General features: G+C 69.3%; 44 protein-coding genes and 1 pseudogene (2 of these 45 cut by a window edge). 29 read left to right on the top strand and 16 right to left on the bottom strand.

Annotated features, from left to right (window positions below; genetic code table 11):
- Positions 1-541 carry the 5' end (the start) of a glutamine--tRNA ligase/YqeY domain fusion protein gene (locus tag EV148_RS13540; RefSeq protein WP_131999130.1) on the bottom strand. The gene continues 1,193 nt to the left of window position 1, outside the view, so 541 of the gene's 1,734 nt are visible here — the first part of the coding sequence; the start codon lies at positions 539-541; the stop codon falls past the left edge of the window.
- A 125-nt stretch (positions 542-666) separates the two neighbouring features.
- Positions 667-981: a DUF3253 domain-containing protein gene (locus EV148_RS13535; RefSeq protein WP_131999128.1), complete on the bottom strand. Its 315-nt coding sequence runs from the start codon at positions 979-981 to the stop codon at positions 667-669.
- A gap of 183 nt (positions 982-1,164) precedes the next feature.
- Here EV148_RS13535 and EV148_RS13530 point away from each other — a divergent pair, with 183 nt between their 5' ends.
- Genes EV148_RS13530 through EV148_RS13520 form a run of 3 tightly spaced genes read left to right on the top strand, consistent with a single transcriptional unit; the run spans position 1,165 to position 3,048 of the window.
- Positions 1,165-1,428 carry a putative signal transducing protein gene (locus EV148_RS13530; protein WP_131999126.1) on the top strand — a complete coding sequence of 88 codons (264 nt, stop codon included), beginning with the start codon at positions 1,165-1,167 and terminating at the stop codon, positions 1,426-1,428.
- Positions 1,429-1,465: 37 nt separating this feature from the next.
- The gene (locus tag EV148_RS13525; protein ID WP_131999124.1) at positions 1,466-2,128 is read left to right on the top strand and encodes a glutathione S-transferase family protein; all 663 of its coding nucleotides are present in this window, start codon (positions 1,466-1,468) and stop codon (positions 2,126-2,128) included.
- On the top strand, positions 2,128-3,048 hold the full coding sequence (locus EV148_RS13520; RefSeq protein ID WP_131999122.1) for a DMT family transporter: 921 nt from the start codon (positions 2,128-2,130) through the stop codon (positions 3,046-3,048). Before EV148_RS13525 ends, EV148_RS13520 begins: the two co-directional genes overlap by 1 nt.
- Positions 3,049-3,743: 695 nt before the next feature.
- Here EV148_RS13520 and EV148_RS13515 read toward each other — a convergent pair.
- From EV148_RS13515 to fusA, 3 genes are all read right to left on the bottom strand, one after another.
- A complete protein-coding gene (locus EV148_RS13515) occupies positions 3,744-4,319 on the bottom strand; it encodes an REP-associated tyrosine transposase (RefSeq protein WP_241988090.1) in 576 nt (191 codons plus the stop codon).
- 604 nt (positions 4,320-4,923) lie between these two features.
- A complete protein-coding gene (locus EV148_RS13510; protein ID WP_131999120.1) occupies positions 4,924-5,487 on the bottom strand; it encodes a hypothetical protein in 564 nt (187 codons plus the stop codon).
- 90 nt (positions 5,488-5,577) lie between these two features.
- The gene (gene fusA, locus EV148_RS13505) at positions 5,578-7,629 is read right to left on the bottom strand and encodes an elongation factor G (RefSeq protein ID WP_131999118.1); all 2,052 of its coding nucleotides are present in this window, start codon (positions 7,627-7,629) and stop codon (positions 5,578-5,580) included.
- Between the two features lie 296 nt (positions 7,630-7,925).
- Here fusA and EV148_RS13500 point away from each other — a divergent pair, with 296 nt between their 5' ends.
- The 3 genes from EV148_RS13500 to EV148_RS13490 all read left to right on the top strand — a co-directional run bounded on the left by EV148_RS13500 (position 7,926) and on the right by EV148_RS13490 (position 11,079).
- Entirely contained in the window at positions 7,926-8,645 is a 720-nt protein-coding gene (locus EV148_RS13500; protein ID WP_131999116.1) for an alpha/beta fold hydrolase, read from the top strand.
- 139 nt (positions 8,646-8,784) lie between these two features.
- Complete coding sequence (locus tag EV148_RS13495) at positions 8,785-9,513, top strand: hypothetical protein (protein WP_158287468.1); 729 nt, start codon at positions 8,785-8,787, stop codon at positions 9,511-9,513.
- Between the two features lie 144 nt (positions 9,514-9,657).
- Positions 9,658-11,079: a UbiA family prenyltransferase gene (locus EV148_RS13490; RefSeq protein WP_131999112.1), complete on the top strand. Its 1,422-nt coding sequence runs from the start codon at positions 9,658-9,660 to the stop codon at positions 11,077-11,079.
- A gap of 141 nt (positions 11,080-11,220) precedes the next feature.
- On the opposite strand, the gene EV148_RS13485 is transcribed toward EV148_RS13490, so the two are convergent.
- The 3 genes from EV148_RS13485 to EV148_RS13475 form a co-directional block, all read right to left on the bottom strand.
- Positions 11,221-13,482 carry a xanthine dehydrogenase family protein molybdopterin-binding subunit gene (locus EV148_RS13485; protein WP_158287467.1) on the bottom strand — a complete coding sequence of 754 codons (2,262 nt, stop codon included), beginning with the start codon at positions 13,480-13,482 and terminating at the stop codon, positions 11,221-11,223.
- On the bottom strand, positions 13,479-14,024 hold the full coding sequence (locus EV148_RS13480) for a (2Fe-2S)-binding protein (RefSeq protein WP_131999108.1): 546 nt from the start codon (positions 14,022-14,024) through the stop codon (positions 13,479-13,481). Before EV148_RS13480 ends, EV148_RS13485 begins: the two co-directional genes overlap by 4 nt.
- 228 nt (positions 14,025-14,252) lie before the next feature.
- Positions 14,253-15,581 carry an amino acid permease gene (locus EV148_RS13475; protein WP_131999106.1) on the bottom strand — a complete coding sequence of 443 codons (1,329 nt, stop codon included), beginning with the start codon at positions 15,579-15,581 and terminating at the stop codon, positions 14,253-14,255.
- A gap of 380 nt (positions 15,582-15,961) precedes the next feature.
- Here EV148_RS13475 and EV148_RS18970 point away from each other — a divergent pair, with 380 nt between their 5' ends.
- The 7 genes from EV148_RS18970 to EV148_RS13440 all read left to right on the top strand — a co-directional run bounded on the left by EV148_RS18970 (position 15,962) and on the right by EV148_RS13440 (position 26,591).
- Positions 15,962-19,219, top strand: a complete 3,258-nt coding sequence (locus EV148_RS18970; protein WP_131999104.1) for a PKD domain-containing protein — start codon at positions 15,962-15,964, stop codon at positions 19,217-19,219.
- Positions 19,220-19,677: 458 nt separating this feature from the next.
- Positions 19,678-22,293, top strand: coding sequence for a bifunctional aspartate kinase/diaminopimelate decarboxylase (locus tag EV148_RS13465; RefSeq protein WP_241988089.1), 2,616 nt, complete (start codon positions 19,678-19,680; stop codon positions 22,291-22,293).
- A gap of 64 nt (positions 22,294-22,357) precedes the next feature.
- A complete protein-coding gene (locus tag EV148_RS13460; RefSeq protein ID WP_425479865.1) occupies positions 22,358-22,789 on the top strand; it encodes an endonuclease domain-containing protein in 432 nt (143 codons plus the stop codon).
- Positions 22,786-24,186 (top strand): UDP-N-acetyl-alpha-D-muramoyl-L-alanyl-L-glutamate epimerase, encoded by a 1,401-nt coding sequence (gene murL, locus EV148_RS13455; RefSeq protein ID WP_131999102.1) that lies wholly within the window; start codon positions 22,786-22,788, stop codon positions 24,184-24,186. The genes EV148_RS13460 and murL overlap by 4 nt, the downstream gene beginning before the upstream one ends.
- Positions 24,173-25,537 carry a UDP-N-acetylmuramoyl-L-alanine--D-glutamate ligase gene (gene murD, locus EV148_RS13450; protein WP_131999100.1) on the top strand — a complete coding sequence of 455 codons (1,365 nt, stop codon included), beginning with the start codon at positions 24,173-24,175 and terminating at the stop codon, positions 25,535-25,537. Before murL ends, murD begins: the two co-directional genes overlap by 14 nt.
- A gap of 137 nt (positions 25,538-25,674) precedes the next feature.
- Positions 25,675-25,929 carry a YciI family protein gene (locus tag EV148_RS13445; RefSeq protein WP_131999098.1) on the top strand — a complete coding sequence of 85 codons (255 nt, stop codon included), beginning with the start codon at positions 25,675-25,677 and terminating at the stop codon, positions 25,927-25,929.
- Positions 25,926-26,591 carry a cytochrome b/b6 domain-containing protein gene (locus EV148_RS13440; protein ID WP_131999096.1) on the top strand — a complete coding sequence of 222 codons (666 nt, stop codon included), beginning with the start codon at positions 25,926-25,928 and terminating at the stop codon, positions 26,589-26,591. Before EV148_RS13445 ends, EV148_RS13440 begins: the two co-directional genes overlap by 4 nt.
- A gap of 43 nt (positions 26,592-26,634) precedes the next feature.
- Here the strand turns inward: EV148_RS13440 and EV148_RS13435 are convergent, their stop codons facing one another.
- The gene (locus EV148_RS13435) at positions 26,635-28,068 is read right to left on the bottom strand and encodes a hypothetical protein (RefSeq protein WP_131999094.1); all 1,434 of its coding nucleotides are present in this window, start codon (positions 28,066-28,068) and stop codon (positions 26,635-26,637) included.
- Between the two features lie 340 nt (positions 28,069-28,408).
- Positions 28,409-28,867 carry a c-type cytochrome gene (locus EV148_RS13430; protein WP_131999092.1) on the bottom strand — a complete coding sequence of 153 codons (459 nt, stop codon included), beginning with the start codon at positions 28,865-28,867 and terminating at the stop codon, positions 28,409-28,411.
- Between the two features lie 95 nt (positions 28,868-28,962).
- On the opposite strand from EV148_RS13430, the gene EV148_RS13425 reads away from it, so the two are divergent.
- Positions 28,963-29,751 (top strand): dienelactone hydrolase family protein, encoded by a 789-nt coding sequence (locus EV148_RS13425; protein WP_131999090.1) that lies wholly within the window; start codon positions 28,963-28,965, stop codon positions 29,749-29,751.
- A gap of 377 nt (positions 29,752-30,128) precedes the next feature.
- On the opposite strand, the gene EV148_RS13420 is transcribed toward EV148_RS13425, so the two are convergent.
- Positions 30,129-31,058: a polyprenyl synthetase family protein gene (locus EV148_RS13420; protein ID WP_131999238.1), complete on the bottom strand. Its 930-nt coding sequence runs from the start codon at positions 31,056-31,058 to the stop codon at positions 30,129-30,131.
- Between the two features lie 267 nt (positions 31,059-31,325).
- Here EV148_RS13420 and ssb point away from each other — a divergent pair, with 267 nt between their 5' ends.
- Positions 31,326-31,868: a single-stranded DNA-binding protein gene (ssb, locus tag EV148_RS13415; RefSeq protein WP_131999088.1), complete on the top strand. Its 543-nt coding sequence runs from the start codon at positions 31,326-31,328 to the stop codon at positions 31,866-31,868.
- A gap of 197 nt (positions 31,869-32,065) precedes the next feature.
- Here the strand turns inward: ssb and EV148_RS13410 are convergent, their stop codons facing one another.
- Positions 32,066-34,729, bottom strand: a complete 2,664-nt coding sequence (locus EV148_RS13410; RefSeq protein WP_158287466.1) for a protein kinase domain-containing protein — start codon at positions 34,727-34,729, stop codon at positions 32,066-32,068.
- 499 nt (positions 34,730-35,228) lie between these two features.
- Between EV148_RS13410 and EV148_RS13405 the strand changes: the two genes are divergently transcribed.
- From EV148_RS13405 to EV148_RS13385, 5 genes are all read left to right on the top strand, one after another.
- Entirely contained in the window at positions 35,229-35,612 is a 384-nt protein-coding gene (locus EV148_RS13405) for an RCC1 domain-containing protein (RefSeq protein WP_158287465.1), read from the top strand.
- Entirely contained in the window at positions 35,609-37,498 is a 1,890-nt protein-coding gene (locus EV148_RS13400; RefSeq protein WP_131999082.1) for an RCC1 domain-containing protein, read from the top strand. The genes EV148_RS13405 and EV148_RS13400 overlap by 4 nt, the downstream gene beginning before the upstream one ends.
- Positions 37,499-37,529: 31 nt before the next feature.
- Positions 37,530-38,360 (top strand): Ivy family c-type lysozyme inhibitor, encoded by an 831-nt coding sequence (locus tag EV148_RS13395; RefSeq protein ID WP_131999080.1) that lies wholly within the window; start codon positions 37,530-37,532, stop codon positions 38,358-38,360.
- 213 nt (positions 38,361-38,573) lie between these two features.
- Complete coding sequence (locus EV148_RS13390; RefSeq protein WP_131999078.1) at positions 38,574-39,635, top strand: hypothetical protein; 1,062 nt, start codon at positions 38,574-38,576, stop codon at positions 39,633-39,635.
- Between the two features lie 127 nt (positions 39,636-39,762).
- Positions 39,763-40,437: a hypothetical protein gene (locus EV148_RS13385; RefSeq protein WP_131999076.1), complete on the top strand. Its 675-nt coding sequence runs from the start codon at positions 39,763-39,765 to the stop codon at positions 40,435-40,437.
- Positions 40,438-40,741: 304 nt separating this feature from the next.
- On the opposite strand, the gene EV148_RS13380 is transcribed toward EV148_RS13385, so the two are convergent.
- The 3 genes from EV148_RS13380 to EV148_RS13370 all read right to left on the bottom strand — a co-directional run bounded on the left by EV148_RS13380 (position 40,742) and on the right by EV148_RS13370 (position 45,508).
- Positions 40,742-43,804: a TonB-dependent receptor gene (locus tag EV148_RS13380; RefSeq protein WP_131999074.1), complete on the bottom strand. Its 3,063-nt coding sequence runs from the start codon at positions 43,802-43,804 to the stop codon at positions 40,742-40,744.
- Between the two features lie 104 nt (positions 43,805-43,908).
- A complete protein-coding gene (locus tag EV148_RS13375; RefSeq protein WP_131999072.1) occupies positions 43,909-44,943 on the bottom strand; it encodes a FecR family protein in 1,035 nt (344 codons plus the stop codon).
- Positions 44,921-45,508, bottom strand: coding sequence for an RNA polymerase sigma factor (locus EV148_RS13370; protein WP_131999071.1), 588 nt, complete (start codon positions 45,506-45,508; stop codon positions 44,921-44,923). The genes EV148_RS13375 and EV148_RS13370 overlap by 23 nt, the downstream gene beginning before the upstream one ends.
- A 768-nt stretch (positions 45,509-46,276) precedes the next feature.
- Between EV148_RS13370 and EV148_RS18965 the strand changes: the two are divergent.
- From EV148_RS18965 to EV148_RS13330, 9 genes and pseudogenes are all read left to right on the top strand, one after another.
- Positions 46,277-47,038 (top strand): annotated as a pseudogene (locus EV148_RS18965) (cyanophycinase); the annotation flags it as partial.
- 177 nt (positions 47,039-47,215) lie between these two features.
- Positions 47,216-48,211: an isoaspartyl peptidase/L-asparaginase family protein gene (locus EV148_RS18960; RefSeq protein ID WP_241988097.1), complete on the top strand. Its 996-nt coding sequence runs from the start codon at positions 47,216-47,218 to the stop codon at positions 48,209-48,211.
- Between the two features lie 526 nt (positions 48,212-48,737).
- The gene (gene rfbB / locus EV148_RS13360) at positions 48,738-49,790 is read left to right on the top strand and encodes a dTDP-glucose 4,6-dehydratase (protein ID WP_131999067.1); all 1,053 of its coding nucleotides are present in this window, start codon (positions 48,738-48,740) and stop codon (positions 49,788-49,790) included.
- Between the two features lie 237 nt (positions 49,791-50,027).
- Entirely contained in the window at positions 50,028-50,915 is an 888-nt protein-coding gene (gene rfbA, locus EV148_RS13355) for a glucose-1-phosphate thymidylyltransferase RfbA (protein ID WP_131999065.1), read from the top strand.
- Positions 50,912-51,466 carry a dTDP-4-dehydrorhamnose 3,5-epimerase gene (gene rfbC, locus EV148_RS13350; RefSeq protein WP_131999063.1) on the top strand — a complete coding sequence of 185 codons (555 nt, stop codon included), beginning with the start codon at positions 50,912-50,914 and terminating at the stop codon, positions 51,464-51,466. The genes rfbA and rfbC overlap by 4 nt, the downstream gene beginning before the upstream one ends.
- Before the next feature lie 149 nt (positions 51,467-51,615).
- Positions 51,616-52,566, top strand: a complete 951-nt coding sequence (rfbD, locus tag EV148_RS13345) for a dTDP-4-dehydrorhamnose reductase (RefSeq protein ID WP_131999061.1) — start codon at positions 51,616-51,618, stop codon at positions 52,564-52,566.
- A 57-nt stretch (positions 52,567-52,623) separates the two neighbouring features.
- Entirely contained in the window at positions 52,624-54,066 is a 1,443-nt protein-coding gene (locus EV148_RS13340) for a mannose-1-phosphate guanylyltransferase/mannose-6-phosphate isomerase (protein WP_131999059.1), read from the top strand.
- Between the two features lie 119 nt (positions 54,067-54,185).
- On the top strand, positions 54,186-56,195 hold the full coding sequence (locus EV148_RS13335; RefSeq protein WP_241988088.1) for an alpha/beta hydrolase family protein: 2,010 nt from the start codon (positions 54,186-54,188) through the stop codon (positions 56,193-56,195).
- 235 nt (positions 56,196-56,430) lie between these two features.
- Positions 56,431-56,655 (top strand): hypothetical protein, encoded by a 225-nt coding sequence (locus EV148_RS13330; RefSeq protein WP_131999057.1) that lies wholly within the window; start codon positions 56,431-56,433, stop codon positions 56,653-56,655.
- Positions 56,656-56,915: 260 nt separating this feature from the next.
- Here EV148_RS13330 and EV148_RS13325 read toward each other — a convergent pair whose 3' ends face one another.
- Positions 56,916-57,671, bottom strand: the 3' portion of a protein-coding gene (locus tag EV148_RS13325; RefSeq protein ID WP_158287464.1) for an NHL repeat-containing protein. It continues 597 nt past the right edge of the window; only the last 756 of its 1,353 coding nucleotides appear in the window; the start codon falls outside the window, past its right edge — the gene reads right to left on this strand; the stop codon is at positions 56,916-56,918.

Here is a 57,671-nt window from a genome sequence, read left to right as displayed (position 1 = left end):
CGATCTTCGCGCGCAAGGTGCGTGCGCCGTCGGCGAATTCGCCCGCGCGCATGCGGCGGAACAGGTCGAGGTTCTCCTCGACGCTGCGCTCGCGCCACGGCGAGTTGCGGCCGGGTTCGGTCAAGGTGCCGCGGTACTCGCGCACCTCGTCCGCGCTGAGGTCGCAGACGAACGCCTTGCCGTCGCGGATGAGCTTCTCGGCGCAGAGGTAGAGGATCTCGAAGTAGTCCGAGGCGTGGTGCAGCGAATCCCATTCGAAGCCGAGCCAGCGCACGTCGGCCTGGATCGCGTCGACGTACTCGACGTCTTCCCTGGCCGGGTTGGTGTCGTCGAAACGCAGGTTGCAACGGCCGCCGAAATCGGCCGCGATGCCGAAATTGAGGCAGATCGACTTGGCATGGCCGAGGTGCAGGTAACCATTGGGCTCGGGCGGGAAGCGCGTCTTCACGCGGCCGCCGTGCTTGCCGACCGCGCGGTCGGCGACGACGATCTGGCGGATGAAATTGCCCGCGGCGGGCGCGGCGGTGGTGGCGTCGGTCATGCGTCAGCGCCGCGGCTGCGCGGCGTCCGGTTGAAGGTAAACCACCAGTCTAGCAGGGTGTCGCCAGCCTGCGTTTGCCGCGCCAGCGGAGCGATCGCGCGCGGCGGATGCGGTCGCCGGCCCGCTCAGACCTCGGCGAGGCTGGCGCTGCGCACGCCGGGCAGGGTGCGCAGGCGCAGGCGCACCGGGCCGCGCACGTCGCGGATGTCGACCACGCTCTCGTGCTGGGTCGCCTCGATCAGCCCGCGCTCGACCAGCGCGACCGCGACCGTGCGCACCGGGCGCATGAGGTCCTGCCAGCGCCAGCCGAGGCGCGTGCCGAGCAGGTGCGCCGCCTCGCTCGGGCAGATGCTGCGCCCCGGCCCCCGCTCGTGGAGCAGTTCCATGAGGCATTCACGGATGCGCTCGGCCAGCAGGTCGTCGTGGAACGGCAGGTTCATCCCGTGCTCTGCACCGGCTGCACGCCCGCGGGTCGTCGGGGTCGCGGGCCGGTGGCAATGGCCGGCATAATAGCCACATGGCCGCGATGGCACGTGGCGCAGTGCACCAGCGCCACGCAAGTTCACATCGCAGGCATCCGGCCTTCACGCCGCACGGCCGGGCGGCGGTTCCACGGGACGCGAATGAAGATCGTCTATCGGGCCGAGAACATCATCGACGCGAACCTCGTCAAGGGCGCGCTCGAACTCGAGGGCATTGCCGCCTTCGTCAGCGGCGAATACCTCACCGGCGCCGTCGGCGAACTTCCCGTCTGGAACCTCGTCGCGGTCATGGTCGCCGACCTCGACGTCGAACGCGCCGCGCCTATCGCCGGCCGCATCGACCTCGCCCTGCGCGAACGCCGCGCGCAGCACGACGGCCTCGCCGGCGGGGCAATGCCGGCCTGAGCGCCGTCTCCACTCCCACTTTCCGGAACAAGTCCGCATGTCCACCCGGCCGTTGCTGATCATCGGCAACAAGAACTATTCGTCCTGGTCGCTCAGGCCCTGGTTGCTGCTGCGCCATCACGGCATCGCGTTCGACGAACACCGGCTGCTGCTCGACACGCCGGAGTTCGCGCGCGAGATCGGCGACTGGTCGCCCAATCGCAGCGTCCCCGCGCTGCGCCACGGCGGGCTCACCGTGTGGGACTCGATCGCGATCTGCGAGTACGTGAACGAGACGTTCCTCGATGGCGCCGGCTGGCCGCGCGACGCGGCGGCGCGCGCGGTCGCGCGCTCGGTCGCGGCCGAGATGCACTCGGGCTTCCGCGCGCTGCGCACGCGCATGCCGATGAATGCGCGGCGGCGCGTGGCGGACTTCGCCTACGGCGACGACGTGCGCGCCGAAATCGCGCGCGTGTTCGCGATCTGGCACGATTGCCGCGTGCGCTTCGGCGCGGGCGGTCCGTTCCTGTTCGGCGGATTCTCGATCGCCGATGCGATGTATGCACCGGTGGTGCTGCGCTTCCTCACCTACGGCGTCGCGATCGAGCCCGCGCTGCGGCCGTGGGTCGACGCGTTGCTCGCACTGCCGGCGATGCAGGAGTGGCTGCGCGACGGCGCGGCCGAGAGCGAAGTCCTCGCGGCGACCGAGGCGGTCGCCTGATGCACGGCACCCACGAGCTGCCGCGCCGCGCGCTGCTGCAGATGATCGTCGGCGCGGTCGCGATCAGCACGACGAGCCTGTTCGTCAAGATCGCCCATGTCGGCCCGACGATGTCGGGCTTCTATCGCATGGGGTTCGGCGGTCTCATGCTGCTCGGCGGCCTCGTCGCGCTCGGCCAGTGGCGGCGGCTGCGCCTCGCCGAGGTCGGCTGGCTGCTCGTTCCGGGCGCCGCGTTCGCGATCGATCTCGTCATGTGGCACCGGAGCATCCTCTACGTCGGCCCGGGGCTCGCGACCCTGCTCGGCAACTTCCAGGTGTTCCTGATGGCGCTCGCCGGATGGCTCATCTATCGCGAACGGCTCGGCTGGCATTTCCTCGCCGGCATCGTGCTCGCATTCGTCGGGCTGTACCTCCTGGTCGGTCTCGACTGGTCGGCGGTCGGCGCGCAGTATCGTCTCGGCGTCGTACTCGGCGCCGTCACCGGCGTCGCCTACGCGGTGTACATGCTGTCGACGCGGCACGCGCAGCGCGCGGGGCACGTGAAGCTCGCGCCGGCGCAACTGCTGTGCGTAAGTTCGTTGCTCAGCGCGGTCGTGCTCGGTGTCGTCGCCGCGGCGGAAGGCGAGTCGTTCGTGATCCCCGACGCGCAGAGCTGGTCCGCGCTGCTCGGTCTCGCCTTCTTCGGCCAGGTATTCGGCTGGGTCCTGCTCACGCGCGCGATGCCGCAACTGCCGGCGTCGACGATCGGCCTGCTGCTCCTGCTGCAACCCGCGCTCAGCTTCATCCTCGACGTGCTGCTGTTCGCGCGCCCGACGCGCACGCTCGACTGGGTCGGCGTCGCGCTGTCCCTGCTCGGCATCTTCATCGGCTCGTACCGCTCCGCAGCCCGCGCCCCCACCGCACGGCACATGCCCGCCTAGGGCGGTACGCGCAACGCGCGTGCCGCCGCAACCTCGCGGTGTGTTCGAACAGGGCGACGTGGCGCGGCGGGACTCGCCGCTGCGCGGCTCGACCCGCCCTACATGGTTACCGATGCGCACATGCCCGCGTAGGGCGGTACGCGCAACGCGCGTGCCGCCGCAACCCCGCGGTGCGTTCGAACAGCGCGACGTGGCGCGGCGGGACTCGCCGCTTCGCGGCTCGACCCGCCCTACAGGTTTGCCGATGCGCACACGCCCGCGTAGGGCGGTACGCGCAACGCGCGTGCCGCCGCAACCTCGCGGTGTGTTCGAACAGGGCGACGTGGGGCGGCGGGACTCGCCGCTTCGCGGCTCGGCCCGCCCTACGTGGTTACCGATGCGCACATGCCCGCGTAGGGCGGTACGCGCAGCGCGCGTGCCGCCGCAACCCCGCGGTGCGTTCGAACAGCGCGACGTGGCGCGGCGGGACTCGCCGCTTCGCGGCTCGACCCGCCCTACGTGGTTACCGATGCGCACATGCACGCGTAGGGCGGTACGCGCAGCGCGCGTGCCGCCGCAACCCCGCGGTGCGCACGCACATCGCGGCGGCCGCGGCGGGACTCGCCGCTGCGCGGCTCGACCCGCCCTACATGGTTACCGATGCGCACATGCCCGGTAGGGCGGTACGCGCGGAGCGCGTGCCGCCGCGCCGTGCATCACGGCTCGGAGTCATCGCGCTTTCGGCACGCGATTCGTGCATGCGCGATGTATCGCCGGATCGACGAATACGGCCAGTCGATCGCGTCCCGCACGAAACCATGCTTCACGGGATTGCGGTGCACGTAGTCCGCGTGCGTCTCGAAATCGCGTTCGTCGCGGATCGCGTGTTCCCAGAACCGTGGTTGCCAAACCTGGCCGAGCGCGGGTTCCACTCGCCGAACCGCACGGGAGAATCGCTCCTTGATGAGCTTCCACCGCCCGGAGAAATCGCAATCGCCGGGCGGCAGCGTCCAGATCGCGTGCAGGTGCTCAGGCAGCAGGACGATCGCTCGCGTTTCGAAAGGATGGCCGCGTGCCGTCTCGGCGTATGCGGCGCGCAGCAGATCGATGTGTGACAACAGCAGCGTGAGCCGGCGATCGGCGAGCGCGACCGTGAAGAAGTACGTGCCGCCGGGTATCAGCGCGCGTCGATAGTTCGGCATGGGGCGACCTTGCGCGATGCCGGAGGAAGAAACAGCCGACCATCCTCGCAAGGGCTCGTACGAAATCGCGGACAAAGGCGATACGCGCAAGCGCGCACTTCCGCGATCGCGCAATGCATTCGATCATCGCGGCGTGGCGCGGCGGGGCTCGCCGCTGCGCGGCTCGACCCGCCCTACGTGGTTACCGATGCGCACATGCCCGCGTAGGGCGGTACGCGCAACGCGCGTGCCGCCGCAACCTCGCGGTGTGTTCGAACAGGGCGACGTGGCGCGGCGGGACTCGCCGCTGCGCGGCTCGACCCGCCCTACAGGTTTGCCGATGCGCGTAGGGCGGTACGCGCAACGCGCGTGCCGCCGCAACCCCGCGGTGCGCACGCACATTGCGGCGGGACGCGGCGGGACTCGCCGCTTCGCGGCTCGACCCGCCCTACAGGTTTGCCGATGCGCGTAGGGCGGTACGCGCAACGCGCGTGCCGCCGCAAACCCGCGGTGCGCACGCACATTGCGGCGGTGCGCGGCGGGACTCGCCGCTTCGCGGCTCGACCCGCCCTACGTGGTTACCGATGCGCACATGCCCGCGTAGGGCGGTACGCGCAACGCGCGTGCCGCCGCAATCACGCGATGCGTTCGAACATCGCGGCGTGCACGGCGGGACTCGCCGCTGGCGGCTCGACCCGCCCTACATGCGCGATCCTTACCGTGGCCACAACCACGCGAACGCCGCCGCGGTCGCGAGTGCGTAGAGGATGCCGTCGAGCGTGTCCTTGGCGACGGCGCCCCAGGGCTGGCCCCACCAGATGCCCTGGATGAACGCGCCGAAGCCGTAGGCCATGAACGCCGCGGTGCCGGTCACGCGGAAGACGAGTGCGAACGGGCTGCCGGCGGCGAGCGTGTGCGCGCCGAGGTAGGCGCAGAACAGCGCGATCACGAGACAGAGCACGAACCATTGCAGCAGCGGCTTGCCCATGCCCGGCTCGGCGCCGGCGCGCAGGATGAACTTGCCGGTCGGTCCCTCGCGGAACTTCGCGAGCATCTCGGGCTTGGCGAAATCCTTCATGTCCTTGCAGTACGGCAGCATGTGGATGCCCGGCGTCGGGTTGCCCTTGCGGATGGCGGCGAGCACTTCGTCTTCGTTGCCGAAGCCGCGGTAGTCGGACAGGTGCCACTTGAAAACCATGTGGACGAGGCTGCTCACGACGAACACGGCCACGGCGGCGACGAGGATCGGAAGCCACAGCTGCACGAGCGAAATCGTCATTGCGTAACTCCCCGGGTGGAGGTGACGGAAGCGTCGCGCGCACGCGGGCGCGCGACGATGGTACGGGTAGCGATGCGCGGCCGGCGCGGATCAGTCCTCGTCCGGACGCGGCTTGTACGCCTCGGTGAGCTGCTTCTGCACCTGCGGAGGCACCGGCTCGTAGTGGCTGAACTCGATCGCGTAGCGGCCCTGGCCGCCGGTCATCGCCTTGAGTTCGGTCTGGTAGTCGGTGACCTCGGCGAGCGGCACCTGCGCCTTGATGATGATCTCGCCGCCGCGCAGCGAATCGGTGCCGTTGATGCGCGCGCGCTTGCCGGCGAGGCCGCCGGTGACGTCGCCCATGTGCGCGTTCGGCACGGTCACGTCGAGGTTGACGATCGGCTCGAGCACCTGCGGCCGCGCCTTCGCGATCGCGTCGAGGAACGCCTTCTTGCCGGCGGCGATGAACGCGACTTCCTTCGAGTCGACCGCGTGGTATTTCCCGTCGTAGACGGTCACCTTGACGTCCTGCAACTGGTAGCCGGCGATCGCGCCGTGCTCGAGCACCTGGCGCACGCCCTTCTCGATCGCGGGCAGGAACTGGCCGGGGATCGTGCCGCCCTTGATCTCGTCGGCGAACTCGAAGCCGGCGCCGCGCGGCAGCGGCTCGATGCGCAGGAACACTTCGCCGAACTGGCCGGCGCCTCCGGTCTGCTTCTTGTGCCGGTGATGGCCTTCGGCCTTGGCGGCGACCGTTTCGCGGTAGGCGATGCGTGGCGGCCGCGTCGTCACCTCGACGCCGTAGCGCTCCTTCATGCGATCGAGCATGAGCTTCAAATGCAGGTCGGAGAGGCCGCGGATGATCGTTTCGTTGAGTTCCTTGTTGTGCTCGACGCGGAAGCACGGGTCTTCCTCGCTGAGCCGCGCGAGCGCCGAACTCAGCTTCTGCTCCTGGCCCTTGTGCGCGGGCTGCACGGCGAGGCCGAACATCGGTTGCGGGAAGTCGAGCGGCTTGAGGTGGATCTGGTCCTCGTCGTGCGAATCGTGCAGCACCGCGTCGAAATGGATCTCCTCGACCTTCGCGATCGCGGCGATGTCACCGGGGATCGCCTGCTCGATCTCGACGTGGTCCTTGCCCTTGAGCTTGAACAGGTGGCCGACCTTGAACGGCTTCTTGCCGTCGTCGATGAACAGCTGCGTGTCCTTCCTCACCGTGCCCTGGTAGACGCGGAACACGCTGAGCTTGCCGACGAAGGGGTCATTGACGATCTTGAACACGTCGGCGATCACGTGCTTCCTCGGGTCCGGCTCGGCCTCGATGCGCTGCGCGTCGGCGCCGCGGCCCTTCTCGAACGGCGGCGGATTGCCTTCCTTCGGGTTCGGCAGCAACTTTTCCGCGAGCTGCAGCAGCTCCCTGACGCCGGCGCCGCTGCGCGCGGACACGAAGCAGATCGGCACGAGATGGCCTTCGCGCAGGCACTGCTCGAACGCGTCGTGCAGTTCCTGGCCGGACAGGCCGGCCTCGCCGTCGTCGAGGTAGTGGCCCATCACCGTCTCGTTGACCTCGACTACCTGGTCGATGATGTGCTGGTGCGCGTCGGCGACCGAGGAGAAGTCGACGCCGTCGCCCTGCGGCTGGAAGAAGCAGTCGACCACCGTCGTGCCCTTGCCAGCGGGCAGGTTGATCGGCAGGCACTCGCTGCCGAATTCGTCGCGCAGCATCTCGACCACGCCCTCGAGGTCGACGCCTTCGTGGTCGATCTTGTTGACGATGAGTACGCGGCACAGGCCGCGCTCCTTCGCGCGCTCCATCAGGCGACGCGTCGAATGCGCGACGCCGCTGGTCGCGTCGATGACGATCGCGCAGGTTTCCACCGCGGCGAGCGCCGACAGCGTGGGGCCGCGGAATTCCGGGAATCCGGGCGTGTCGACGAGGTTGACGTGCACTTCACCGGCATCGATCGAGGCGATCGAGGCCGCCATCGAATGCTTGCGCTCCCTTTCCATCGGGTCGTGGTCGGACACGGTCGTGCCCTTTTCGACGGAGCCTGCCGTCTGGATCGCGCCGCCGGCATGCAGCAGGGCTTCGAACAGCGTGGTTTTGCCGGCGCCCGCTTGGCCTGCGAGCGCGATGTTCCGGATGCCATCGGTGGTATACGACATGAGCAGGCCTCCTGTTGGTGCGCAGGCGAATCCATCGTGGATCCGCCGCGCTCGCCGGCCGGCGCATGGCCGGCACGGCACCGCCGCGCACCGGCGCCCGCCGGTCGCGGCGTGGGGGCCTCCTGCCCCCGGACGACCGCGCCCGAAACGGCGCGGCTCGAAGGCCGTCATGGTCGTCCGCACGACGTCGCGGCAGGACGGGCTGCACGCCATGCGGACGGTCATGGCGGAAGGCGTCGCGCGTCGGCGCGGCGCCGGCATAGACTTGACCTATCGTGGGACAGGGTCAAGTCGCAATGCGTGATGAACCGGGCAGCCCTGGTCGCGTCGTCTGCGTGCATGGCGCGGGCGGCGGCGGCTGGGAATGGGGCATTTGGGCACGCGGCCTGTCGATCGCGGGATTCGACGTGCTCGCGCCCGACCTCAAGCCCGCAGCCGGCGGCCTCGCGGCGACGCACCTGGACGACTACTGCCGCCAGGTCGCCGCATGGAGCCGCTCCGCGCGCGGCGCCCATCTCGTCGGCGCCAGCCTCGGTGGACTGCTTGCGCTCGCGGTCGCGCGCGCCGTGCGTGCGCGCGCGCTCGTGCTGGTCAACCCGATGCCGGGCGCGGGCCTGCCCGCGCGTGAAGAGCGCTCGCCGCCGGTGATCCCCTGGCGCAGCGCGCGCACGCTGCGCTCGACCCAGCAGGCGATGCCCGATGCGGACGATGCCGCGCGCCTGTATGCCTATCGCCGCTGGCGCGACGAGTCGGGCGCGGTGCTCGACGAGGCGCGCGCAGGCCTCGTCGTCGATCCGCCGGATTGCCCGGTGCTCGTCGTCGCGAGCGAGCACGATCTCGACGTGCCGGCCGAGTCGAGCCGTGCGCTCGCCGCGACGCTCGGCGCCGATTTCGAATGCATCCCCGGCGCGAGCCACGTCGGGCCACTGCTCGGCCGCAGCGCCGCGCGCACGGCCGAGCGCGTCGCGCAATGGTTGCGCACGCACCGGCGCACCGGCGCCGACGCGCGCGGGTGAGCGGTCGCCGCGCGCGCAGCGGCCGCGAGGCGGCGACGCAACCGGTGTTTAACCTCGCTTTAGCGCGGCGTCATTATCCTGCCGCGACGCATCCGGGCATCGACTCTTGACCTCGCAGCATCCTTCATCGCCGACGCCGATGCTGCCGCGCGCGGATCGCCGGCCGCCGACCCTGCACGAACCCGCACGCCTGCGCTTCGCGGGCGACGGACTGCCATGGCAGCGCAGCCTGCGCTGGGAGCTGCGGCCACGCCGCGACCGGCGCCTGCTCCTGCTCGGCGGGCTCATCGCGTTCGTGGTCACCCTTGTCGAAATCGTCGGCTTCGGCCTCGGCATGCGACCGTACCGCCATGCGCACCGCGCGCCGCAGGTCATCACGGTCAACCTCGTCGAACCACCGTGGGAGATGCCACCGCCTCCGCCCGAACCCGAACCGCCGATCGTCGCGCGGCCGAGCCGGATCGCGATTTCACCGCCCGAGGTGAAGGTGAAGGCACCGCCGCCGCGTCCCGAAGAATCGAGCGATGCGATGCGCGCGCGCATCGGCGAAGGCGGTGCAGTGGCCATGCCGCAGCTTTTCAATCCGGACGGTTCGATCCGCCTCGGCGGCAGTGCCACGCCGACCTTGCCGCAGGCGCCGAAGACCGAGCGCGAGGCGGCGCGGCAGGCGTGGGAGAAGATCGCCGAGCGCGGCAATCCCTTGCACTGCAAGAAGACGCGCTTCTCGCAGGCGTTCGCGCCGGACCAGTCACTCGGCGACAAGGTCGCCGGCAAGTACCTCAAGTGGGTCGGTCTCGCCGACCCGCAGGCGATCCGCCATCGCGCCGAGCAGCGTGCCGAGTCCGGCGGCTGCGAACCCGCCGACTAGGGCCACGCGCAGGGCGCTGCCATCGCTTGCGCATGCCCGTCACGCCGACGATCGCGGGGCGGCGGACCGCGCCTCTCGCGGCGACGTCGGCGCCGTGCGATCGGTTATCCTCGCCGCCCACCACCTCGGGAACGACCGCGCCGCATGCACGACCACGACGACGTCGCCTTGTGCGTGGATCTCGACGGCACGCTCGTCCACACCGACCTGCTGCACGAATCCGTGCTAGCGCTGCTGCGGCGCAATCCGCTGCTGCTGTTGCTGCTGCCGCTGTGGTTGCTGGGTGGCAAGGCGCGGCTCAAGCGCGAGGTCGCGCGCCGCACGCAGGTCGACGTGACCCTGCTGCCGTACGACGCGCGCGTGCTCGCGCTGCTGCGCGAAGCCGGCTCGCGGCCGCGCGTGCTGTGCAGCGCGTCGGACCAGGCCATCGTCGACGCGGTCGCCGCGCACGTCGGCGGCTTCGACGCGGCGCTCGGCAGCGACGGCGAAACCAACCTCGGCGGCGCTCGCAAGGCGCAGGTACTCGTCGCGCGGTACGGCGAGCGCGGCTTCGACTACGTCGGCGACGCCGCCGCGGACCTGCCGGTATGGGCCCGTGCGCGCCGCGCGATCACCGCCAACGCGTCGCCGCGCGTGCTCGCCCGCCTGCGCCGGATGCGCGCGCCCGATGCGGTGATCGAGCGCCGCGCAGGCGCGTGGCGCGCGGCGGTACGCGCATTGCGCCCGCACCAGTGGTCGAAGAACCTGCTCGTGTTCGTCGCCGCGGTCGCCGCGCATCGCATCTTCGAGCCGGCCGCCCTGTACGCGGCCACGCTCGCATTCGTCGCGTTCTGCCTGTGCGCGTCGGGTGCGTACGTGTTCAACGACCTCGTCGATCTCGACGCCGACCGCCGCCATCCGCGCAAGCGCGCGCGGCCATTCGCGGCGGGGCGCCTGCCGGTAGCCGGCGGGCTCGCCGCCGCGCTGCTGCTCGTGCTCGCCGCGTTCGCGCTCGCTTCGCTGCTGCCGCCGCGCTTCGTGCTCGTGCTCGGCCTGTACGCGGCGACGACGTTGGCCTATTCACTGCTGCTCAAGCGCATCGTGCTCGTCGACGTGGTCGTGCTCGCCGCCTTGTACACGCTGCGCATCGTCGCCGGCGCGGTCGCGATTCCGGTCGAGGCATCGGGCTGGTTCCTCGCCTTCGCGATGTGCCTGTTCCTCAGCCTGGCCCTGGTCAAGCGCTACGCCGAGGTCCATCGCATCGCCGCGAGCGCGCAGCAGAACGTCGCCGGCCGTGGCTATCGCACCGCCCATCTCGCCTGGATCGGCGGCTTCGGTGCCGTCGCCGCGGGCACGAGCCTGCTCGTGCTCGCGCTCTACGTCGACAGCACGAAGAGCGCCGCCCTGTATCGCCAGCCGCACTGGCTGTGGCTGCTGCTGCCGCTGCTCGGGGCATGGTTGTGGCGCGTATGGTCACTCGCGCGGCGCGGGCGCATGCACGAGGACCCGGTCGTGTTCGCGCTGACCGACGTGCCGAGCCTCGCCGTGCTCGCCGGGTTCATCGCCACGGTCGCGATGGCGGCCTGAGCGCGGGCCGCAGGGCGAGTCGAAGGGCCGTGCCACGGGCGCGTTTCGACCGCGCTCGCTGCGCGAGCTTCGCTCAGCGCGAACGGAACGTCGTGGTGTGCTCGCGAGCGAAGACGGTTGCTCCCACGAACAGCGCGCGTCTCAGAGCATCCGCATGAGTTCGGGCATCAGCGGCAGCTTGCGCACGCGCACCGTGGTCGCGGCGTAGACCGCGTTGGCGAGCGCCGGGGCGACGCTCGGCACGCCCATCTCGCCGGCGCCGACCGGGTCCGCGTCGGACGGCACGATCTCGACTTCGACGTGGCGTGGCGCCTGCGCCATGCGCAGCAGCGGATAGTCGGGAAAGTTGTGCTGCTGCACCTGGCCGTCCTTGACCGTGATCGCGAGGTGCAGCGCGGTCGACAGGCCGTCGATCGTGCCGCCCATCATCTGCGCCTCGACGCCGAGCGGGTTGATGACGCGGCCGACGTCGACGACGCAGACCGCGCGGTGGATGCGCAATTCGCGTCCCTCGACCGACACTTCGAAGGCGTGCGCGGTGTAGCCGCCGAACGTGAAGTGGCAGGCGATGCCGATGCCGTGGCCGTCGTCGCGTCGCTCGCCCCAGCCGATCTTCGCCGCGCAGCGGCGCAGCACTTCGGCGAGGCGGCCGGTGTCGAACTCGGGGCCGCCGTGGCCGGAGTAGGGGATCCTGCGCGGCTCGCCGAGCATCGCCAGGCGCAGCTTCACTGCGTCCTGCTTGCTCGCGATCGCGATCTCGTCGATGAAGCTCTGCACCGCGAACGCATGGAACGTGTGCAGCGGCGCGCGCCACCAGCCGCGCGGCATGCCCGACTCGACCGCGAAGAAGGTCTTCTCGAGGTTGCCGACGAGGCCGGCCGGGAAGTCGTCGGCCTCGAGGCAGCCGGTATTGATCGGGCGCTTGCGGCCACCGCCTTCGCGGTAGGGCCGGGGCGTCGCCGCGCAGCGATGGACCCAGCTGTTGACCTGCTTCCTGCGGTCGAGCGTGGCGAACAGCGCGTGCACGCCGTACGGGCGGTAGAAGTCGTGCTGGAGGTCGTCCTCGCGCGTCCACATGAGCTTGACCGGCCGGCCCGCCGCCTTCGCGACGAGCACGGCTTCCGCGACGTAGTCGTTCTCGAGGCGCCGGCCGAAGCCGCCGCCCGCGCGCGTCATGCGGATTTCGATGTCCTTGCGCGCGAGGCCGGTCATGCGCGCGATCATCGCCGACGCGCCGCCCGGGCTCTGCAGCGAGGCGACCAGTCGCGCGCTGTCCTGCTTGATTTCGATCAGCGCGGCTGGCGGTTCCATCGTCGCGTGCGCGAGGAACGGCACCTCGTAGCGTGCCTCGACCACGTTGCGCGCCTGCTTGCGTGCCTTGGCGAGGTCGCCGTCGCGGCGCACGCTGGTGCCGCCCTCGTCGCGGTCGAGCAGTTCGTTCGCGCGCGCGGCGAGGGCGCTGCTCGATTCGGCGCTCCACGGTCCCTGCTTCCATTTCACCTCGAGCAGTTCGCGCCCCTTGAGCGCGGCCCAGGTGTGCTCGGCGAGCACGGCCACGCCGCTCGCGAGCGGGCCGTCGAATGGCTCGCCCGGCTTCGGGCCGTCGATCGCGATCACGTCGACGACGCCGGCGACCTTGCGCGTCTCGCGGTCGTCGAACGATTCGAGCGTGCCGTCGAGATACGGGCAGCGCAGGATCACCGCGACGAGCGCGTCCGCGGCGTACTCGTCGATGCCGAAGCGGCTGCGCCCGATGACGATGTCGCGCGCGTCGACCACGCGCGTCGGCGTGCCGATGATGTGGAACTGCTCCGGCTTCTTCAGCGCGACCGGCTGCTCGGGCGGCGCGATCGCCGCCGCGCTGCGCGCGAGCGCGCCATAGGTGAGCTTGCGCCCGTCGGGGGCGAGGACCTCGCCCGATGCGGTGCGCAATTGCCCGGCCGGCAGGCTCCATTCCTTCGCGGCGGCCTGCACGAGCAGCCAGCGCGCGGTCGCGCCGGCGAGGCGCAGGTCCTTCCAGCCGTCCGACACGCTCGTGCTGCCGCCCGCGCCCTGGTCGCCGTAGCGGTTCGACGGGCCCTTGTCGGTCTCGACGTAGCCGTACGGCAGTTGCACGACGCGCACCTGCGACCAATCGACGTCGAGTTCCTCCGCGACGAGCATCGGCAGCGAGGTCATGACGCCTTGGCCGATCTCGCAGCCGCGCGCACCGATCACGATGTGGTTGTCGCGCTCGATGCGCACGAAGGGCCCGAGTTCGGTGAGATCGTCGCCGAGCAGTTCGGGCGGCACGCCCGGCGTCGGTGCCGCGACGGCATGGCGGAAGCCGACGACGAGCGCGCCGGCGGTGCCCAGCGAGATCGCGAGGAAGCGGCGCCGGCCCGCGTCGACGCGCGCGCTCACTTGCGTTCCCCCTGCATGAGTTCGGCCGCGCGCAGGATCGCCTTGCGGATGCGCGGATAGGTGCCGCAGCGGCAGAGGTTGCCGATCGACGCGATGTCGTCGTCGCCCGGCCTCGGCTTGCGCTTGAGCAGGTCGACCGCGGCCATGATCTGCCCGGCCTGGCAGTAGCCGCACTGCGCGACGTCCTCCTCGATCCACGCCTGCTGCACCGGATGCAGCGCCTCGCCCTCGAGGCCTTCGATGGTGGTGATCCGGTGCGTCGCCGCGGCGCTCATCGGCAGCACGCACGCGCGCATCGCCTTGCCGTCGAACAGCACCGTGCACGCGCCGCAGTTGCCGATGCCGCAGCCGAACTTCGTGCCGGTCAGGCGCAGGGTGTCGCGCAGGAACCAGAGCAGCGGCATCGTCGGGTCGCCGTCGTGGAAATACGGCTTGCCGTTGATCGTGACCTGCAGCGGTTCCCGCGGGCGCACGGGGCGCTTGGCGGGATCGGCCGCGGCGGCGTGGGCGGAATCGGCGGCGTGAGGGGGCTGCTCGGGCATCGTGCGTCTCCGTACCGCGCGGGAGCGTGTCCGCGCGCGTGTGATCGTCGCATTGTCGCACGGCGTTTCGCGCCTGCCGAGCATCGCTCCGGCGCAGCGAGCACCACGCTCGTCGCATCGGGTGGAGCGCGGAGGGCGGCTCGGGCGGGTGCGACGGGTCGAGCGCGAAGCGCGAGTCCCGCCGCGTCTCGCAAACCCTCGGCGGCACGCGCTTGCGCGCGTACCGCCCTACCGGGGCAGCAGGCGCCAGATGAAATAGACCGGCAACCCCGCGAGCGTGATCAGTGCACCCCAGCCGGCGTCGCCCGGGTGCTGCCAGATCGTCGTGCCGACGACGCCGGCGACGACGACGAGGAACACGATCGGCAGCAGCGGGTACCACGGCGTGCGGAACGTCACTGCATCGGTCGACGGATGGCGGCGGTACCAGAACAGCGTGGCGACGACCGCGGCCATGCCGAGCCAGTCGCCGACCGTGGAGTAGTTGAGCAGCTGGTCGAACGTGCCGGTCAGCGCGAGCACGCAGGCGGCGAATGCGAGCAGCAGCAGGGCGACGTTCGGCGAGCGCCAGCGTGGGTGCAGGCGGCCGGCGGAGCGGAAGAACACGCCGTCCGCGCCCATGACCTGGAACACGCGCGCGGCGCCGATCATCGAGATGTTGACGAAGCCGAGCGTCGAGATCGCGATGCCCGCGGCGATCACGCGCGCACCGGTTTCACCGAAGCCGTGGCGCATGACGTCGGCGGCCGGCGCCTTGCTCGCGGCGAGGCCGTCATGGCCGAGCACGGCGAGGTAGGCGAGGTTCGCGAGCAGGTAACAGAGGGCGACGAGCAGCATGCCGTAGATCAGTGCGCGCGGGATCGTGCGTTGCGGTTCGCGCACCTCGCCGGCGATGTCGTTGACGTAGTACCAGCCGCCGTACGAGAACAGCACCGGCATCAGCGCGCCGGCGAACGCGAACGGGCTGACCGGCCCCGCGGGTGCCGCCGGCGGAGGCGCGCCACGCACGGACAGGCCCACCGCGATGAGGATCGCGATCGCGGCGAGCTTGAGCACGGTCAGGACATTCTGCGTCAACGAGCCGGCACGGATGCCGAACCAGTTGATGCCGGCGAGGAATACGATCGTCGCGACCGCGTACGGCCGCGGATCGGCGAGCGTGACCCCGGCGGCCGCGGCGGCGTACTCGACGAACACGGTCGAGACCGCGGCGATGCTGCCGGAGTGGTTCACGACGAGCAGGTTCCAGCCGTAGACGAACGCGACGACGAGGCCGAACGCGTCACGCAAGTTCACATAGCCGCCGCCCGCGTTCGGCCGGCGCGTGCCCAGTTCCGCATAGCAGAGTGCGCCGATCAGTGCGATGACGCCGCCGACGCCCCAGGCGAGCAGCTGTTCGCCCGCCGAGCCGGTCTGGCGCGCGATCGACGCGGGCGTCAGGAAGATGCCCGAGCCGATGATGCCGCCGACCACGACCATCGCGGCGTCCCAGGCGTTCAGGCGGCGCGCGTAACCGACGGGGTGTGCCGTGGATCCGGCCGGAGCCGTGTCGTTCATGCCATGAGCCTCGTCGTGCCGGGGGCGTCGGCGGATCATGCCCGAGTCGCGCGCGATCGTCTGCCGTCGTTCGGGTCGGATGACCCGGCCCGCAACCCGTCATGCCGCGGCGCAATCCGGTTGACGCGGTCGGTCCGAGGTCCTAGATTGCCGCCCGCCTCCGGTCCCGGCAGCCTTGGCCCCGGACGGAGCGATCTCCCGCACACGGAAGCGATGCCCCGAGGGCGCCGGCGACGGCGGCCTCGGAGACATCAGGGGCTCGCATTGCATGTGGTGTTCTTGAAGGGGCGTGATCCGCGGGGAACACTTTTTCTTTTCATCGCACGCGTCGGTCGGCGCGTGCCAGGCGGCGCACACCGCCATCATCACCGGGAACTGCAATGAACGTGAACTCGATGCGCTGGGCCGTCTGCCTGATGCTCGGCATGCTGGCCACGCTGCCTGCGGCGGCGCGCGCCGGAGAAGAGGGTGAACACGACGACGCGACCGCGCGTCGCCGCGCGATGGCGCAGTGGTACAACGACGATTTCGCGGCGGGCGATGCCGGCCTCAGTCGCAAGCAGGTGCTGTTCTCGCCCGCGTACGAGCGCTTCCTCAACGAAGTGGCCAAGCGCGAGCGCGAACGGCACGCGGTGCTCATGCCGGCGAGCGGTACCTCCAACCCCGTCATCGATTCGCTCGCGCCGTTCGTCGCCGCGGCGAACGGCAGCTGGACCAACATCGGCCCGACCAGCGCGAACTTCGCGCAGAACGGCGGCACGCTCAACGTGACCGATGCAGGTCGCGTCAACGCGATCGTCACCGATCCTGCGAATGCAAACGTCGTCTACGTCGCCTTCTCCGGCGGCGGCGTCTGGAAGTCCACCGACGGTGGCCAGACCTGGGCGGCGAAGACCGAGACGCTCGGTTCGCTCTCGGTCGGTTCGCTCGAAATGGCGCCCGATGATGCCGATACCCTTTACCTCGGGCTCGGCGATCCGTTCGACGGCACCGGCATGGGCCTGGTCAAGTCGACCAACGGCGGAGACGACTGGAGCAACGTCGTCTATCTCGGCGACTCGACGATCATTCCCGACATCGAAGTCGCGCGCAGCGACAGCAACATCGTCCTTGCCGCGACCAATGCCGGCTTGTATCGCTCGACCAACGGTGGCGCGAGCTTCGGCAAGGTCACGATCGATCCGGCGTCGCCGACCGGCGATCCGTACGTGTGGACGATCACCTGGGGTGGCGGCACGACCTTCGTGCTGAGCCTCGAAGCCGACCCCGGCAACGCCAACTACCAGACCAACGGCCAGATCTGGCGCTCCACCGACAATGGCGCGACCTGGACGCGCTCGAGCGGCATCACCGACACCAACGGCATCACGCGCCTGGCCGTCGCTGCGGCGCCGTCCGACCGCAACATCATGTACGTCGAGGCGGCGAACAACAATTCCTACCTCGGTTCGGCGACCGACCTCGCCAACTTCTTCAAGTCCACCGACAACGGCGTGACCTGGACCGGCATCGGCAAGACCGGCGCGACGTACAAGACGTACACGAACACCAACAGCGAGTCGTCGTCGGTCAACACGCTGCTGAACGGCCAGGGCTGGTACAACCAGCTCGTGCTGGTCGATCCCGCGAACCCGAACGTCGCGTACTTCGGCGGCGCACTGCTCGCCGCGAAGACCGCCGACGGCGGCGCGACCTATTCGCAGGTGAGCAACTGGCTGGCGCGCTTCAGCCTGCCCTACGTGCATGCCGACTTCCATGCCGGCCACATCGCCGCGAACGGCGCGATCTACTTCGGCACCGACGGCGGCATCTTCCGCTCGATCAACAACGGCGCCAGCTTCACCGACACGCTCAACAAGGGCATCGCCTCGCACCTGATCTACCAGGTCGGTTCCTCGATCGCGAACCGCGATGCCGTGATCGCCGGCCTGCAGGACAACGGCACGCGCGTGCGCGTGGGCAACACGGCGGTGTTCAACCAGATCATCGGCGGCGACGGATTCGGCTGCAACGTCAACCGCTCCAATGCCAACCAGATGCTCGGCAGCCTCTACTACAGCCGCATCTACAAGAGCACCAACGGTGGCACGAGCTTCTCGAGCGCCTGCAGCGGCATCAGTGAATGCAACAACCCGAACACGGCGCCTTTCACCACGCGCATCGCCGAGTGGAAGGGCGACGCGACCGGCAACACCGTGTTCACCTTCAGCAACACCAAGGTCTACAAGAGCACGAACTATGCCGGGTCGTGGACCGCGCTCGGCACCAGCGGCTTGCCGACCAGCAACTTCGGGATCCGCAACATCGGCGTCGCGCGCAGCAGCGTGAACACCGTCGGCGTCGTCGCCACCTCGGGCCGCGCCTACATCACCACCAACGGCACGAACTGGACGCAGGTGGGCAATACCACGACGTTGCCGGGCAACGGGCTCAGCCTGTCGGCGATCAGCTTCGATCCGGCCAATGCGTCGATCGTCTACATCGCGTCCGTCGCGCCGGATGCCGCATCGAACCATCTGTGGCGCTCGACCAACGGTGGCAGCAGCTGGACCGCCATCGACGGCAACGCGTCGGGCTTCCCGCACGGCATCCCGGTGAACGACATCGTCGTCGACCCGCAGACGTCGAGCACGCTGTACGCGGCGACGCACCTCGGCGTGTACGTCTCCGACGACAGCGGCGCGACCTGGACGCGCTACGGCGCCGGCATGCCGCTCGTGAACGTCACCGGTCTCTACGTCGCCGAGGATCGCAGCCTCGTGCGCGCCGCGACGTTCGGCCGCTCCGCGTGGGAGTTCGTGCCCGAGGGCAACGTCGCGCCCATCGCCGATTTCAGCTTCACCACCAGTGGCCTTACCGCGAACTTCACCGATGCGTCGACCGACAGCGACGGCACGATCGCCACGCGTTCGTGGAACTTCGGTGATGGCAGCCCGCCCTCGACGGCGACCAACCCGAGCCACACCTATGCGACGGGCGGTTCGTACACCGTCACGCTCACCGTCACCGACGACGACAGTGCCAGCGGCAGCACCAGCAAGACCGTCGTGGTGACGGCGCCCACGTTCACGGTCACGCCGACTTCGAGCGGCAATGGCACGATCTCGCCCGACACGCCGCAGACGGTCGCGAGCGGCGCGACCACGGCGTTCGTGCTGACGCCGGCGGCCGGTTACCACGTCGCCCCGGTCACGGGTTCCTGCCCGGCCGGCACGTTGAACGGCACGACCTACACGACCGGTGCGATCAGTGCGAACTGCAGCGTGATCGCGAACTTCGCGCCGAACGTCGCCGACCATCTCGTGCTCGGCGCGGTCGCGGACGTGGAGCAGGGCGGTGGCATGGGTCCGGTGACGGTGTCGATCGTCGACGCTGGCGGCAACGTCGTTACCACCGATTCGACCTCGCAGGTCACGCTCTCGACCGCCGCATGCGGCGGCTCGATCGTGCTCGGCCAGGCGACGGCGAGCCAGGGCGTCGCGAGCTTCCCGGCCAACGTGGCGAAGCGCTTCTACACGCTCGCGACCGGCAAGGTGTTGGGAGCGCAGAGCGGAAACCTCACCGGCAGCACGACGTTCGATGTCGTCGTCGGTGGCGAGTTCCTGTTTGCCGACGACTTCGAGGACTGCCGCCTCTGAGCGGTCGTCGCTGCAAGGGCGTCGCGGCGCGCAAGCCGTTCGACGCCCCGGCCCGGCGGACGCCTGTCCGCCGGCTGCATTCGTCCGGAGCCGGCCGCGCAGCGGCGGCACGCCTTGATCCGTCCCACGGTGCTCCATCTCCAGGAGAGCACCCTGTGCGCGACCGCAACATCCACCCTCGCCGCGTCATCGGTCGCCCACAGGGTGGAGTCCTACCATGCGCAGGGGTGGCATCGGTCGGGCGCGTGTAGTCGATGCCGCGCGCCGGCGACATGATATTCGTTCATAAGCGGTCCGATCGCGCCACCCCGAGCCGTGCCACCGGCCCCGCAATCGCCGGCAAATCGGCATGATGCCGGCGCCCGGCCCGCGCGCCGCCCGCAAAATGCCACGCCATTGCGTTCTGCTGCGCTGCACGAAAGAATCCGCACGCTGCCGATCCGCATGAAGGACGCCGCTTGAGTCCCGCATCCGCGCCCGTCGTGGCGCCCGTCACCGTCCGTCCCTGGGTCGTCGCCAAGTTCGGCGGCACCAGCGTCTCCACGCGCCCGCGCTGGGAGACGATCGCGCGCATCGCCGCGGCTCACCATGCGCGCGGGCGCAACGTGCTCATCGTCGTATCCGCACTGTCGGGCATCACCGACATGCTCAAGCGGATCGCCGAAGCGCGCACCGACACGATGGCGTGCCGCGAGGCGCAGGTCGGCATTGTCGAACGGCACAACGCGTTGCTGCGCGATCTCGAACTGCCGGTGCGCAACGCGCTCGACGGCTGGCTCGCGCGGCTCGACCAGCTCATCGTCGATCCGCGCCGCGAATCGGCCGCGCTCGACTGGCAGGCGGAGACGTACGCTCTCGGCGAGCTCATGTCGAGCACGCTCGGCGTCGCCTTCCTCGGCACGCAGGGGCTCGAGGCGCGCTGGCTCGATGCGCGCGAGCACCTGCTCGCGCAGCCGCTGGCGAACGCGGGCGCATGGGCGCGCCACCTGTCGGCGAACGTGCCGGCCGTGCCCGATCCCGCGTTCGCCGCCGCGCTCGCCGCGCGCGGCGAGGTGTTCATCACGCAGGGCTTCATCGCGCGCGACGGCGACGGCCGCACGGTGCTGCTCGGCCGCGGCGGTTCGGACACCTCGGCCGGCTACTTCGGCGCGATGCTCAAGGCCGAGTGTGTCGAGATCTGGACCGACGTGCCGGGCATGTTCAGCGCGAACCCGCGTATCGTGCCCGACGCGCGCCTGCTCGCGCGGCTCGACTACGAAGAAGCGCAGGAAATCGCGACGACCGGCGCGAAGGTGCTGCATCCGCGCTCGCTCGGCCCGCTGCGCCGTGCCGGCGTGCCGCTGGTGATCAAGGACACCAACCGGCCGCAGCTCGCCGGCACCGAGATCCGCGCGGTCGCGGCCGACGCGGCGCCGTGCGTGAAGGCGATCAGCGCGCGCAAGGGCGTCACGCTGGTATCGATGGAGACGATCGGCATGTGGCAACAGGTCGGCTTCCTCGCCGACGTGTTCGCCGAGTTCAAGCGCCATGGCCTCTCGGTCGACCTCATCGGCTCGGCCGAGACGAACGTGACGGTGTCGCTCGATCCGACCGAAAACCTCGTCGATTCGGACGTGCTCTCCGCGCTCGCGACCGACCTCGCGAAGATCTGTCGCGTCAAGGTGATCGCGCCATGCGCGGCGATCACGCTCGTCGGGCGCGGCATGCGCGCGCAGCTGCATCGTCTCTCCGGCGTGCTCGCCGAGTTCGGCGCGCTCGACGTGCACCTGATCAGCCAGTCCTCGAACAACCTCAACCTCACCTTCGTCGTCGACGAATCGCTCGCCGACGAGCTCATCCCGCGCCTGCATGCGCTGCTGATCCGCGCCGACGCGCTGCGTGTCGAGGATGGCGCGGTGTTCGGGCCGAGCTGGCGCGAGCTCGGCGAGCCCGCGGCGGCGAAGCGCGAATCGTGGTGGCGGCGCGAACGCGATGCGCTGCTGAAGCTTGCCAGCGAAGCGTCGCCGCGCTACGTCTATTCGCTCGACGCGGTGCGCGCGCAGGCGCGCGCGCTGCGTGCGCTCGGCGCGGTCGACCGCTGGCACTACGCGCTCAAGGCGAATCCGCATCCTGCGATCCTGCGCGTGCTGCACGAGGAAGGCTTCGCGTTCGAATGCGTCTCGCTCGCCGAAGTCGAGGCCGTGCGTGCGGCGTTGCCGCAGCTCGCCGCCGAACGCATCCTCTTCACGCCGAACTTCGCGCCGCGCGCGGAATACGCCGCCGCGCTCGCGCTCGGCGTGCGCATGACGCTCGACGCGCTGCACCCGCTCGAGCACTGGGGCGAGCTGTTCGAAGGCCGCGAGCTGCACCTGCGCGTCGACCTCGGCAGCGGCCGCGGCCACCACGACAAGGTGCGCACCGGCGGCGACGCGTCGAAGTTCGGCGTCGCGCTCGACCAGGTCGACGCGTTCCGCGCGCTCGCGCGCGAGTGCGGCGCGCGCATCACCGGCCTGCATGCGCACCTCGGCTCGGGCATCCTCGACGCCGGCCACTGGCGTTCCGTGTACGGCCAGCTCGCGAGCCTCGCCGAAGGCTTCAGCCGGATCGAGTCGCTCGACATCGGCGGCGGCCTCGGCGTGCCGTCGCGTCCCGACGAAAGCGCGCTCGACCTCGCCGCGCTCGGCGAGTCGCTCGCCGAGGTGAAGCGCGCGTATCCGCAGTTTGCGCTGTGGATGGAGCCGGGCCGCTACCTCGTCGCCGACGCGGGCGTGCTGCTCGCGCGCGTGACGCAGGCCAAGCGCAAGGGCGGCGTGCATTACGTCGGCGTCGACACCGGCATGAACTCGCTGATCCGCCCCGCGCTGTACGATGCCTGGCACGAGATCGTGAACCTCAGCCGCCTCGACGACGCGCCCGCGACGATGGTGCAGGTCGTCGGCCCGATCTGCGAAAGCGGCGACGTGCTCGGCGCGAACCGCCGCCTGCCCGAGTGCCGCGAGGGTGACGTGCTGCTGGTCGCGCAGGCGGGCGCCTACGGGGCCGTGATGGGCTCGCGCTACAACCTGCGCGAGCCGGCCGCGGAGGTGGTGTTGTAATGGACCGGCGCTGCCTGCTTTTACCCTCTCCCCGCCGGGGAGAGGGCAGGGTGAGGGGGTGGCCGTGGTGAAGCGTCTCAATGTTGAACGAGCGCGTGCGCTGCGTGTCGCGCAGACCGACGCAGAGCGCGCCCTGTGGCGTCGTTTGCGGAACCGCGCTTTGCTCGATTGGAAGTTTCGCCGACAGCATGAAATCGGTCCTTATATCGTCGATTTCGTCTGTACCGATGCAGGCTTGATCGTGGAACTCGACGGCGGTCAGCATCTCGAGCAGGTCGAGGAGGACGCGGCGCGCACTCGATGGCTTCAGCGCTCCGGTTATTGTGTGCTGCGATTCTGGAATGATGACGTGTTGAAGAACATCGACGTTGTGCTGGAGCAGATCCTGAAGGCGTTGGCGGCGGAACGGCGGGGTTCCGGCGAACCGGATGTCGCGCTCCGCACGTCCCCTCACCCCGGCCCTCTCCCCGGCGGGGAGAGGGGGAGAAGCGCATGACCGCCGCCGACCCGCGCACCGCACGCGCGTTCCGCTTCGTCCGCCGCGGCTACGCCGACGGCGTCGCCGAACTCGCCTACGCGTTCGACGACGGCGACGAACTGGTCGAGCGCATCGTGTTCCCGGACGCGCCCGCGATCGACCCTGCGCGTGCCCAGGCGCTCGATGCGGCGCTCGACCTGCTGCATTTCATCGCCGGCGTCAGCTACTACAAGGCGGGCGTGCCGGGCGAGTTGCGCGTCGGGGCGCGCAAGCCCGACGTGGCGACCGCGGCGTTCCTCGATGCGCTCTACCTGCACGGGCTCGGCGAGTTCGCGTACCACAACAAGCTCGACCTGCGCGGACGCATCCGCTTTCCCGTGGGAGCGGCTTCAGCCGCGACGCTTTCGGACGCATCGGGCAGGAGCATCGCGGCTGAAGCCGCTCCCACGGAAGCGGGGCATGTGGTGGGACGCACGCTCGTGCCGATCGGCGGCGGCAAGGACTCGCTCGTCAGCGTCGAGATCCTCAAGGCCGCCGGCGTCGACGCCACCGCGACGTGGGTCGGCAACTCGCCGCTGATCGCCGCGTGCGCAGCGCGCACGGGCCTGCCGTTGCTCAACATCCGGCGCGAGCTGTCGCCACTGCTGTTCGAGTACAACAGGCAGGGTGCGTACAACGGGCACATCCCGGTCACCGCGATCAATTCGGCGATTCTCGCCGTCGCCGCGGTGCTGTACGGCTACGACGCGATCGCGTTCTCCAACGAGCGCTCGGCATCGAGCGCGACGCTCGAATACGATGGCCAGCCGGTCAACCACCAGTGGAGCAAGGGCTGGGAGTTCGAACGCGCTTTCCACGAGCGCCTGCACGCGCTCGTCTCGCCCACGCTGGACTATTACTCGCTGCTGCGTCCGCTGTCCGAACTCGCGGTGGCCGAACGCTTCGCGCGCAGCGCGCGCTACGACGACGTGTTCTCGAGCTGCAACCGCAACTTCCGCATCCTCGGCCCCAAGCCGGCCGACCGCTGGTGCGGACAGTGCCCGAAATGCCATTTCGTGTTCCTCGCGCTCGCACCGTTCATGCCCAAGCCGCGCCTGCTCGCGATCTTCGGGCGCAACCTGCTCGACGACGAATCGCTCGCGCCCGCGTTCGACGCGCTGATGGAATTCCGCGACCACAAGCCATTCGAATGCGTCGGCGAGGGCGGCGAGTCGCGGGCGGCGATGCATGCGCTCGCGCAGCGCGCGGAGTGGCGCGAGGATGCGCTCGTCGCGCGCTTCGTCGACGAGGTCCTGCCCCAGCTCGATGCGGCGTCGCTCGCGCTCGCGCCGCTGCTCGCGCCGGCGGGCGAGTCGCGCATTCCGCCGGCGCTGCTCGCGCACGTCCAACGGCGTCCGACCGATGCGCTTCGCTGATCTCGCCGGCAAGCGCGTCGCGGTCTGGGGCTTCGGCCGCGAGGGCCATGCCGCGCTCGCCGCGCTGCAGTTGCGCCTGCCGGGCCGGCCGGTCACGCTGTTCTGCAACGAAGCCGAGGCGCTGTACGGGCACGCGGCGCATCCGGCCGTGCACGTCGTAACCGAGGCACCGGGCGCGGCCGCATTGTCGAATTACGACGTCGTGATCAAGTCGCCGGGCATCGGCGCCTACCGTGCCGAGATCCTCGACGCGCAGCACAACGGCACGCATTTCACCTCGGGCACCGCGCTCTGGTTCGCCGAAAACCCCGACGCGCGCGTGATCGCCGTGACGGGCACCAAGGGCAAGAGCACGGTCAGCGCGCTCGTCGCGCACCTGTTGCGATCGCTCGGCCGGCGCGTCGCCCTTGCCGGCAACATCGGCCTGCCGCTGCTCGAGCTGCTCGATCCGCCGGTGTCGCCGGACTGGTGGGTGGTGGAACTGTCGAGTTTCCAGACACGCGAGGCAGGGTCGCTCGCGGTCGCGCTCGTCAACAACATCCACGAAGAACACCTCGACTGGCACGGCACGCGCGAGCGCTACGTCGCCGACAAGCTCGCGCTCGCCGGGCGCGCACGCACGCTCGTCGCGAACGCGCGCCAGGACGAACTGGTCGCGCGCACGTCGGCGCATGGCGATCGACGCCTGTTCGGCGACGCGCGCGGTTGGCACGTCGACGGCGAAGCGATCGCATGCGGCGACGCGCGCGTGTTCGACCTCGAGAAGTCGCTGTTGCCGGGCGCGCACAATGCGCTCAATGCCTGCGCCGCGCTCGCGGTAATCGAGGCGGCGGGCGAGGACGCCGTTGCCGCTGCGTCCGCGATCGGGTCGTTCCGTCCGTTGCCGCATCGGCTGCAGGCGCTCGGCGTGCGCGACGGCATCGATTACGTCGACGACAGCATCGCGACGACGCCGCAGGCGACGCTCGAGGCGCTCGCGAGCCTGCGTGGCCGCCCGGTGAGCGTGCTCGTCGGCGGGCATGACCGCGGCCTCGACTGGCACGCGTTCGCCGATGCGGTGCGCTGCGAGCCGCCGCATGCGATCGTCACGATGGGCGCGAACGGCGCGCGCATCGCCGCATTGCTGCGCGAGACCGGCGGCGCGTACGCGCTGTCTTCGGCAGCGACGCTCGCCGACGCGTTCGCGCTCGCGCGTGCGGCGACGGCGCGGGGCGGCGTCGTGCTGCTGTCGCCCGGCGCGCCGAGCTTCGACCAGTTCAAGGACTACGCCGAACGCGGCTGCGCCTTCGCGCGCCTCGCCGGCTTCGACCCCGCGGCGATCGGTCGCATCGAAGGTCTCGGCATCGCGTAGGGCGGCTCGGGGGAGGGGGCGAGGGCCGGGGCTGAAGAGCATCGCGCCTTCCGGCGCTCCCGCACGAGCGCGCGCTGGCTTCGGGAGCGGCTTCAGCCGCGATGCCCTTGGCCCTCGGCTCATGCGATCATCGCGCCATGAATCGTTACCTCGTGCTCGTCATGCGCAATCCCGGTTTCGATACCGGCCTCGTCCCTGCGCATCGTGATTTCCTCGCCGGATTGCGCGCGCAGCAGCGCGTCGAGCTTGCGGGTGGCTTCGGCGACGCGAGTGGCGGCGCCTACCTGCTGCGCGCCGCGTCGCTCGCCGACGCGCGCGCGATCGCCGAGCGCGATCCGTTGCACATCGAGCGCGCCTCGACCGTGACCGTCCACGAGTGGAACGCGACATGACGGAGCAGGCGGATCGCGTCTGGGACCTGCCGACGCGGGCGTTCCACTGGCTGCTCGTCGCGCTCGTCGCGCTGCAGTATGCGAGCGGCGAATTCGGTTTCCCGTCGATGCGCTGGCACTACCTCGGCGGCTACGCGACGCTCGCGCTGGTGCTGTTCCGCGTGCTGTGGGGGTTCTTCGGTTCCCAGACGAGCCGTTTCGGCGACTTCGTGCGCGGCCCGCGCGCGGTGCTCGCCTACCTCGCGGGGCTGGGCCGTGCCGAGGCACCGCGGCGTGCCGGGCACAATCCACTCGGCGGCTGGTCGGTCGTCGCGATGCTCGCGTCGATCGCCGTGCAGGCGACGACCGGCCTGTTCGCGAGCGACGACATCAGCGAGGAGGGTCCGCTCGTCGCGCGCGTGTCCGCCGCGACGGTCGATCTCATGACGCGCGTGCACGCGTGGAACCGCTACGTGCTGCTCGCGCTCGTCGTGGTGCACCTCGGGGCGATCGCCGCGTACGCGCTGCGCGGCACGAACCTCGTCGCGCCGATGTGGTCGGGTCGTGCGCGCGACGTCGATGCACGCGCGCTGCGCTTCGCCACGCCCTGGCTCGCGCTCATGCTCGCCGTGCTTGCCGCGGCGGTCGTATGGGCGCTGGTCGCGTGGGGCGAGGCCGGGTGACGCCGCATGTCCGCGCGTCCGTGCGCGGAATGCGTGGTATCGATCAGCCCTCGTAGCCGTCGGCGAAGATCGTGTCGTTCGCGTAGAAATACGCCGCGCCCTGGTACTGCGCGATGCTGCCGTCGGCATCGGCGCCGATGAGCACGGTCACGCCGTCGGTCGAGACGTCCCAGCCGTACGAGTCACCGTCGCTGCCGCTGCCGCCGGCGAGCGTCTGCGCGAGCGACCAGCCCGAGCCGCTCGTCGTGTAGAGGCCGACGTGCCCCGCCTTCGGCGGCGGCGGCGTGCTGCCCGGCTCGTCGTTGTAGCTCCACATGCCGACGAGCGCGACGCCGCCGCGCAGCGACACCGACTGGCCGAACTGGTCGTAGGCCTCGCCGGCGTCGTCGACGAGTTTCTGCGCCTGCACGAACGAACCGCCACTGCCGTCGAAGACGTACGCGGCGCCCTGGTGCACGTTGCCGCCGACCATCGCCGCGGGCGCGCCGACGAGCAGGTCCGTGCCGGACAGGGAGAGCGCATAGCCGAACTGGTCACCGTCGGCGCCGTCCGCCGCGACGATCTTCTGCGTCTCGGTGAACATGCCGCCGTCGTTCGTGTAGACGTAGGCCGAGCCGGTCGGATACTCGCCGGACGACGAGAAGTCGGCGCCTGGCGCGCCGATGACGACGGTGCTGCCGTCGCTCGCGATCGCACCGCCGTAGTAGTGATCGTCCATGTTCACGCCGTCGCTGGCGCGGATCGTCTGCACGAGCGACCATGTGCCGCCGCTTTCGGCGAACGCATGCACGGCGCCGCGGCCGCCTTCGGTGGTCATGTTGTAGGACGGTTCGCCGATGAGCACGACGTCGCCGGAGAGGGCGACGGCGCGGCCGAACCAGGTCAGCGTGATCGGCACCGGGGGGGCGAAGTCCTGCACTTGCGACCAGGTGCCGTCGTCGCCGCGCGCGAACAGGTAGGCGCCACCGGCCGGACCGGCCATCGGGTTGAACGTCTCCGGCGCGCCGACGAGCAGCTTGTCGCCGGACTGCGACAGCGACAGCGACCAGCCGAAGAAGTCGGACCAGTTCGGCGGCGTGCTCGGTGGCGGCGTCGCGCTGATCTTCTGCGTCTCGACCCAGTTGGCGCCGTCGAGATGGTAGACGTACACCGCGCCGGCGCGCGCCAGCGGCGCGGGCGCGCTGACGAACGCCGTGTCACCGGCGACGAGCACGCGGAAGCCGTAGAGGTCGCCCGCGCCACCGTCGGCCGGGGCGATCTTCTGCTCGATCCAGGCCGACGCGGTACCGGGCGCTGCCGTCCCGGCTCGCGCCATCGCCGGCAACGGCAGTGCGCCGTGCGCGAGCCCCGGGTAGTGCATGGCGTCGCTCGCCTGCCACAGGCGCGGCGGCGCCGCGGACGCCGGCTGCGTGAACATGCCTGCCAGTGCAAGCAGGAGGGCGCCTGCGGGCGCCCGGTACGGTTGACTCGTGAGCATCGATGCTTCCCCTCTCGTGGATGTCGCCGCGCGCACCCGCGAGGCACCGGCACGGTGCGCGGCGCGCGTGGACGGACGGTCGTCGCCGTCGGCTCGATGGTTCGCCCGGGCGGGGGAAAGCGCACTACAAAAGGGTGATGAATCCGTTTATTTCACGTATCGCTCGCATCGAATCGGGCACGTGGGCCCGCCGGCGCGGCTTCGCCGCGGCGGGGGCTTGTCGTCCCGCCGGAGAGCGCCGGTGCCCGGCGACTTCGATCCCGGCTCCATGGCGCGCAGGCACCCTTGCCGGGTGCGGCGACGTGCGGGCGTCGGCGGGGCGCAATGCGGCGCCTTCGCCTCACTCCTCGTTGCGGTACTTCTCGTGGCAGGCCTTGCATGCGCCCGCGGTCTGCTTGAACTGGTCCTTCATCTTCGCCTCGTCGCCCGACTTCGCCACCTCGGCGAGCAGTCTGGACTGCTTCACGAGTTCGTCCATCTTCGCCTTGAAGTCGTCCATGTTCTTCCAGATCTCGGGCTTCGCATCGGTTTTGGCACCGGCGTCGGAGCCCTCGGGGAAGCCTTCGAGCAACTGCGGCGCGATCTGCGCGACGCGCTCGGCGCGGCGCGCGAACTCGGCCGCATCCCACGGCGTCTTGCCGCGCACCATCTGCGCCATCGGTCCGAAGTTCCAGCCGAGCATCGTGTACCCGGCCTGGCGATAGGCGATCGCCGACTCGGGCTTGACCGCGGCGGTGGCGACCGCGGCGAGGCCGGCACCGGCGGCGAGGATGGCAAGGATCAGGCGGGGACGACGCATCGGCGGCTCCGTGGATGGGGGAAGACCCAGTGTAGCAGCGGCCCCGCGCCGACCGGCTTAAAATGGGCGTCCCTTCCGTCGCCGAGGATCCGATCATGCTCCGTTCACTGCTCGCAGTCGCCACCGCATGCCTGTTCGCCGCGCCACTGCACGCGGCGATGGTGTCCCGCACGATCGACTACGACGTCGGCGGCAAGAAGATGCAGAGCGTGCTCGTCTACGACGACGCGGCGAACACGCCGCGCCCGGGCATCGTGATGACGCCGGATTGGCTCGGCATCACGCCGGACAACCTCGATCTCGCCAGGCAGATCGCCGGCAAGGACTACGTGATCCTCGTCGCCGACGTCTACGGCCGCGATGCGCGGCCCAAGGATGCGAAGGAAGCGGGCGCCGCGACCGAGGCGATGTACAAGGACCGCTCCGTGCTGCGCGCGCGTATCGGCGCCGCACTCGCCCAACTGAAGGCACAGGCCGGCAAGGCGCCGCTCGACGGCAGGCATTGGGGCGCGATCGGCTTCTGTTTCGGCGGCGCGACCACGCTCGACCTCGCGCGCAGCGGCGCCGACGTGCAGGGCGTCGTCTCGTTCCACGGCAACCTGTCCACCGACGATCCGGCGCTCGCGAAGAACATCAAGGCGAAGGTGCTCGTGCTGCACGGCGCGGACGACAAGTTCGAATCGCCCGAGCAGATCGCCGGCTTCCAGCAGGAGATGCGCGGCGCCGAGGTCGACTGGCAGTTCATCGCCTTCGGCGGCGCGGTGCACTGCTTCGCGATCCCCGGCGCGCACGGCCAGATCCCCGGCTGCTCCTACGACGAGCGCACGGCCAAGCGCGCGTTCCGCCAGATGCACGCATTCTTCGACGAGGTGTTCGCCGGCTGACGCCGGTAGGGCGGAAAGATCGAAACACGGGCACACGGAGACGAGCGATCGGGATTGATTCCTCCGTGTGCCCTGTGTGCTCCGCGTCGAAAGCTCTGCTTCGCCACGGCTCCGCCCGCGTCGGGCAAAGCTCGCGCGGCGAGGCCAGTCGAGACGCGCCCGCGGCACGCCTTCGACTCCGGCCCTGCGGGCCTGCGCTCGGGGCGAACGGATGAACTCTCGTCACATGCGCTTCAACGGCAGGAGCCCACCCTGTGGGCGACCGCGGCGTGCGATGCACCGAGGCGCGACGGTCGCGCACAGGGTGCACTCCTACAGGTGATATACGCCGCGTTTGTGCGGGCGGAAGGCGCGATGCGCTTCAGCCCCCAAGCCCCTCACTTCGTCCGATCCACCGCATACTCCGCGAGCACCGCCAGCGCATCGCGCGCATCGGAGTGTGGCAGCGCCGTCAGCGCGTCGCGGGCGGAATCGGCGTAGGCGTGCGCGCGCTGGCGCGAAGCGTCGAGTGCGTCGGTGGCATGGATTGCGGCGAGCACGTCGTCGAGGGCGTCGAGGCCGCCGGCGCGGATCGCGCGCCTGAGCATGTCGGCCTGGCCCGGCGCGCTGCGCTCGATCGCGATGATCAGCGGCAGGGTCGGCTTGCCCTCGGCGAGGTCGTCGCCGATGTTCTTGCCGAGCGTGCCCGCGTCGGAGGCGTAGTCGAGCACGTCGTCGGCGATCTGGAACGCGAAGCCGAGGTCGAGGCCGTAGCGCGCGAGCGCTTCCTCCTCGGCCGCCGGCACGCCGGCGAGCACGCCGCCGAGGCGCGTCGCCGCGGCGAACAGTACGGCGGTCTTGCGTTCGATCACGTCGAGGTAGGCCTGCTCGTGCGTGTCGGGGTTGCCGATGTTGAGCAGCTGCAGCACCTCGCCCTCGGCGATGCGGTTGGTGGTGTCGGCGAGGATGCGCATGACGCGCATGCTGTCCAGTTCCACCATCATCTGGAACGAACGCGAGTAGAGGAAGTCGCCGACCAGCACGCTTGCTGCGTTGCCCCATACCGCGTTCGCGGTCTTGCGGCCGCGGCGCAGGTCCGACTCGTCGACGACGTCGTCGTGCAGCAGGGTCGAGGTGTGGATGAACTCGATCAGCGCGGCGAGTTGCAGGTGGTCGCGCCCGGCATACCCCGCCGCGTGCGCGGCGATGAGGTGCAGCATCGGCCGCAGGCGCTTGCCGCCACCACCGATGATGTACTCGGCGATCTGGTTGATCAGCACGACGTCGGATGCGAGACGGGCGCGGATGAGGTCGTTGACCGCCGCCATGTCGCTGGCAGCGAAGGCCTGGACGTCGGCCAGGCGCGCGATGTGCGGCGCGGCGGGGAGCGGGGCGGCAGAACTCAAGGCAGGGCCTGTGTGGCGGACCGGGTGGCCTGCAAGTATAGCGGGCGGCCGGCGCCGGCCGTCGGTGCCTGCGGACGGCGAGCCGCGGCGCGGACTTACGCGAGCATGCGGCCGATGCCGGCGGCTCCGGTCGCGCTCGGTGTTATCCTCGGTCCTTTCCGGACGCTATACGAACAGAGGAATCGCTCCATGGCACGCGGCATCAACAAGGTCATCCTGGTCGGCAACCTCGGTGCGGACCCCGAAACGCGCTACACCGCCAACGGCAGCGCGATCACCTCGATCCGCATCGCGACCTCGGAAAGCTGGAAGGACAAGCAGACAGGCGAGCAGCAGGAGCGCACCGAGTGGCACCGCGTGAAGTTCTTCGGCCGCCTCGCCGAGATCGCGGGCGAGTACCTCAAGAAGGGGCGCCAGGTCTACGTCGAAGGTTCGCTGCGCACCGACAAGTACACTGACAAGGACGGCGTCGAGCGCTATTCGACCGACATCATCGCCAATGAAATGCAGATGCTCGGCGGCCCGGGCGGCGGCGGTGGCGGCGGTGAAGGCGGCGGTTACGGCGGCGGTGGTGGAGGCGGCGGCTACGGCGGTGGCGGCGGTGGCGGCTACAGCCGCGATCGCGGCGGCGAGCGCTCGTCGTCGTCGCGCGGCGCACCGCCTGCCGCGGCACCGCGCCAGTCCGCACCGCCGGCCGACAGCGGTTTCGAGGATGATGATATTCCGTTCTGAACCGGACTTTGTCGCGCGCTGGCTCGCGGTCGGCGGACTCGCCCGATCGCGGGGCGCCGCGAACACGGTGGTCTCGAACGGCAATCCGTGCGCTCGGTTATCGAGAAGGTTGCGTTCCCTCGTCGTTTGATCCATGGCGCGATGAATCGACACGCATGGCGCGAGTGCGCCCGTGCACGGGCTGTCGCCGCATGGTTTCAGGAAGACGTCTTTCTTTCGTGCGCGACCAGAAAGGATTCGATTTGCGGCAGCAGGTCGGAGCCGCCGTCGCGCTGGCGGACGCGCTCGTACAGCGCATGCAAGATGTTCAAGCCTTCTTGTCGGCGGCGGCCTTGCAGCACGTAGACGGTGCCGCGCACGAAATCCACCGTGTCGTCGGCGTCGCTGCGTGCTTCGGCGTTGCGCACCGCTTCGGCCGAGGCGTCGCCCAGCTTTCCGAGCGCTTCGTCGTAGCGGCCGGCGTCCGCGAGCGCTCGGGCCAGTCCGACGCGGAATGCCTGCGCAGCCGGGTTGCCCGCACCGAATTGCGCAGCGAGGCCGGCTTCTGCATGCCCGAGATGGGTGATCGCATCCGTGAGATGGCCGCAATCGTATTCGACGAAGCCGAGATTGCCGGTTTCGATGAGTGCGCCCTGGTCCGTCGGCGGGCGCACTCCATCGTAGCGCCGCACGATGTCTTTCGCGGTCGCGAGCGCGGGTTCGCATCGGTGCAGGTCCTGGTAGATGCTCGACAGGACGCTCAACACGTCGATGACGTGGAAGTGATCGGGTCCGAGTCCCTGCTTGGTCAGCTCGACGGCGGCTTCCGCCTCGGTCCGGGCTTCTTCCAGTCGTGACTGATTGCGCAGCACGCGCGCGAGTTCCTTGCGCATCCCGCCGATGGCCGCCTTGCCGACGCGCTGTTCGGCAAGAATGGGGTCGCCGAGCATCTGCTGGCGGATGACGCCTTCGGCTGCCGCAAGTTGGCCCTCGCGCAGATAACCGTCCGCCAGCCGCGAGCGGATCGGCAATGCGAGCGAGGCATCCTCCGGCCAGTATTTGCGCTGCAACGCGTCGGCGATCGCGTACTCGCGCAGCGTGCCCTTCGCATCGAAGCGCTGGTTGGCGAGCATGCCGCGTGCGAGCGCCGCGTGGAGCGCCAGGTCGGGATCGCCTGCAGCGCGATCGCCTGCAGCGTGATCGGCGGCTTCGAGTGCGCGATCGGCGGCGGCGTAGTCATGGCGCAGCGCGAGCATGCGCACTTCGTCGTAATCCACGCGAGCGACCGCATTCGCGGCGTCGGGCGCCGAAGCGTAGGCGGCGGCCGCGCGGCGATAATTTTCCGTGGCGAGATCGGCATGTCCGAATCCGGCCTGAGCGCGACCGAGCGCTTCATAGATCGCGCCGCGGATCGCGGGGTCGTCGGCAAAGCGGTCGGTCAGGCGGGCCTCCGCGCGGCGCAGCAACTCCGCGATCGTGGGATCGCCGTTGTAGTAGGCATTGCCGGGATCGGCGGCGCCGAGGAGATCCTCGCTGAGGAATTTCTGGATTGCGTTCGAGCGCGAGGTTTCGCGCTCCGCGCGCAGTCGCGCGGCATCGGCGCGCTGGTAGAGGATAGCCGCGATGCCCAGGCCAAGCGCGAGCACCCCGACCAACGCAGCCACCCATGGCCGTCGCGCGCGCGCGCGATCGAGCGCCTGCCTGGCTAGGCGCTCGCCATGGCGAGTCGCGGCGACCTGCTCGCGTTCGGCATGTCGTTCGGGCAGGCGGCGCAGCCGGTCGGCGAGATCGGCGGCACTGGCAAGCCGGCGCGCCGGCTCGCCGTCGGTTGCGCGCGCGATGTCCTCGCGCAGCAGCGCATCGTCGATGTCGCGCTCCCAACCCGATGTCAGCGGTTTGCGCAGATCGCCGACCGCGATCTGGTACAGCAGCAGGCCGAGCGCGTAGACGTCGCTGCGCACGGTCGGCTGGCCGCCCGCGATGACCTCCGGCGCCAGGTAGAGCGGCGTGCCTGAATTCGGCGAGATCGCCTGGGTATGCGTCAGCCCGAGTGCAGTGATGCCGAGTTGGTCGAGGCGTTCGGGATGCAGCAGCCGTCCGCTGCCGAAGTCCGTCAGCAGGACCTGCCAGGCGCCTTCGTTTTTCCGTCGCACGAGCAGGTTCGCGGGCTTGAGATCCTTGTGCAGCACGCCGACGCCGTGCGCATCGGCGAGCGTGTCGGCGATCGGCAGGAAGAACGCGATGCGTTGCGCGATCGTCCACTGCGAAAGATCGGGCTCGTCCGCCGACCATGCGACGAGGTCGCGTCCACCGTATTCCTCTTCGAGGTAGAACGGTTCGTCGGCGAAGTTCCAGTCGATGACGCGCACGAAACCCTCGCGCTCGCCGAGCGATTCGCGCAGCACGCGCGAGAGTGTCGCTTCGCGCTTGAGCGCGGAAAGACGTGTCGCATCGGACGCGAACTTGTAGACGCGCGCCTCATGTGTCTTGTCGTGGCGCGCCAGCCAGACTTCGCTGCCGAGCGTCCGGCCGAGTTGCGACTCGAAGCGGAAGCGCTCTCTTCCCGGCACGGCTTCGCCGGCGCGGAACGCGAGTTCGCTGGTCATCAGCCGACCGACCGCGACCCGTTCCACCGGTGCGACCAGCCGATAGCCGAGGCGCGGCACGGTGACGATCGGCTCTCCGTCGGACTCGCCGAAGGCGCGACGCAGTTTCCCGATCGCGGTCGCAATGACGTGCTCTACCGTCGGCCGCCCATCCCAGACCGCGTCCAGCAGTTCCTGTTTGGTGACGACTTCACCGGCATGCTGCAGCAGCAGTGCGAGCACCTGCAGTGGTCGAGGTTCCATGGCGACGGCGGCGCCGTCGACGCGCAATTCCATCTGCGCCTCGTCGAATTCGACTCGGCCGAAACGCCATCGATGCAGCAATCGAGCGCTCGGCGCGGCGTCCGCCGATCTCATCACGGTGAGCGCTCCATGTGCGTTACTCCCCCTGGGGACTGCCGAACCTTACAAACTGTTTCCGCATCCACGCAAGTCCGCGCGAGCACGCTCTTCCCGGCAATCGGCGCGGTCTTGAAGATTCCTTGAAGGCTCCGTGAGGACGCGCAGCGCGAACGAGGTGAGCATCAGGGGGCGAATTGCGGCTCCGGACCATCGCGCCGGAAAGGCGTCAAAACCGCACGCCCGTTGTCACGGTCTGACGGCCATGCGTCGCAAGGGATTCGAGGACCGTACAGCGATGGAATTGCATCGGTTTGGCTGGCATGCGATGTGCTTGCTACTTCAGGGATTCCGAACGAGTCAGGTGCCAGCTGGCGCCGTTCGTGCGGAGGGGAACCAGAATCGGGGGGCTATGATGGATCTTGGTAGAAGTGGATTGCGCGTACTTCTCGCGCTGATGCCGATGTGGCCGGCGGTCGGTTCGGCGGCGACACTGTCGGCAGGCGGAGACCATACCTGCGCGATCGATGTCGACGACGGTCATGTGCGCTGCTGGGGGCGGGGCAACTCGGGGCAGCTCGGCGACGGCTATTCGATCCTGCTCGACCGCGCAGCACCGGTCGAGGTCGACACGTCCGAAGAGCGCCTTCGCTCCGTCGCTTCTGGCGGGAGCCATAGCTGCGGACTTACTACGTCGGGTGGCGTGCGATGCTGGGGCCTCAATTCGAGTGGTCAGCTCGGTGATGGCACCATGCTCTATCGGGCGGTGCCGACGCCAGTGACGGGACTCTCCAGCGGTGTGAAAGCTCTAGCGGTGTGAAAGCTCTGGCGCTCGGTACGTCGCACACTTGCGCGCTGATGCAGACCGGTGGCGTCAAATGCTGGGGTGAAAGCGACAACGGCCGCCTCGGCACAGGTCAGACATCGGACCAGCCCGTACCGGGCGATGTGCTTGGTCTAGCCGGCGCCATCGCTATCGGCGCAGGCGAGGAGCACGGCTGTGCACTCATCAGCGGCGGCCAGATGAAGTGCTGGGGTCGCAATAATGCAGGGCAGATCGGCGACGGCACGACGACGACGCGGACGACGCCGGTTGCGGTGACGGTCAGCGGAAGCGTTTCCGCGATCGCGGTCGGCGGCTATCACACGTGCGCTTTGACCTCGACTGGCGGCATGCAGTGCTGGGGCCGCAACAGCTCGGGACAACTCGGGGACGGCACCAATTCCAGTCGCAGCCTGCCGGTCGCCGTCGACGGGCTTGCCAGCGGCGTGACCCGCATTGCAGCAGGGGGTGACCATACTTGCGCACTCGCGGCCGGTCAGGTGTTGAAGTGCTGGGGCGAAAACGGAAGCGGGCAGGTCGGCGACGGCACGACGGCCGACTTCAACCGGCCGACCAATGTCAGCGGCATGAATGGCGCAATCGTCGAAATGTCGCTCGGCGACAACAATAGTTGTGTTCGGAGTAGCTACAACAGGATCCTGTGCTGGGGCAATACCGACTATGGCAAGAGCGGCAACGGCAATACGATCCATTGGAATCTGGAAGCCATCCTTCGCCCCTGGATCGTTTCGGGATTGACATCGGCGCCGGTGCGCCTGGCATTGCGCCGGAATACGAGTTGCGCGGCGACCGAAGCCGGCGGGGCGATGTGCTGGGGAGTGAACGACTACGGTCAAGTGGGCAACGGTGCACAGACGACGAGCGGCGGCGGCATCGATTCGTCCGGCGCCAGCGACGTGTACGGACTGGAAAGCGGCGTGCTGGATGTCGCGGCAGGCGAGCAGCACGCGTGCGCGGCGAAGGCGGACGGAACCGTCTGGTGCTGGGGCCGCAACAACTACCACCAGCTCGCCGACGGTACGACGATCGCGCGCAACACGCCGGTGCCGGTGCTGGGTGCCAGCGACGCCGTCGCAGTCACCGCAGGCTTGTCCTTCACCTGCGCATTGACGTCCGCAGGGGCTGTCATGTGCTGGGGTCGCAACGACTCGGGCCAGCTCGGCGATGGCAGCCTCGAGGATCGCGATCACGCGGTCGCGGTGGTCGGGCTCGATCACGCTGTCGTATCCATCAGCGCGGGCGAACGGCACATCTGCGCATTGCTGGATGATGGCGGCGTGAAGTGCTGGGGACGCAATTTCCGCGGTCAGGTCGGCGACGGCAGCACGACGGACCGCTACCTGCCGACGGCGATCGACGATTCCGGAACCCCTTACGCGGCGATTTCCGCTGGCGGTGAACACACCTGCGGCATGACGACGGCCGGCGCTGCGAAGTGCTGGGGCTACAACCCTTACGGCGAGCTCGGCGACGGCACGCAGGTCCAGCGTACGGCGCCGGTCAGCGTGGACGGTCTCGCATCCGGTGTCACGGCGATCGGTGCGGGCGGCTACCACAGCTGTGCGGTCAAGGACGGCCTGCTGAAATGCTGGGGCCACAACAACAACTATCAGGTCGGTGACGGAACCTTGGCGACGCGCATCCTGCCGGTCGACGTTGTCGGCCTGGGCGGAACGGTCGTTGCAATCGCCCTCGGCTACGACGGTTCATGCGTGCGCCTTGCCGACGGTCGTGCCAGGTGCTGGGGATCCGACTACTCCGGGCAGCTCGGCGACGGCTCGATCGGCAACAACATGACGGCGCCGGTCGACATCGGTCGGTGGTTTCGCACCGACGTCATCTTCCGCGATGGCTTCGATTGACCACGAGCACTGGACATTTTCGAGGTGACGCATGAACCGACGCATTCAATCGCAGGTACTCGTTCTGCTTGCGGTTTCAGGGACTGCAATGACCGGCACGGCGCGGGCACAAGGGCGTCTCGACGAGCTGGCCCGATACGGTGGCTCGTATTCGACCGATTGCGCCAATCCGCATGCGGTGCGCGTCCGGATACTGCCGACCGGAATCGTGCTCGAGCGGGATTCACGCCGGATGCAGTCGGGCGGCGTGCAGCCCGTGTATTCGACGTTCGGCAACACGGAGCCGCCGCAGGGGTTCGAGGTGGAGTTCATGTCGGACCGGCTTGATTTCCATGTCTACCGGGATCGCCTTGGACTCTACGTCGAGGATGGCGGCAGCCATCCGGATGCGCAGGCAATCCTCGCTGGCGACCGGCGCAAACTCCGTGATTGCGACAGCGCAAAGCGACGCAAGCCGGAGATGCCTACGGCGCCGCCGTCGGCGGCACCGGGATCGCAGGAACCGATCGGCTCGAGCTGGCAACTGATGGCGAGCGATCCACGCTTCAAGCGCGCCTATCACGCGGCACTGGGAGCCTACCGGAAAGTCTCCTGGCTCGCGGACATGGGGCAGAACACCGATTTCGGGACGACGCGCATCGGCAATGTCGAGTATCTCGTGGTCGGCGCGTGTCAGCCGCACAACTGTGCGGACAACCATGTGCGAACGCTCTACGACCGTGCGCGCGGGACGGTCTACGGTGCCGTGTACCTGGAGGGGCGACCACCCCATGCGATCGGCAATCCGCCGTCAGGCGTCATGGCGGAACTGCATCGCCTGGAGGCAAAGGATCAAGCCCGACTCTACGGACGCCCGCGATGACAACACTCCGCGACTGAACCGGCTCGGAGAGGGAAGGCCGCAGCGAAGCGTCGACGCCGCAGGCGCAGTGCCGATTGTGCGCGGGCGCGAAGGCGGCGGACCCGGCATCGTTCACGCCACGGAGGCCCTATTCGCAGTCGTCGTCGTGGATCGCATCCGCAATTCCGGGCGAGCGCCCGAAGGGGGAGGACCATGGTGGAACAATCACAGCCGATGCGCGGAACCATCTCGAGGGTCCCGGCAGACGGCATGCAGGGTGTCATTGCGAACGACGGCGGACAGTGGTCGTTCGAACTCGAACGCACGTGGCAATCGCCGGGTGCGCCCATGCCTGGCCAGGCCGTCGAGTTCACGACCGACGCGCAAGGTGTCGTCACGCGCGTCGTCGCCGTCACCGCATCGCAGCTCGCTGCCGAGAAGTTGCGCCAGGCGACCGGCGCCGCGGCTGAGTGGGCCCAGGGTCCCGGCAAGGAGAAGCTGATGCAGGCGACGGACGCCGCAGCCAAGTGGGCAAAGGGCCCCGGACGCGAGAAGCTCGGCAAGGGATTCACCGCGATCAAGAAGGCCGAGCTGGAAGCGCCACAGATCGCGCGTGACGGCCACAATTTCGTCTATGGCAAGACGACCGTCGAGTTCAGCATATTGACCGGCGAGGTCATGAGCTCGGACAAGTACAGCGAAACGCACGTCCATGGCGGTGGTGGCGGCGGCTATGTCACGACCGGTGCGCTCGGTCACGTGCACGGCAGCACCAGCCCGGTGCGGATCAGCTCGACGGTCGACAGGACGCACGAGTTCTGGTTGCGCGCCGGCGACGGCACGGAGCATGCGGTGCGGCTCGCGCATCACGACATTCCGTTGCGTGCCGGTCAGAAAGTTTCCCTGATCTCGTTCCGCAGCGCGGGTGCGTCCAACGGATGGTATTCCGCGTTGGTGAACCACAGTGCAGGCCGGCACTGGCATCTGTTTCGCGGACAGGGCATCAACAAGAAGCTCGGCGTCGAACGCTACACAGGCATGTCCATCCTGATCGCTGCGGGAATTTATCTGCTCATCAACACCGTTCTCGTCAGTCCGCTGTTCTTGCTTTTCGCGAAAATGGGCTGGACGTCGGCCGCAGCGGCCATGGGCGGCATCTCGCTCGTGGCCGTAGTGCTGGCGATCGCCTACGTGATCTACCGATTCTTCCGCAGGTCCGGGCGCATCGCCAAGGTCGGCGCCAGGCTGGACGAGCATCAGGAAGCGTTGATCCGAGAAGCTTATGCGAAAGGATGACGCGAGCGCGCGTTGTTCGGAGTTCCGTGACCCTGAGTGCGCGTTGCCGAGGAGCAAATAAAAAAATGGCACGATGCCTAATCTTCACGAGCGCCGAGCGTTCGGGGTGGGCATCAGGAGGGGTTCGATGGCATCGGGCATCGGCGAACACCGGCTGGCAGGCGTGATGTTCCTGCTGGCGCCGATCGCGTCCGCCGCGGCGGACGCCTCGGACATCATCTTTTCCGGCGGGTTCGAATGGGTCTGCTCACCGCAGCTCGCACTGCCCGACGGCATGCGCACGTGGCAGCCCGTCGGCAACATCAGCTATGGCTCCGATACGACGCACGTCCGCCCGAACGTGAACATTACCGAATGGGACAATCTGTGGGGGTTTTCCTCGGTCATCGATTCCGTGCCGGTGTCATGGCCGGGCTTCAGCGACGCGCCTGCGCCGACGCTGCGCAATTTCGGCAAATGGAACTACGTGGCAGCACATTTCCGCACGCCGGCAGCGCCGGGAAATCTTTCGGGTCGGTTCGGTTATTCCGAAGTGCCGTCATCGCCGCCTGCCCGTGTCACCATGGCGATCAGCAGCGCCTGCGGAGATTTCGCGGCGCATCTGCCGACGCCAGGTTGCCTGAAGGCGGACGTCGAGGCGGGTAATGCGCTCGTCTTCTGGCATTTCTCGACGACCGCACCGGATACCGCGTGCCCGCTGCAACCCGGCGCCGACTACTACGTGAACATCATGATCGCGAACCCCGAAAGTGTCGTGCCGCAAGCCGTCGTGGTGGGCATGAATTCGGTATGGCAGCCCTGAAGCGCGCACGTTGGCGTCCAGCCGGGGAAAGCCGGCAGGTCTCCCGGCCCCGCGGCGGAACGCGCAAGCCGCATGGATGGCTCAGCGACATCGGCTAGGGCGGGCTGCTCGTGATGGACGGCAAGGATCCGCCGCGAGTCGGGGCGGACGCCGCGAGAGCCATCGTTGCCGGCGGCCGCATGGGCCGCCCTGCATCGTGGCGAGGTGGAACGGAAAGGGACGCCGAATGTGCTTCGACGGCCCCGTTCCGTGCCGATGGGTTGCGGATGATGAAGGTAGCGCGAGCCCGCGGCTCCGCCCGGCGCTACAACGGACTGCCGCCGAACTTGTGCGTGTACTGCACGTAGACGGTGCGGCCGACCGCGTCGAACCACGAGATGTCGTAGTACGGATACGCGGTGTAGGTCGGGTCGTGCGGCGGCATCTTGTTGAAGAGGTTCGTCACCGCGAGCGAGAGGCGCGCGTGGTCGCCGAACGTGTACTGCGCGGACGCATTGAAGCGGTAGGTCGGCGCGATCGTCGGGCCCGGATCCCCGTCTTCCCAGACCTGGTCGTACGACCAGCCGTTCGGCAGGCGGCCGAGGCGTTCGCCGTGCAGGGTCGCCGACCATGCGTCCTTTTCCCAGGTCACGCTCGCGCTCGTCTTCGTGCGCGGGATGTCGAAGCCGCTGTTGACCTCGAATTCGTCCTCGACGCGATCGCCCTTGTACTGCTGGAAGTCGTGGCGCTTGACCCAGGTGTGGTTCGCCGACAGCGTGAAGCGGCCGACCGACGTGTCGAAGCGGTAGCGCGCCGAAAGGTCGGCGCCGCTCGTCGTTTCGCGCGCGACGTTGATCGGATTGACGTAGATGCCGTAGAGCGAACCGTTGCTGCTGCGCGTGATGCGCGCGAGTGCATCGACGCAGGTCGGCGAGTTGATGTCGAGGTCACCGAGGCGGCACGACGCCTCGTCGCGCAGGATCGAGTCGACGCTCATGTCCTGCACCTGGTTGCGCATGTCGATGTCGAACCAGTCGAGCGAGAGGTCGAGGCCGTCGAGCGGGGACCAGACGAAGCCCGCGGTCCATGACTTGCTCGTTTCCGGGTCGAGCTTGCGATTGCCCGCGCGCGTGCGGATCAGGCCTTCGGAATATTCCTCGCAGTCATCGGCGTCGTCGTTGAGGCAGTTGTAGTAGTCGATGCCCGAGGTTTCGTCGTTGCCGACGCCGGCGTAGACGTAGTGCAGGTCCGGGGCGCGGAACGCGGTGCCGTACGAGCCGCGCACGAGCAGGCTGTCGATCGGCCGCCACTCGAGGCCGGTGCTCCAGGTCGCCTTGCCGATCTCGTGGCCGGAGTAGCGGTACTGGTCGTAGCGGCCGGCGAGGCTGAGGTTGAGCGTGTCGACCACGGGCATGCGCAGTTCGCCCGCGCCGGCCCAGCGGTTGCGGCTGCCGTGGCCGTCGGAATCGCGCCAGCTGTAGTAGTAGTACTCGGTCGCGAGCGGATCGGGATTGAGGTCGTACGCCTGCCGGCCGACTTCGAGCGTGCCGGAAAATCCCGCGTCGCCGCCGGGCAGCGCGAACAGGTCGATCGTGCTCGCGGTGAACGCGGCGGTGCTCGTTTCCGATTCCGGATGGTAGACCGTGCGCGCGGCGATCGAGTCGTACTCGGCGCGCGTGAGCGGCGTGTACAGGCGCGTCGGGTCGGCATCGAAGATCGGCAGGCCGTCGTCGTCCTCGCCGACCGGCTCGCCGAGGAACAGCGCGTTCGCGCGCGCGGCGACGATCTGCGGCCAGCTGATCGTCGCGTCGTAGCGCGAATGGCTCAGCGACGCCTCGTAGTTCCACGACTCGCCGAACGTGCCCTTGAAGCCGGTGGTGATGCCGAACGTGCGCTGCGTCGTCTCGATCATGCCGCGATTCAGGCCGCCCATTTCCTCGGGCGAGAACTGGCGCTGCCAGTATTCGATGCCGCCGGTCGCCTGGTTGTTGAAATAGCCTTCCTCGTTGCCGTCCGGCGCCATGTAGCTCCACGAGGTGACGTCGCGGAAGATGTCGACCGTGTGGTGGCCCGCCTGCAGGTCGGCGAACCATTCGCTGCCGTTGCCGAACGCGTACGACAGCGACGCGTAGCCGTTGATGCCGCGCCGCTTGCTGAGGATCGTGCCGTAACCGATCGACTTGTCGCTGCCGCAGTAGTAGCCGGGGCCGTAGTCGTCGAGGTCGGGATCGTACGGACCCCAGCCCGGGCGCGAGGCATGGTAGGTGCTGCCGCGGTTCTGGCCGGCGAGCGCCGCGCAGGTCGCCGCGCCGGGGTCGAGGTAGGTGTCGGTGTCGTCGGTGCGCAGGTACGCGCGGCGCGCCGCGCGCGAACTCGCGGTCGGCGCGTCGAGCGTCGAATCCTGGATGTCGCGGTCGTACGCCCACAGCGGGTTCTGCGAGGTGAACTCGAGGCTGTAGACCCCGCTGAAGTCGCCGTGTTCGAAGCCGCTGACGATGCTCGCGTCGAACGAGGAACCGCCGCCTTCGGTGGTCGTGCCCGCGCGCACGTCGAGGACGGTGCCATCGATGCGCTTCTTCAGGATGAAGTTGACGACGCCCGAGATCGCGTCCGAGCCGTAGATCGCCGACGCACTACCGGTGAGAACCTCGATGCGGTCGATCATCCCGATCGGGATGTTGGAGATGTCGGTGAAGTTGCTGCGCCCCTTGAACGGCATCGGGAAGTCGGCGATGCGGCGGCCGTTGACGAGCACGAGCGTGTGGTTGGGCCCGAGGCCCCGAAGGTCCACCTGTTGTGCGCCGGGCGAGAAGTCGGCGCCGCTCGCCGACTGCTGGCTCTGCGTCTCGCCGCCGTTCTGGGTCATCGCGCGCAGCACGTCGGGCACGGTGGTGAAGCCGTTCGCCTTGATTTCCTCGGCGGTGATCACGGTGATCGGCGCGGGACCTTCGATCTGCGCGCGCGGGATGCGCGAGCCGGTGACCTGCAGGGTTTCGAACTTCGTCACCGGCTTGTCGTCCGGTGGCGGATTCGCCGGCGTGCTCTTCGGCTGCGCGGCCGGCGCCGCCGGACGTTCCGCCGCGGCCTGGTCGCGTTCGATCAGCACGGCGCCCGACGCATCGCGGGTCGCGCTGAACCCGCTGCCGCGCAGCAGGCTCTCCAGCGCCTGTTCGGTCGAGGTCGCGCCATGCACGCCCGCGGTGTGCACGCCCTTGAGCTGGTCGGCGCGATAGACGAGCTGGGTGCCCGACTGGCGCGCGAGCGTGTTCAACGCAGTCGCGAGGTCGCCGGCCGGCACGTCGATCGTGGAGGAAGAGGAGACCTGCGCCTGCGCGAGCGCGGTGGAGCAGGCGAGACTGAGCAGCAGCATACGCAACGGACGACGCATCGACGACACTCCCCTGGGCGCTCGGGACGGCGCCTTCTTCGACAGCAGGACGAACGAGCGAACCGATTCCCCCATCGGCGGCACGCGCGGAGCCGACCCCGTGATCAGCGCGCGTGCAGCACGATCCGGTCCGGCAGCCGCTCGGCGCGCACGGGGAAGCCCATTTCGACCAGCCTCACGAAGCTGTCGAGGTTCGCCCAGCGGAAGTTGCCGCCGATGCGCAGCTCGCCGACCGTGGCGTCGGCGAGTTCGAGCTTGCGCGTGTTGAAGCGATTGAACTCGGCCGCCGCACTCGCCAGCGTGGCGTCGTCGAAGGTGAGGAAACCGCTACGCCATTCGAGGTAGCGTTCCGCTTCGGCGACCGGCAGCGAGCGCACGAACACGCCGTTGCGCCCCGCGGTCGCGACGCTGCCCGCGGGCAGCAGCGACACCGGCGTGGCGCGGCCATCGGCGCCCGGTGGCGCGTCGAGGCGCACCTTGCCCTCGGTGACGACGACGCGCACGTCCTGCGCATCGCTGCGCACCGAGAAGCGCGTGCCGACGGCGGTCACGTGGCGCCCGCCGGCCGTCACGACGAACGGCCGGCCGGTGTCGTGCGCGACGTCGAAATACGCTTCGCCCTCGAGCAGTTCGACGTCACGCTCGCCGCGCGTCATGCGCACGTGCACGCGGCTGCCGCTGCTCAGCACCGCGCTGCTGCCGTCGGCCAGCGTCACCGCCTGCACCTGCCCGACCGTGCTCGCATAGTCCGCCTCGGATCGGCCGCCCAACCGCCAGCCGAGCCACAGCGCGGAAGCGGTCGCGGCCAGCGCGAAGCCGGCGGCGAGTGCGTATCGCCAGCGGCGCCCCGGCTGCGGCGCGCGCGCACGCGCTGCGCGCACGTACGCCGCGGGCGCGACGGGCCCGAGCGTCCATGCACCGCGGGGCGGTACGGTGCCACCGGGCAGCCCGGCGGCGAGCGCCTGCAAACGCCCCGCTTCGCGCCATGCCGACTCGAGGCGCAGGAACTCGACGCGATGACGCGTCGATGCACGCAGCCATTCCTCGAGCGCGCGTTCATCGTGCGCGCTCCAGTCGCCGCGGTCGCGGCGCGCGAGCCACTCGGCGGCTGCGTGCTCAATCCGCCTGCTGTCGTGCATCGTCCTCGTCCTCTTCGCTGGCCGTCCATGCCCGGAGCGCGCCGCCGCGCGGCTCGCCGCCGTACAGGTGATCGGCGATCAGGCGCATTCCCTTGGCCAGGTGCTTTTCCACCGTCTTGCCGCTGATGCCCAGGCGCTCGGCCACGTCCTTCTGCGGCAGTTCCTCGACGCGCCGCAGCCATACGACTTCGCGGCAGCGGTCGGGCAGGCGGTCGAGCGCTTCGGCGAGCCGCTTGAGCGCCTGGCGCGCGCCGGCCCAGCGCTCGGGCGAGACGTCGTCGACGAGATAGACGTTCGAGGGCTCGAAATCACCCACCGGCTCGATCGACACGACGCGGCCGCGCCGCGCGCGATCGGTCATCAGATGGCGCGCGGTCGCGAACAGGAACGCCTGCGACGACGCCGGACGACTGCGCGCAGCGGCCTCGTACACGCGCGCGTAGACCTCCTGGCGCAGGTCGTGCAGCTCGTCGCGCTGCGGCCAGCAGCGCTGCAGGTAGTGCACGAGCGCGCGTTCGTGCACGAGGATCTCGCGGGCGAACCAGTCGTCGAGGTCGGTGGGCATGGGCTCACTCTAGCAAGGACGACGGGATGCAGGGCATGCATGGTGTACGCCTCGTGGGGCTTGGCACCCGTGGCACGTTGGCGGCCCTTGGCGCACCACATGGCCGTCATTCCCGCGAAAGCGGGAATCCATTGTGCTCTTGCTGTCGATGCGCATGGCTTCCATTGCTGGAACGCGGCGCTGTCGCACGATTCCGCTCGCCTCGGCGGCGAGCGGGTGTCTTCTCTTTGCTTGCCCAAAGAGAAGGCACCAAGAGAAAGGGCACCCCGCGTCGCCGCCCGCGAGGCTGCGCCTCGCGGGTCCGCGGTCGTCGGCCGGTTGCGCCGACAGCGCATCCTGCGCTGACGGCGCAATGCGCGCGATCCCTCGCGCGCACCCTTCGGGCTTTTTCGGCCGACGCCCGCCGGCGCCGAGGGGACCCGGTGGAGCAAAGCAAGAGCACGAAGAGCACGAGCACCAAGAGCCTCCCTCTTCGTCGTCCCGGCGAATGCCGGGACCCAGCGTCTGCTTCGGACGCCGGAACGAACCGCTGGATTCCGCCTTTAGCCGGAACGACGGCACATCTTTTTGCCCGCTGCGGAGGCGACGGAACCTCGCGATGACGCCGCGTTCTGCGATGCAAGCCCCGCAGCGATCGGCGCACCGGGCTGCGTACGTGATAATCCGCCCGGTGGGCCGAGCTGCCACTCCGAAATGGGGGAACCTGGCTCGCGGTTCGTCTAATGAAACGGCAGCGATCGGCTGCGCGTTGAAAAGGGGAGTGGCGGCATGGTGCACGTGACGGCCGGGTACCGATGGATCGCGGGCTTGCTGCTCGCCTGCATGTTCGCGGCGACGGCGCATGCCGGCGCGCACTACGATCGCTACGTGCTCGGCGACCCCGCGGCGAAGACGCCCGGTCGCGTACAGCCCGGCCTGCTGCTCATGGGCGGCGGTGACCGCAACTTCGATGCCCTGCGCTGGTTCATGCAGCGCGCCGGCAACGGCCACATCGTCGTGCTGCGCGCCTCGCAGGCCGGCGAGATCGGCGAGGAGTTCTACAACGACGTCGGCGGCATCGCCTCGGTCGAGACGTTCGTGTTCAAGGATCGCGAAGCGTCGAGCGATCGGGCGATCCTGCGCAGCCTCGCGCGCGCCGACGGCATCTTCATCGGCGGCGGCGACCAGTCGCGCTACGTGCGCTACTGGCGTGGCACCCCGGTCGCAAAGGCGCTCGACGCGCACGTGCACGCGGGCAAGCCGCTCGGCGGCACCAGTGCGGGCCTCGCGATGCTCGGCGAATACCTCTACGGCGCGATGGACGGCGGCAGCCAGATCAGCCCGCGCGCGCTCGCCGACCCGCTCGGCCCGGAGAACACGATCGAGGCGGATTTCCTCCACCTCGAGCGCCTGAAGGGCATCGTCACCGACACGCATTTCAGCGAACGCAACCGCCTCGGGCGGCTCGTCGCCTTCGTCGCCAAGGCGGAGTCCATCGCGGGTCATCCGCTGCTCGGCCTCGGCGTCGATGAAGACGCCGCGGTCGCGGTCGACGGTGACGGCACCGCGCGCGTGTACGCGACCGCGCCCGGCGCGGGCGCGACCGTCGTGAAAGGCGGCTTCGTTGCACAGGCCGAGGACAAGCCGATGCAGCAGGCGCGCATCGACACGATCGGCGTAGGCACCGCGTCGCTGCTGCATTTGCCCGAGGGGCGCGTCGACAAGCCGATGTTCGAGCGCCGTTACGCCGTGCGCGACGGCATCCTCGTCTCGATGGGCTCGCCGATGCTGGTGATCCACGGCGGCGCCGGCGTCGAACGCAAGGAGATGACGGCGGCCGACGAAACCGCCGCACGCAGCGCGCTCGAAGCCGCGCTGCGCGCCGGTCATGCCGAGCTCGAGGCGGGCAAGCCCGCCGTCGAAGCGGTGACCGCGGCGATCCGCGTGCTCGAGGACGCGCCGCAGTTCAACGCGGGTCGCGGTGCGGTGTTCAACCACGACGGCCGCAACGAACTCGACTCGTCCATCATGGACGGCGCGAGCGGCAAGGCCGGCGCGGTCGCCGGCGTGCACCGCGTGAAGAACCCGATCCTGCTCGCGCGCACGGTCATGGACAAGTCGCGTCACGTGATGATGGTCGGCGACGGTGCCGAGGCATTCGCGAAGGAGCAAGGCATCACGCTCGTCGATCCCAAGTACTTCCGCACCGAGAAGCGCTGGGAACAGTTGCAGAAGGCACTGCGCGACGAGAAGGCCGGCGTCGCGTTGCTCGACATCGGCCGCAACTACTTCGGCACCGTCGGCGCACTCGCGCTCGACGCCGAAGGCCATCTCGCCGCGGGCACCTCGACCGGTGGCATGACCAACAAGCGCTACGGACGCGTCGGCGATTCGCCGATCATCGGCGCGGGCACCTGGGCCGACGAACGCTGCGCGGTGTCGGGCACGGGCTGGGGTGAGTTCTACATCCGCGACGCGGCCGCGCACGAGATCTGCGCGCGCGTGCGCCTGTCCGGCGAATCGATCGCACGCGCCGCGCGCGAGGTCATCAACGGCGAGATCCCGAAGGCCGGGGGTGACGGCGGCGCGATCGTGCTCGGCAGCGACGGTTCGTTCGCATTCCCGTTCAACACCGAAGGCATGTACCGCGGCTGGATCGGCGCCGACGGCGAACCGCACGTGGCGATCTACGCACAGGACGCGCTGCGCGGCGACGAGCATTGAGACGGCGCGCCGCGCGCGTCCGAACGCAGCGGCGGTCGCGCAAAAAAAACGCCCCGCAGTGTCCGGCGTCTCGCGACGTGCGGCTGCGGGGCAGTGATCGGCGGCCACGGGGAACGGGACCGCCGATGTGGGGGGCGGTGCCATGCATGTGCACCGCGCGCCCGGGGGAACTGGTCAGCTCACGTCCTCCTTCCGTACCGGCCAACCTGGAGGTCTCCCAGACTTGGTCGGATCGCGAGCTGGACGTGGACGATAGGAGGCAGTCCCCGCACGTGCGGTGAATGCGCACGCAGGGATGCGGCGCATGTTCAGGTGAGGTTCGCGGTCTGGCTGCGCGCGGGCCGAGCGAGGGGCGGTCACCATGGGCGCGGACCTGTGCGCGACGCCGGCATCGGCCGCCGGCGGCATTCGCCCACAGGTGGGCTCTACTGACCGGCATCCCCGATTCGCGTTCCCCGCCCCCTGCCGCTACGATAGGAATGGGCCGTTCGCGGCCCTTTTTTCCCCTCGCGGACCCCTGGATCGGATGAAAACCCTGCTCGTCACCGGCGGCGCCGGCTTCATCGGCGGCAACTTCGTGCTCGGTACCCTGGCCCGGGGCGGCTGGCGCATCGTCAACCTCGACGCGCTCACCTATGCGGGCAATCGCGACACGCTCGCCGACGTCGAGGGGCGCGACGACTATGCGTTCGTGCACGGCGACATCGGCGACGCGGCGCTCGTCAAGCGCCTGTTCGCCGAACACGCGCCCGACGCGATCGTCAATTTCGCCGCCGAATCGCACGTCGACCGCTCGATCGACGGCCCGGCCGCGTTCGTGCAGACCAATGTCGTCGGCACGCTCAACCTGCTCGAATGCGCGCTCGCCTACTGGCGCGCGCTGCCGCTCGAGCGCCAGGACGGCTTCCGCTTCCTGCACGTGTCGACCGACGAGGTGTACGGCTCGCTCGGCCCGGTCGGCCGCTTCAGCGAGGAATCGCCGTACCAGCCCAACTCGCCGTACTCGGCGTCGAAGGCGGCGTCCGACCACCTCGTGCGCGCGTTCCATCACACGTACGGGCTGCCTGTGCTCACGACGAACTGCTCGAACAACTACGGCCCGTTCCAGTTCCCCGAGAAGCTCATCCCGCTGATGATCCAGAAGGCGCTCGCGGGCGAGCCGTTGCCGGTGTACGGCGATGGCCGCAACGTGCGCGACTGGCTCTACGTCGGCGACCACTGCGCGGCGATCCGCCGCGTGCTCGAGATCGGTCGCGTCGGCGAGGTCTACAACGTCGGCGGCGACGCCGAGCGCGAGAACATCCACGTCGTGAAGACGATCTGCGCGCTGCTCGACGAACGCCGCCCGCTCGCCGACGGCCGCAGGCGCGAATCGCTGATCACCTACGTCAAGGACCGGCCCGGCCACGACCGCCGCTACGCGATCGACGCCTCGAAGATCAAGCGCGACCTCGGCTGGCGCCAGACCGAATCGTTCGAATCCGGCCTCGCGCGCACGGTCGACTGGTACCTCGACCATCAGGACTGGGTCGGGCGCGTCCTCGACGGCAGCTACCGGATGGAACGATTGGGCGTTTGAGGTTCAAGAGCGGAAAGATTGAAACACGAAGGACACGAACGAAAGCAGATCAAGAGATTGAAACACGGAGCACACGGAGCAAACGGAGAAAGCAAAGCAAAGAAGAGCTTTTCACGTTGAGACTTTTCCTCCGTGTGCTCCGTGTTTCAGGCTTTTTCACGGATTCTGCTTTTCCTTCGTGTCCTTCGTGTTTCAATCGTCTGCTCTTGCTTTTCGGAGAATCGGAGTAAAAAGACAATGACGACGAGGCGCGGGATCATCCTCGCGGGCGGTTCGGGCACGCGGCTCTACCCGGTGACGCAGGCGGTCAGCAAGCAGCTGCTGCCGGTGTACGACAAGCCGATGATCTACTACCCGCTGTCGACGCTCATGCTCGCCGGCATCCGCGACGTGCTCGTGATCAACACGCCGCACGAGCAGGCCTTGTTCCAGCGCCTGCTCGGCGACGGTTCGCAATGGGGCATTTCGATCCGCTATGCGGTGCAGGCGTCGCCCGACGGGCTCGCGCAGGCGTTCCTGATCGGACGCGAGTTCGTCGCGGGGGAGCCCTCCTGCCTCGTGCTCGGCGACAACATCTTCTACGGCCACGGCTTCACCGAGCAGCTCGCGCGCGCGGCTTCGCGCCGGCAGGGGGCGACCGTGTTCGGTTACTGGGTGCGCGATCCGGAGCGCTACGGCGTCGCCGAGTTCGACGCGAGCGGCCGCGTGATCGGGCTCGAAGAAAAGCCCGCGCAGCCACGTTCGAACTGGGCGGTGACCGGACTCTACTTCTACGACGGCGACGTCTGCGACCATGCGGCCGCGCTGAAGCCCTCGCCGCGCGGCGAACTCGAGATCACCGACCTCAACCGCCGTTATCTCGACGCCGGACAGCTCATGCTCGAGAAACTCGGTCGCGGTTATGCGTGGCTCGACACCGGCACGCACGAATCGCTCGTGCAGGCCTCCAACTACGTCGAGACGATCGAGAACCGGCAAGGGCTCAAGGTCTGCTGCCCTGAGGAGATCGCATTCCAGCAAGGCTGGATCGATGCCGAGCAGGTGCTGCGCCTCGCCGCGCCGCTGGCCAAGAACGGCTACGGGCAATACCTGCAGGCGATGGTCAAACAGGGCCGAATCTCTTGAAAATCATCAAGACCGAACTCCCTGGCTGCGTCGTGATCGAGCCGGCCGTGCACGGCGATGCGCGCGGCTATTTCTACGAGAGCTTCAACCAGCAGCGTTTCGCCGATGCGGGCTTCACGCTGCAGTTCGTGCAGTCGAACGTGTCGCGCTCCGCGCGCGGCGTGCTGCGCGGCCTGCACTACCAGTGGCCGAACCCGCAAGGCAAGCTCGTGAGCGTGCTCGAAGGGGAGGTCTACGACGTCGCGGTCGACATCCGCGTCGGCTCGCCGACGTTCGGCCGCTGGGCCGCGGCGATCCTGTCGGCGGACAACAAGCGCCATTTCTGGGTGCCGGAAGGCTTCGCGCACGGCTTCGCCGTGCTCTCCGAGTACGCGACCTTCGTCTATCAGTGCACCGCGCTGTACGACCGCGCGAGCGACGCCGGCATCCGCTGGAACGACGCCGCGCTCGCGATCGACTGGCCGATCGCCGAACCCTCGTTGTCGGACAAGGACATGAAGGCACCGTTCCTCGCCGACGTCCCGCGCGACAGGCTGCCGACGTACCCGTGAGAAGCGGGGGAAGCCGCGACGCCATTTCTTGAGGCGGAGGGCCGAAGCACCGCGCAGAAGGCCAGGCACCTCATGGGTGCGACTTCATTCGCGATGCCCGATGAGCCTCGGGCGTGCGCCGGGCCAACGCGGTGCACTAGGATGCGCGGATGAACATCTCCCCTGACCGCGTCCTGCTGCTCGGCGCCAATGGCCAGGTCGGGCGCGAGCTGCAGCGCGCGCTGGCGGGGCGCGACGTCGTCTTTGCGACGCGCGCAGGCACGCTCGCCGACGGCACGCCGTGCCTCGCGGGCGATCTCGCCGACGCGGCCTCACTCGCGCGCGCGCTCGACGAGGCGGGGGCGGAGACGATCGTCAACGCGGCCGCGTACACCGCGGTCGATCGCGCCGAAGACGAGCCGGAGCTCGCCGATCGCATCAACCATCGCGCGGTCGGCGAGATCGGTGCGTGGGCCGCGGCGCACGATGCGCACGTCGTGCACTACTCCACCGACTACGTGTTCGACGGCCACGGCATCCCGGGTGCGGACGGTTCGCCGCGCGCCTATCGCGAGGATGATGCGACCGCGCCGCTCGGCACGTACGGGCGCAGCAAGCTCGCCGGCGAGCAGGCACTCGCGGCGAGCGGTGCGTCGCATCGGATTTTCCGCACGGCCTGGGTGTACGCCTCGCACGGCCACAACTTCCTGCGCACGATGCTGCGCCTCGCGGCCGAGCGCGAGGAGTTGCGCGTGGTCGCCGACCAGATCGGGGCGCCGACGCCGGCGCGGTGGATCGCGGACGTGACCGCGGGCGTCACGACGTCGAGCCCTGCGTCGTCGGGCCTCGGCGGCGTGTTCAATCTGGTCGCCGCCGGGCGGTGCAGCTGGTACGACTTCGCCAGTGCGATCGTCGAGGGGGCGGCCGCGCGGGAGCTGATTGCGCGGGCGCCACGGGTCGTGCCGATCGCCACGGCGGATTTCCCGACCCGGGCGCGCCGGCCGGCCTGGTCCGTGCTCGACGGCGCCCGGCTGGAAGCCGCATTCGGGCTACAATTGCCGGATTGGCGCGCGGGTCTGGACCAGGTCCTCGACGAACTCGCGGCCGCCGGCCCGGCGTGACGCGTCGCGGCCGGGCTTGAAGCGCCGGCCGCCTGCCGGTGCAGGAGTTCGCACACCATGCTCGTCCCCGTGATCCTGTCCGGCGGTGCCGGCACCCGCCTCTGGCCCGTCTCGCGCAGTGCCTACCCGAAACCGTTCATGCGCATGGGCGATGGGGAGTCGCTGCTCAAGAAGACGCTCGACCGCGCCTTGCGCTGCGCCGACGACGGCACCGTGCTCACGGTGACCGGCCGCGATTACTACTTCCTCACGCGCGACGAGTACGCGCAGCACGAAGGCGCGAACCTCGACACCTTGCCGTTCCTGCTCGAACCCGCGGGCCGCAACACCGCGCCGGCGGTCGTGCTCGCCGCGCTGCACGCGCGCGACCGCGTCGGCGCAGACGCAACCCTGCTGATCCTGCCGGCCGACCACCTGATCCGCGACCTCGACGCATTCGTCGCCGATGCGCGGCGCGCCGCGGCGCTCGCCGCCGATGGCTGGCTCGTCACGTTCGGCATCCGCCCGACGCATCCGGAGACGGGTTTCGGTTACATCCGCATGGGCGAGGCGATCGCCGGACGCGACGGTCGCGGCGTCGCCGCGTTCGTCGAGAAGCCGAACCTGCAGACCGCGGAGAGCTACGTCGCCTCGGGCGACTACGTGTGGAACTCGGGCATGTTCTGCTTCCGCGCCGACGCGCTGCTCGCGGTCGCGTCGGAAGTCTGCCCCGACGTGCTGAAGGCGGCCGAGGCCTGCCATGCGCACGCGATGAACCACGAAAGCCCGATCGAGTTCGACCGCGAGGCGTTCCTCGCCCAGCCGGACATCTCGATCGACTACGCGATCATGGAACGCGCGCCGAAGGTCGCGGTCGTGCCGGCCTCGTTCGACTGGAGCGACATCGGCTCGTGGAAGGCGATGAGCGACCTCGAAGCGGAGGCCGACGACCAGGGCAACCGCGTGCGCGGCCAGGCGATCGTCGTCGAGAGCACCAACTGCTACATCCAGTCCGACGCACGCATGGTCGCCGCGGTCGGCGTGCAGGACCTCGTCATCGTCGATACCGGCGACGCCGTGCTCGTCTCGCACCGCGAGCGCGCGCAGCAGGTCAAGCTCGTGGTCGAGCGCCTGCGCGCGACCAACCACGCGGCCGCCAACGTGCACCAGACCGTGCACCGCCCGTGGGGCAGCTACACCGTGCTCGAGGACGCCGACGACTGCAAGGTCAAGCGCCTCACCGTGAAGCCCGGCCACGTGCTGTCGCTGCAGCTGCACCATCGCCGCAGCGAGCACTGGACCGTGGTCGAGGGCACCGCCAAGGTGCGCGTCGGCGAGGAGGAATTCCTGCTCCAGCGCAACCAATCCACCTACATCCCGATGAACACCGTGCATCGGCTCGAGAACCCGACCGACCGCGACATCCACCTCATCGAGGTGCAATGCGGCGACTACTTCGGCGAGGACGACATCGTGCGCCTTGAGGACCGCTACGGCCGCGCGCAGGCGGCGGCGAAGTAGCGAAGCGTGCCATGGTACGACCCGCCGCCCCGCGCGGCTGTGGTAGAAACGGAAGTGTCCGGCCCGCACGGGGGCGCATCGCGCGGCGTGGCCGGAAAGTGAACACAGGGAGAGGATCGATGACGACACGCCATCCGGGGATGTTCGCCGCGCTCGCGGCATGGGCTGCGGCCGCGGGGTCGGTGCATGCCGCGGATGGCGCGGCGCCGGCGCCCGTCCCGTACGCGGACCTCGCGCGCCATGAGCAGTTCCGCGAGGTGAAGATCTCGCCCAACGGCGATTACCTCGCCGCAGCCGCGGTCGTCGACGACAAGACCGTGCTGTCGCTGATCCGCCTGTCGGACATGAAGGGCGTCAACCTGCGCCCGCGCGACTCGCGCGAACTCGCCTCGTTCTGGTGGGTCGCTCCCGGGCGCGTGATGTACACGATCGGCGAGCGCGCCGGCGCGCTCGAGACGCCGGTGCCGACCGGCGAACTCTACGCGGTCAATGCCGACGGCACCGGCGACGGCGTGCTGTTCGGCTATCGCGCCGGCAACCAGGGCGCGACGCACATCGCGCACGCGACCAGCCGGCGCGCCTACGCGACGCTGGTCGACCCGCTGCGCGACGATCCCAAGCGCGCGCTCATCGCCGCGTATTCGTTCAACAGCACCAACGGCGTGTTCCCGACGGTCGAGAAGATCGACCTCTACACCGGCGTGACGATGCCGGTGACGACCTCGCCGCTGCGCGATGCGGATTTCATCACCGACCACCACGGCATCGTGCGCTTCGCGTTCGGCACCGACGTCGACCAGGCGCGCAAGGTCTGGTACCGCGCCGGCGACGACGCGAAGTGGGAACTGGTGTTCGACGAGAACAAGGACCACCAGCGCCTGCGGCCGCTCGGCTTCAACCGCAAGGAGGACAAGGTCTACTTCGACTGCGCCGGCAGCAAGGGCGTCGGCGGCGTCTGCATCTGGGACGTCGACTCGCGCAAGCTGTCGACGTTGTGGAGCGGCACGGTCAGCGGCCCGCTTGAACTCGTGCCCTCCGCCGACGACAAGGACGCGATCGCGCTGCGCACGATGCCCGACCGCACCGCGACGACGCTCATCGACGCGCAGGCGCCCGAGGCGAAGCTGCTCGCGGGCCTCCTGCAGCAGTTCCCCGGCGAGGACGTGCGCATCACCAGCGCGACGCTCGACGGCAGCAAGATCGTGTTCGCGGTCAGCAGCGACCGCAACCCGGGCCAGTTCTTCCTCTACGACGAGAAGGCGCGCAAGGCGAGCTTCCTGCTCGCGAACCGGCCCTGGATCAAGCCCGAGCAGATGGGCACGATGGAACCGATCACGCTGAAGGCGCGCGATGGCCTCGAGCTGCACGGCTACCTCACGCGTCCGCCCGGCAAGGAGCAGGCGAAGAACCTGCCGCTGGTCGTATACGTGCACGGCGGCCCGTACGGCGTCCGCGACCAGTGGGAGTTCGATCCCTACGTGCAGGTGCTCGCGACGCGCGGCTACGCGGTGCTGCAGGTCAACTTCCGCGGTTCGGGCAACTACGGCAACGCCTTCCTCACCGCGGGCTACCGCGAATGGGGCGGCAAGATGCAGGACGACGTCACCGACGCGACGCGCTGGGCGATCGGGCAGGGCATCGCCGATCCCAAGCGGCTGTGCATCTTCGGTGGCAGCTACGGCGGCTATGCGGCACTGGAAGGCGCGGTGAAGGAACCAGACCTGTACCGGTGCGCGATCGGCTACGTCGGCGTGTACGACCTGCGCCTCATGTACACGCGCGGCGACATCCCGCAGTCCTCGTGGGGCGAGAACTACCTGAAGCTCGTGCTCGGCGAGGACAGCGAGCAGCTGTGGGACCGCTCGCCCGCCGCGCACGCGGACCGCATCAAGGCCAGGGTGATGCTCGTCGTCGGCGGCCAGGACTGGCGCGTGCCGCCGGTGCAGGGCGAGGCGATGCGTTCGGCACTCAACAAGGCGAACATTCCCTACGAATGGCTGTACCAGCGCACCGAAGGCCACGGCTTCTACGACGAGGACCACGCCGAGGACCTTTTCAAGAAGCTCGTCGCGTTCCTCGACAAGGCGATCGGCCCGCAGGCGGCGGGCGAAGCGGTCGCCGCGGAATGACGGCGTCGGGCCGGAGCTGATCCGGCGCCGTTCTCCGGTCATCTCGCCCTTGTTCTTCGCGGTGCCCAAGCAGCATCGCGCGCTAACGCACGCGTGCAGCGCGCGGCGCGCACGGCCGCCGGGGTGCTTTTCAACCCCGCTCGTCCCCTGCACGCGTTCCCGTGTCGCGAGGATGTCGCGGAACCGCCCGTTTCCGCGTTACCCATATCAGTTCCCCTGGCACGGATACCGGAACATGCTCGCAGCGATCGAGTTCGACGAATGGCCGGAAGCGGCCCATACCCCCGCCAAGGCACCACGATCGACCCATCCGCTCGGCGTGTTCGATCTGCATGAATGCGGCGCGTGGGTGGACACCCTGCGCGCGCTGCGCGCCTTGCCGAACCGCGCGACCGCGAACCACGCCACCGCATCGGCGATGCGCCGCCCGCTGGAAACGAGCGAAGACGAAGAACGCTGAGCACCCCCGTCGCGGCCGGCCTCATGGATGCGAGGCCGGCCGCGGCCGACGGCATGCCGTGGTCGCGCCGCGGATCGTCCCCATCATGGTCCCCGGGGCGGGAACGCCCTCCGCTTCGAGCCTGCTCGTCCGTCATTCCCGCGAACGCGGGACATGCGGAAGCGCGGTTCCGGAGAGCGAGGGCAGCGATCAATCCACTTTGCGTTCGGGTCACGATGCCGCAACCTGCGCGCGTGTCCGCGCGCGGCTCCGCACAGCGATCAGAGGCTGTCGAAAAAGATCAGGTCGCTCTGCAGGCGCACGAGCAATCCGGAGAATCCGCCGATCGTGCCGGACTCGTCATCGACGAAGCCCGCCGCCACGACGCGCCCATCGCTCAGCGCCAGTGCGGAGAACCACTGCGACGGATGTTGCGCATCCGCGAGGGGGATGATGGTCGAGCCGCCATCGGCGAAGCTCGCATCGACCTGGCCTTGCGTGTCGAGACGGGCGACGGTCGCGTACTTGTGATCGTCCGCATCGAACGCGACGCCTGCGAGCACGACCTTGCCATCATCCTGGCGGATGGCCGCCGATTCGAACGAGGTGTCCGGTACGCCGGCGGGCGAAAAGCCGATGTCGGTGGCACCCTGGTCGCCATAGGTCGTATCGACCGATCCATCTTCCTGCAGGCGCACGGCCGTGCTGTTGGCGAATGGCGAGGCGAGGCTGTTGCGGCCGCCGGCCACGACGATCTTGCCGTCGCGCTGCAGGACCAGCGCATTGCCGAATGCGCCGTAGTGCAACGCGTCGTTTCCGGCACGCACCTGGCCGTCGTTGCCGAACGCCGAATCGGGTTGCCCGTCCGGGAGCAGGCGAACGACACCGATCGCGCTGGCACCGCCGGCGTCGGCGGTGCCGGCGACGACGATCCGTTGCTGGTCATCCACGGCGATCGCCTCCGCCTGATCCTGCGACGTGGTGCCGACGAACGAGACGGTTACCTGTGCGTCCGTGCCGAATTCCGGATCGGGCGT

The sequence above is a fragment of the Dokdonella fugitiva genome (assembly GCF_004342425.1).
Lineage (GTDB): Bacteria > Pseudomonadota > Gammaproteobacteria > Xanthomonadales > Rhodanobacteraceae > Dokdonella_A > Dokdonella_A fugitiva.
This window is presented reverse-complemented; position numbering and strand designations above follow the sequence as displayed.

Excerpts from the sequence above, each read along its gene's own strand:
- EV148_RS13535 (WP_131999128.1), bottom strand. The coding sequence starts at position 981 with ATGAACCTGCCGTTCCACGACGACCTGCTGGCCGAGCGCATCCGTGAA.
- EV148_RS13530 (WP_131999126.1), top strand. The coding sequence starts at position 1,165 with ATGAAGATCGTCTATCGGGCCGAGAACATCATCGACGCGAACCTCGTC.
- EV148_RS13525 (WP_131999124.1), top strand. The coding sequence starts at position 1,466 with ATGTCCACCCGGCCGTTGCTGATCATCGGCAACAAGAACTATTCGTCC.
- EV148_RS13520 (WP_131999122.1), top strand. The coding sequence starts at position 2,128 with ATGCACGGCACCCACGAGCTGCCGCGCCGCGCGCTGCTGCAGATGATC.
- EV148_RS13510 (WP_131999120.1), bottom strand. The coding sequence starts at position 5,487 with ATGACGATTTCGCTCGTGCAGCTGTGGCTTCCGATCCTCGTCGCCGCC.
- fusA (WP_131999118.1), bottom strand. The coding sequence starts at position 7,629 with ATGTCGTATACCACCGATGGCATCCGGAACATCGCGCTCGCAGGCCAA.
- EV148_RS13500 (WP_131999116.1), top strand. The coding sequence starts at position 7,926 with ATGCGTGATGAACCGGGCAGCCCTGGTCGCGTCGTCTGCGTGCATGGC.
- EV148_RS13495 (WP_158287468.1), top strand. The coding sequence starts at position 8,785 with ATGCTGCCGCGCGCGGATCGCCGGCCGCCGACCCTGCACGAACCCGCA.
- EV148_RS13490 (WP_131999112.1), top strand. The coding sequence starts at position 9,658 with ATGCACGACCACGACGACGTCGCCTTGTGCGTGGATCTCGACGGCACG.
- EV148_RS13480 (WP_131999108.1), bottom strand. The coding sequence starts at position 14,024 with ATGCCCGAGCAGCCCCCTCACGCCGCCGATTCCGCCCACGCCGCCGCG.
- EV148_RS13475 (WP_131999106.1), bottom strand. The coding sequence starts at position 15,581 with ATGAACGACACGGCTCCGGCCGGATCCACGGCACACCCCGTCGGTTAC.
- EV148_RS18970 (WP_131999104.1), top strand. The coding sequence starts at position 15,962 with ATGAACGTGAACTCGATGCGCTGGGCCGTCTGCCTGATGCTCGGCATG.
- murL (WP_131999102.1), top strand. The coding sequence starts at position 22,786 with ATGACCGCCGCCGACCCGCGCACCGCACGCGCGTTCCGCTTCGTCCGC.
- murD (WP_131999100.1), top strand. The coding sequence starts at position 24,173 with ATGCGCTTCGCTGATCTCGCCGGCAAGCGCGTCGCGGTCTGGGGCTTC.
- EV148_RS13445 (WP_131999098.1), top strand. The coding sequence starts at position 25,675 with ATGAATCGTTACCTCGTGCTCGTCATGCGCAATCCCGGTTTCGATACC.
- EV148_RS13440 (WP_131999096.1), top strand. The coding sequence starts at position 25,926 with ATGACGGAGCAGGCGGATCGCGTCTGGGACCTGCCGACGCGGGCGTTC.
- EV148_RS13435 (WP_131999094.1), bottom strand. The coding sequence starts at position 28,068 with ATGCTCACGAGTCAACCGTACCGGGCGCCCGCAGGCGCCCTCCTGCTT.
- EV148_RS13430 (WP_131999092.1), bottom strand. The coding sequence starts at position 28,867 with ATGCGTCGTCCCCGCCTGATCCTTGCCATCCTCGCCGCCGGTGCCGGC.
- EV148_RS13425 (WP_131999090.1), top strand. The coding sequence starts at position 28,963 with ATGCTCCGTTCACTGCTCGCAGTCGCCACCGCATGCCTGTTCGCCGCG.
- EV148_RS13420 (WP_131999238.1), bottom strand. The coding sequence starts at position 31,058 with ATGGCGGCGGTCAACGACCTCATCCGCGCCCGTCTCGCATCCGACGTC.
- ssb (WP_131999088.1), top strand. The coding sequence starts at position 31,326 with ATGGCACGCGGCATCAACAAGGTCATCCTGGTCGGCAACCTCGGTGCG.
- EV148_RS13410 (WP_158287466.1), bottom strand. The coding sequence starts at position 34,729 with ATGGAATTGCGCGTCGACGGCGCCGCCGTCGCCATGGAACCTCGACCA.
- EV148_RS13395 (WP_131999080.1), top strand. The coding sequence starts at position 37,530 with ATGAACCGACGCATTCAATCGCAGGTACTCGTTCTGCTTGCGGTTTCA.
- EV148_RS13390 (WP_131999078.1), top strand. The coding sequence starts at position 38,574 with ATGCGCGGAACCATCTCGAGGGTCCCGGCAGACGGCATGCAGGGTGTC.
- EV148_RS13385 (WP_131999076.1), top strand. The coding sequence starts at position 39,763 with ATGGCATCGGGCATCGGCGAACACCGGCTGGCAGGCGTGATGTTCCTG.
- EV148_RS13380 (WP_131999074.1), bottom strand. The coding sequence starts at position 43,804 with ATGCGTCGTCCGTTGCGTATGCTGCTGCTCAGTCTCGCCTGCTCCACC.
- EV148_RS13375 (WP_131999072.1), bottom strand. The coding sequence starts at position 44,943 with ATGCACGACAGCAGGCGGATTGAGCACGCAGCCGCCGAGTGGCTCGCG.
- EV148_RS13370 (WP_131999071.1), bottom strand. The coding sequence starts at position 45,508 with ATGCCCACCGACCTCGACGACTGGTTCGCCCGCGAGATCCTCGTGCAC.
- EV148_RS18960 (WP_241988097.1), top strand. The coding sequence starts at position 47,216 with ATGTTCGAGCGCCGTTACGCCGTGCGCGACGGCATCCTCGTCTCGATG.
- rfbB (WP_131999067.1), top strand. The coding sequence starts at position 48,738 with ATGAAAACCCTGCTCGTCACCGGCGGCGCCGGCTTCATCGGCGGCAAC.
- rfbA (WP_131999065.1), top strand. The coding sequence starts at position 50,028 with ATGACGACGAGGCGCGGGATCATCCTCGCGGGCGGTTCGGGCACGCGG.
- rfbD (WP_131999061.1), top strand. The coding sequence starts at position 51,616 with ATGAACATCTCCCCTGACCGCGTCCTGCTGCTCGGCGCCAATGGCCAG.
- EV148_RS13340 (WP_131999059.1), top strand. The coding sequence starts at position 52,624 with ATGCTCGTCCCCGTGATCCTGTCCGGCGGTGCCGGCACCCGCCTCTGG.
- EV148_RS13335 (WP_241988088.1), top strand. The coding sequence starts at position 54,186 with ATGACGACACGCCATCCGGGGATGTTCGCCGCGCTCGCGGCATGGGCT.
- EV148_RS13330 (WP_131999057.1), top strand. The coding sequence starts at position 56,431 with ATGCTCGCAGCGATCGAGTTCGACGAATGGCCGGAAGCGGCCCATACC.